This window comes from Sphingomonas cremea (assembly GCF_021502585.1).
Lineage (GTDB): Bacteria > Pseudomonadota > Alphaproteobacteria > Sphingomonadales > Sphingomonadaceae > Sphingomicrobium > Sphingomicrobium cremea.
Window position 1 is genome coordinate 1 of sequence record NZ_JAKFGM010000002.1, and the last position, 53,207, is coordinate 53,207.

The 53,207-nt window shown below is 62.4% G+C and carries 62 protein-coding genes and 2 tRNA genes (1 of these 64 running past the window's edge); 35 read left to right on the forward strand and 29 right to left on the reverse strand.

Annotation, left to right across the window (positions count from 1 at the left end; translation table 11 throughout):
• Positions 1-317: 317 nt before the first annotated feature.
• Positions 318-857, forward strand: coding sequence for a type VI secretion protein (locus LVY65_RS06325; RefSeq protein ID WP_235067186.1), 540 nt, complete (start codon positions 318-320; stop codon positions 855-857).
• 3 nt (positions 858-860) lie between these two features.
• On the opposite strand, the gene LVY65_RS06330 is transcribed toward LVY65_RS06325, so the two are convergent.
• Positions 861-1,067 (reverse strand): DUF2093 domain-containing protein, encoded by a 207-nt coding sequence (locus tag LVY65_RS06330; RefSeq protein WP_235067187.1) that lies wholly within the window; start codon positions 1,065-1,067, stop codon positions 861-863.
• A gap of 3 nt (positions 1,068-1,070) precedes the next feature.
• The gene (xseA, locus tag LVY65_RS06335) at positions 1,071-2,483 is read right to left on the reverse strand and encodes an exodeoxyribonuclease VII large subunit (protein WP_235067188.1); all 1,413 of its coding nucleotides are present in this window, start codon (positions 2,481-2,483) and stop codon (positions 1,071-1,073) included.
• Here xseA and purD point away from each other — a divergent pair.
• The 3 genes from purD (at position 2,476) to LVY65_RS06350 (ending at position 4,661) form a co-directional block, all read left to right on the forward strand.
• The gene (purD, locus tag LVY65_RS06340; RefSeq protein ID WP_235067189.1) at positions 2,476-3,726 is read left to right on the forward strand and encodes a phosphoribosylamine--glycine ligase; all 1,251 of its coding nucleotides are present in this window, start codon (positions 2,476-2,478) and stop codon (positions 3,724-3,726) included. The two genes, xseA and purD, sit on opposite strands and share 8 nt — an antisense overlap.
• Entirely contained in the window at positions 3,723-4,043 is a 321-nt protein-coding gene (locus LVY65_RS06345; RefSeq protein ID WP_235067190.1) for a hypothetical protein, read from the forward strand. Before purD ends, LVY65_RS06345 begins: the two co-directional genes overlap by 4 nt.
• 120 nt (positions 4,044-4,163) lie before the next feature.
• Entirely contained in the window at positions 4,164-4,661 is a 498-nt protein-coding gene (locus tag LVY65_RS06350) for a hypothetical protein (RefSeq protein WP_235067191.1), read from the forward strand.
• Between the two features lie 5 nt (positions 4,662-4,666).
• On the opposite strand, the gene LVY65_RS06355 is transcribed toward LVY65_RS06350, so the two are convergent.
• Complete coding sequence (locus tag LVY65_RS06355) at positions 4,667-6,025, reverse strand: hemolysin family protein (RefSeq protein ID WP_235067192.1); 1,359 nt, start codon at positions 6,023-6,025, stop codon at positions 4,667-4,669.
• A gap of 129 nt (positions 6,026-6,154) precedes the next feature.
• Between LVY65_RS06355 and LVY65_RS06360 the strand changes: the two genes are divergently transcribed.
• A complete protein-coding gene (locus tag LVY65_RS06360; protein WP_235067193.1) occupies positions 6,155-6,826 on the forward strand; it encodes an OmpA family protein in 672 nt (223 codons plus the stop codon).
• Here LVY65_RS06360 and LVY65_RS06365 read toward each other — a convergent pair.
• Positions 6,823-7,290 (reverse strand): nucleoside deaminase, encoded by a 468-nt coding sequence (locus LVY65_RS06365; RefSeq protein ID WP_235067954.1) that lies wholly within the window; start codon positions 7,288-7,290, stop codon positions 6,823-6,825. The genes LVY65_RS06360 and LVY65_RS06365 overlap by 4 nt on opposite strands.
• A gap of 64 nt (positions 7,291-7,354) precedes the next feature.
• On the reverse strand, positions 7,355-7,666 hold the full coding sequence (locus LVY65_RS06370) for a hypothetical protein (protein ID WP_235067194.1): 312 nt from the start codon (positions 7,664-7,666) through the stop codon (positions 7,355-7,357).
• A 157-nt stretch (positions 7,667-7,823) separates the two neighbouring features.
• Between LVY65_RS06370 and rpmB the strand changes: the two genes are divergently transcribed.
• A complete protein-coding gene (rpmB, locus tag LVY65_RS06375) occupies positions 7,824-8,114 on the forward strand; it encodes a 50S ribosomal protein L28 (RefSeq protein WP_235067195.1) in 291 nt (96 codons plus the stop codon).
• A gap of 37 nt (positions 8,115-8,151) precedes the next feature.
• On the opposite strand, the gene LVY65_RS06380 is transcribed toward rpmB, so the two are convergent.
• Complete coding sequence (locus LVY65_RS06380; RefSeq protein ID WP_235067196.1) at positions 8,152-9,153, reverse strand: esterase-like activity of phytase family protein; 1,002 nt, start codon at positions 9,151-9,153, stop codon at positions 8,152-8,154.
• A 130-nt stretch (positions 9,154-9,283) separates the two neighbouring features.
• Complete coding sequence (gene cobT / locus LVY65_RS06385; RefSeq protein ID WP_235067197.1) at positions 9,284-11,110, reverse strand: cobaltochelatase subunit CobT; 1,827 nt, start codon at positions 11,108-11,110, stop codon at positions 9,284-9,286.
• 14 nt (positions 11,111-11,124) lie between these two features.
• Between cobT and LVY65_RS06390 the strand changes: the two genes are divergently transcribed.
• Entirely contained in the window at positions 11,125-11,427 is a 303-nt protein-coding gene (locus LVY65_RS06390; RefSeq protein WP_235067198.1) for a hypothetical protein, read from the forward strand.
• 8 nt (positions 11,428-11,435) lie between these two features.
• Here LVY65_RS06390 and cobS read toward each other — a convergent pair whose 3' ends face one another.
• Both cobS and LVY65_RS06400 read right to left on the reverse strand, forming a co-directional pair.
• A complete protein-coding gene (gene cobS / locus LVY65_RS06395; protein ID WP_235067199.1) occupies positions 11,436-12,440 on the reverse strand; it encodes a cobaltochelatase subunit CobS in 1,005 nt (334 codons plus the stop codon).
• A gap of 32 nt (positions 12,441-12,472) precedes the next feature.
• Positions 12,473-13,078 (reverse strand): winged helix-turn-helix transcriptional regulator, encoded by a 606-nt coding sequence (locus tag LVY65_RS06400; protein WP_235067200.1) that lies wholly within the window; start codon positions 13,076-13,078, stop codon positions 12,473-12,475.
• Positions 13,079-13,227: 149 nt separating this feature from the next.
• On the opposite strand from LVY65_RS06400, the gene LVY65_RS06405 reads away from it, so the two are divergent.
• From LVY65_RS06405 to LVY65_RS06440, 7 genes are read left to right on the forward strand one after another with little or no spacing between them, the layout of a single operon-like run.
• A complete protein-coding gene (locus LVY65_RS06405; protein WP_235067201.1) occupies positions 13,228-13,662 on the forward strand; it encodes a VOC family protein in 435 nt (144 codons plus the stop codon).
• A 3-nt stretch (positions 13,663-13,665) separates the two neighbouring features.
• Positions 13,666-14,340, forward strand: coding sequence for a glutathione S-transferase family protein (locus LVY65_RS06410; protein ID WP_235067202.1), 675 nt, complete (start codon positions 13,666-13,668; stop codon positions 14,338-14,340).
• The gene (locus LVY65_RS13435; RefSeq protein WP_408021978.1) at positions 14,337-15,077 is read left to right on the forward strand and encodes a DUF1428 domain-containing protein; all 741 of its coding nucleotides are present in this window, start codon (positions 14,337-14,339) and stop codon (positions 15,075-15,077) included. Before LVY65_RS06410 ends, LVY65_RS13435 begins: the two co-directional genes overlap by 4 nt.
• A gap of 32 nt (positions 15,078-15,109) precedes the next feature.
• Positions 15,110-15,961: a VOC family protein gene (locus LVY65_RS06425; protein ID WP_235067203.1), complete on the forward strand. Its 852-nt coding sequence runs from the start codon at positions 15,110-15,112 to the stop codon at positions 15,959-15,961.
• 12 nt (positions 15,962-15,973) lie between these two features.
• Positions 15,974-16,465 (forward strand): VOC family protein, encoded by a 492-nt coding sequence (locus LVY65_RS06430; protein WP_235067204.1) that lies wholly within the window; start codon positions 15,974-15,976, stop codon positions 16,463-16,465.
• Positions 16,462-17,118 carry a glutathione S-transferase family protein gene (locus tag LVY65_RS06435; RefSeq protein WP_235067205.1) on the forward strand — a complete coding sequence of 219 codons (657 nt, stop codon included), beginning with the start codon at positions 16,462-16,464 and terminating at the stop codon, positions 17,116-17,118. The genes LVY65_RS06430 and LVY65_RS06435 overlap by 4 nt, the downstream gene beginning before the upstream one ends.
• A gap of 50 nt (positions 17,119-17,168) precedes the next feature.
• Complete coding sequence (locus tag LVY65_RS06440) at positions 17,169-18,383, forward strand: low temperature requirement protein A (protein ID WP_235067206.1); 1,215 nt, start codon at positions 17,169-17,171, stop codon at positions 18,381-18,383.
• Here the strand turns inward: LVY65_RS06440 and LVY65_RS06445 are convergent.
• Together LVY65_RS06445 and LVY65_RS06450 are read right to left on the reverse strand one after the other, a co-directional pair.
• Positions 18,380-18,679: an antibiotic biosynthesis monooxygenase family protein gene (locus LVY65_RS06445; protein WP_235067207.1), complete on the reverse strand. Its 300-nt coding sequence runs from the start codon at positions 18,677-18,679 to the stop codon at positions 18,380-18,382. The two genes, LVY65_RS06440 and LVY65_RS06445, sit on opposite strands and share 4 nt — an antisense overlap.
• Positions 18,676-19,266: a J domain-containing protein gene (locus tag LVY65_RS06450; RefSeq protein WP_268828673.1), complete on the reverse strand. Its 591-nt coding sequence runs from the start codon at positions 19,264-19,266 to the stop codon at positions 18,676-18,678. Before LVY65_RS06450 ends, LVY65_RS06445 begins: the two co-directional genes overlap by 4 nt.
• Positions 19,267-19,285: 19 nt before the next feature.
• On the opposite strand from LVY65_RS06450, the gene LVY65_RS06455 reads away from it, so the two are divergent.
• From LVY65_RS06455 to LVY65_RS06505, 11 genes are all read left to right on the forward strand, one after another.
• Positions 19,286-19,570 (forward strand): BolA family protein, encoded by a 285-nt coding sequence (locus LVY65_RS06455; protein WP_235067209.1) that lies wholly within the window; start codon positions 19,286-19,288, stop codon positions 19,568-19,570.
• A gap of 3 nt (positions 19,571-19,573) precedes the next feature.
• The gene (locus LVY65_RS06460; protein ID WP_235067210.1) at positions 19,574-20,455 is read left to right on the forward strand and encodes a pirin family protein; all 882 of its coding nucleotides are present in this window, start codon (positions 19,574-19,576) and stop codon (positions 20,453-20,455) included.
• Positions 20,452-21,351 (forward strand): alpha/beta fold hydrolase, encoded by a 900-nt coding sequence (locus tag LVY65_RS06465; protein WP_235067211.1) that lies wholly within the window; start codon positions 20,452-20,454, stop codon positions 21,349-21,351. The genes LVY65_RS06460 and LVY65_RS06465 overlap by 4 nt, the downstream gene beginning before the upstream one ends.
• A 22-nt stretch (positions 21,352-21,373) precedes the next feature.
• Positions 21,374-21,823 carry a transcription antitermination factor NusB gene (gene nusB, locus LVY65_RS06470; protein ID WP_268828674.1) on the forward strand — a complete coding sequence of 150 codons (450 nt, stop codon included), beginning with the start codon at positions 21,374-21,376 and terminating at the stop codon, positions 21,821-21,823.
• Between the two features lie 42 nt (positions 21,824-21,865).
• Positions 21,866-22,804 (forward strand): thiamine-phosphate kinase, encoded by a 939-nt coding sequence (gene thiL / locus LVY65_RS06475; RefSeq protein ID WP_235067212.1) that lies wholly within the window; start codon positions 21,866-21,868, stop codon positions 22,802-22,804.
• Between the two features lie 190 nt (positions 22,805-22,994).
• Positions 22,995-25,100 carry a sodium-translocating pyrophosphatase gene (locus LVY65_RS06480; protein ID WP_235067213.1) on the forward strand — a complete coding sequence of 702 codons (2,106 nt, stop codon included), beginning with the start codon at positions 22,995-22,997 and terminating at the stop codon, positions 25,098-25,100.
• A gap of 112 nt (positions 25,101-25,212) precedes the next feature.
• Positions 25,213-25,461: a translation initiation factor IF-1 gene (gene infA / locus LVY65_RS06485; protein WP_235067214.1), complete on the forward strand. Its 249-nt coding sequence runs from the start codon at positions 25,213-25,215 to the stop codon at positions 25,459-25,461.
• Positions 25,461-26,033, forward strand: a complete 573-nt coding sequence (locus LVY65_RS06490) for a Maf family protein (protein WP_235067215.1) — start codon at positions 25,461-25,463, stop codon at positions 26,031-26,033. The genes infA and LVY65_RS06490 overlap by 1 nt, the downstream gene beginning before the upstream one ends.
• Positions 26,026-26,958 (forward strand): ribonuclease, encoded by a 933-nt coding sequence (locus LVY65_RS06495; protein WP_235067216.1) that lies wholly within the window; start codon positions 26,026-26,028, stop codon positions 26,956-26,958. The genes LVY65_RS06490 and LVY65_RS06495 overlap by 8 nt, the downstream gene beginning before the upstream one ends.
• Positions 26,942-27,121 (forward strand): DNA gyrase inhibitor YacG, encoded by a 180-nt coding sequence (locus LVY65_RS06500; RefSeq protein WP_235067217.1) that lies wholly within the window; start codon positions 26,942-26,944, stop codon positions 27,119-27,121. The genes LVY65_RS06495 and LVY65_RS06500 overlap by 17 nt, the downstream gene beginning before the upstream one ends.
• 40 nt (positions 27,122-27,161) lie before the next feature.
• Positions 27,162-27,237: transfer RNA gene (locus tag LVY65_RS06505), tRNA-Phe, on the forward strand.
• 227 nt (positions 27,238-27,464) lie between these two features.
• Here the strand turns inward: LVY65_RS06505 and hemN are convergent.
• Genes hemN through ccoN form a run of 9 tightly spaced genes read right to left on the reverse strand, consistent with a single transcriptional unit; the run spans position 27,465 to position 36,480 of the window.
• A complete protein-coding gene (gene hemN / locus LVY65_RS06510) occupies positions 27,465-28,790 on the reverse strand; it encodes an oxygen-independent coproporphyrinogen III oxidase (RefSeq protein WP_235067218.1) in 1,326 nt (441 codons plus the stop codon).
• Positions 28,787-28,933 (reverse strand): cbb3-type cytochrome oxidase assembly protein CcoS, encoded by a 147-nt coding sequence (gene ccoS / locus LVY65_RS06515; protein WP_235067219.1) that lies wholly within the window; start codon positions 28,931-28,933, stop codon positions 28,787-28,789. Before ccoS ends, hemN begins: the two co-directional genes overlap by 4 nt.
• Positions 28,930-31,047, reverse strand: a complete 2,118-nt coding sequence (locus LVY65_RS06520; protein WP_328282494.1) for a heavy metal translocating P-type ATPase — start codon at positions 31,045-31,047, stop codon at positions 28,930-28,932. Before LVY65_RS06520 ends, ccoS begins: the two co-directional genes overlap by 4 nt.
• Positions 31,044-31,472, reverse strand: coding sequence for a FixH family protein (locus tag LVY65_RS06525; RefSeq protein WP_235067220.1), 429 nt, complete (start codon positions 31,470-31,472; stop codon positions 31,044-31,046). The genes LVY65_RS06520 and LVY65_RS06525 overlap by 4 nt, the downstream gene beginning before the upstream one ends.
• A gap of 14 nt (positions 31,473-31,486) precedes the next feature.
• Positions 31,487-32,929 carry a cytochrome c oxidase accessory protein CcoG gene (gene ccoG, locus LVY65_RS06530; protein ID WP_235067221.1) on the reverse strand — a complete coding sequence of 481 codons (1,443 nt, stop codon included), beginning with the start codon at positions 32,927-32,929 and terminating at the stop codon, positions 31,487-31,489.
• A gap of 36 nt (positions 32,930-32,965) precedes the next feature.
• Positions 32,966-33,874, reverse strand: coding sequence for a cytochrome-c oxidase, cbb3-type subunit III (gene ccoP / locus LVY65_RS06535; protein WP_235067222.1), 909 nt, complete (start codon positions 33,872-33,874; stop codon positions 32,966-32,968).
• Positions 33,867-34,025 carry a cbb3-type cytochrome oxidase subunit 3 gene (locus LVY65_RS06540; protein ID WP_235067223.1) on the reverse strand — a complete coding sequence of 53 codons (159 nt, stop codon included), beginning with the start codon at positions 34,023-34,025 and terminating at the stop codon, positions 33,867-33,869. The genes ccoP and LVY65_RS06540 overlap by 8 nt, the downstream gene beginning before the upstream one ends.
• The gene (ccoO, locus tag LVY65_RS06545) at positions 34,022-34,756 is read right to left on the reverse strand and encodes a cytochrome-c oxidase, cbb3-type subunit II (protein WP_235067224.1); all 735 of its coding nucleotides are present in this window, start codon (positions 34,754-34,756) and stop codon (positions 34,022-34,024) included. Before ccoO ends, LVY65_RS06540 begins: the two co-directional genes overlap by 4 nt.
• A gap of 8 nt (positions 34,757-34,764) precedes the next feature.
• On the reverse strand, positions 34,765-36,480 hold the full coding sequence (ccoN, locus tag LVY65_RS06550) for a cytochrome-c oxidase, cbb3-type subunit I (protein WP_235067225.1): 1,716 nt from the start codon (positions 36,478-36,480) through the stop codon (positions 34,765-34,767).
• Between the two features lie 243 nt (positions 36,481-36,723).
• Between ccoN and LVY65_RS06555 the strand changes: the two genes are divergently transcribed.
• On the forward strand, positions 36,724-37,377 hold the full coding sequence (locus tag LVY65_RS06555) for an OmpW/AlkL family protein (protein WP_235067226.1): 654 nt from the start codon (positions 36,724-36,726) through the stop codon (positions 37,375-37,377).
• 55 nt (positions 37,378-37,432) lie between these two features.
• Here LVY65_RS06555 and LVY65_RS06560 read toward each other — a convergent pair whose 3' ends face one another.
• Positions 37,433-37,894, reverse strand: a complete 462-nt coding sequence (locus LVY65_RS06560) for a hypothetical protein (protein ID WP_235067227.1) — start codon at positions 37,892-37,894, stop codon at positions 37,433-37,435.
• A gap of 81 nt (positions 37,895-37,975) precedes the next feature.
• On the opposite strand from LVY65_RS06560, the gene LVY65_RS06565 reads away from it, so the two are divergent.
• Together LVY65_RS06565 and nhaA are read left to right on the forward strand one after the other, a co-directional pair.
• Complete coding sequence (locus tag LVY65_RS06565) at positions 37,976-38,695, forward strand: Crp/Fnr family transcriptional regulator (RefSeq protein WP_235067228.1); 720 nt, start codon at positions 37,976-37,978, stop codon at positions 38,693-38,695.
• A 91-nt stretch (positions 38,696-38,786) separates the two neighbouring features.
• Positions 38,787-40,028, forward strand: coding sequence for a Na+/H+ antiporter NhaA (gene nhaA, locus LVY65_RS06570; RefSeq protein WP_235067229.1), 1,242 nt, complete (start codon positions 38,787-38,789; stop codon positions 40,026-40,028).
• Positions 40,029-40,046: 18 nt separating this feature from the next.
• Here nhaA and LVY65_RS06575 read toward each other — a convergent pair whose 3' ends face one another.
• Genes LVY65_RS06575 through sucC form a run of 3 tightly spaced genes read right to left on the reverse strand, consistent with a single transcriptional unit; the run spans position 40,047 to position 42,940 of the window.
• Positions 40,047-40,976, reverse strand: a complete 930-nt coding sequence (locus tag LVY65_RS06575) for an electron transfer flavoprotein subunit alpha/FixB family protein (RefSeq protein WP_235067230.1) — start codon at positions 40,974-40,976, stop codon at positions 40,047-40,049.
• Positions 40,973-41,722, reverse strand: a complete 750-nt coding sequence (locus tag LVY65_RS06580; RefSeq protein ID WP_235067231.1) for an electron transfer flavoprotein subunit beta/FixA family protein — start codon at positions 41,720-41,722, stop codon at positions 40,973-40,975. The genes LVY65_RS06575 and LVY65_RS06580 overlap by 4 nt, the downstream gene beginning before the upstream one ends.
• An 18-nt stretch (positions 41,723-41,740) precedes the next feature.
• A complete protein-coding gene (gene sucC / locus LVY65_RS06585) occupies positions 41,741-42,940 on the reverse strand; it encodes an ADP-forming succinate--CoA ligase subunit beta (protein WP_235067232.1) in 1,200 nt (399 codons plus the stop codon).
• Positions 42,941-43,150: 210 nt separating this feature from the next.
• On the opposite strand from sucC, the gene dinB reads away from it, so the two are divergent.
• Complete coding sequence (gene dinB, locus LVY65_RS06590; protein ID WP_328282495.1) at positions 43,151-44,227, forward strand: DNA polymerase IV; 1,077 nt, start codon at positions 43,151-43,153, stop codon at positions 44,225-44,227.
• 165 nt (positions 44,228-44,392) lie between these two features.
• Positions 44,393-44,926, forward strand: coding sequence for a CarD family transcriptional regulator (locus LVY65_RS06595; RefSeq protein WP_235067233.1), 534 nt, complete (start codon positions 44,393-44,395; stop codon positions 44,924-44,926).
• Between the two features lie 74 nt (positions 44,927-45,000).
• On the opposite strand, the gene LVY65_RS06600 is transcribed toward LVY65_RS06595, so the two are convergent.
• The gene (locus tag LVY65_RS06600) at positions 45,001-45,627 is read right to left on the reverse strand and encodes an NAD(P)H-dependent oxidoreductase (RefSeq protein ID WP_235067234.1); all 627 of its coding nucleotides are present in this window, start codon (positions 45,625-45,627) and stop codon (positions 45,001-45,003) included.
• Positions 45,628-45,758: 131 nt separating this feature from the next.
• Between LVY65_RS06600 and LVY65_RS06605 the strand changes: the two genes are divergently transcribed.
• Positions 45,759-45,835, forward strand: a tRNA-Arg gene (locus LVY65_RS06605).
• Positions 45,836-45,869: 34 nt separating this feature from the next.
• Here the strand turns inward: LVY65_RS06605 and LVY65_RS06610 are convergent.
• Positions 45,870-46,673, reverse strand: coding sequence for a COG4705 family protein (locus LVY65_RS06610; RefSeq protein ID WP_235067235.1), 804 nt, complete (start codon positions 46,671-46,673; stop codon positions 45,870-45,872).
• Between the two features lie 156 nt (positions 46,674-46,829).
• Here LVY65_RS06610 and LVY65_RS06615 point away from each other — a divergent pair, with 156 nt between their 5' ends.
• Both LVY65_RS06615 and LVY65_RS06620 read left to right on the forward strand, forming a co-directional pair.
• Positions 46,830-47,552 (forward strand): head GIN domain-containing protein, encoded by a 723-nt coding sequence (locus LVY65_RS06615; protein WP_235067236.1) that lies wholly within the window; start codon positions 46,830-46,832, stop codon positions 47,550-47,552.
• A 48-nt stretch (positions 47,553-47,600) separates the two neighbouring features.
• Positions 47,601-48,308 (forward strand): GIN domain-containing protein, encoded by a 708-nt coding sequence (locus tag LVY65_RS06620; RefSeq protein ID WP_235067237.1) that lies wholly within the window; start codon positions 47,601-47,603, stop codon positions 48,306-48,308.
• Positions 48,309-48,318: 10 nt separating this feature from the next.
• Here LVY65_RS06620 and LVY65_RS06625 read toward each other — a convergent pair whose 3' ends face one another.
• Positions 48,319-48,717 (reverse strand): DUF1489 family protein, encoded by a 399-nt coding sequence (locus LVY65_RS06625; RefSeq protein ID WP_328282496.1) that lies wholly within the window; start codon positions 48,715-48,717, stop codon positions 48,319-48,321.
• 39 nt (positions 48,718-48,756) lie between these two features.
• A complete protein-coding gene (gene mgtE / locus LVY65_RS06630; protein WP_235067238.1) occupies positions 48,757-50,178 on the reverse strand; it encodes a magnesium transporter in 1,422 nt (473 codons plus the stop codon).
• Between the two features lie 120 nt (positions 50,179-50,298).
• Between mgtE and LVY65_RS06635 the strand changes: the two genes are divergently transcribed.
• Complete coding sequence (locus LVY65_RS06635; protein WP_235067239.1) at positions 50,299-50,754, forward strand: peptidylprolyl isomerase; 456 nt, start codon at positions 50,299-50,301, stop codon at positions 50,752-50,754.
• Entirely contained in the window at positions 50,755-51,525 is a 771-nt protein-coding gene (locus LVY65_RS06640) for an SDR family NAD(P)-dependent oxidoreductase (RefSeq protein ID WP_235067240.1), read from the forward strand. It abuts the gene before it with no gap.
• On the opposite strand, the gene LVY65_RS06645 is transcribed toward LVY65_RS06640, so the two are convergent.
• Positions 51,515-53,207, reverse strand: partial view of an adenylate/guanylate cyclase domain-containing protein gene (locus LVY65_RS06645; protein WP_235067241.1) — the 3' portion only. It continues 212 nt past the right edge of the window; only the last 1,693 of its 1,905 coding nucleotides appear in the window; its start codon lies off the right edge, out of view; its stop codon occupies positions 51,515-51,517. The two genes, LVY65_RS06640 and LVY65_RS06645, sit on opposite strands and share 11 nt — an antisense overlap.

Genomic DNA, 53,207 nt, shown 5'->3' on the forward strand with positions numbered 1-53,207 from the left:
GTCCTGGGCAAAGGCGGGCGAGGCAAGCACGCTCGCGCCGACCATCAGGGTCGTGGCAAGCAGCCGCTGACGAAAATCGAGCTTCATAAAAGTCTTCCCCTTATGGGCCGCACCGTTGCGCGGCCGTACGTGTACAGCAGTGAGACGCTGCCGAACTGTCGGGTTGAATAGGGGAAAGCGACAAACCAACGCAACGCAGTGCGACCGCCGTCTGTCGAGTTGTCGACCCTCTGTAGTCTTTCTGCAACAGTCGGCTGCTTGTCCGGGCCGCCCCGCTAAGCCTAAGGTATCGCCATTCGACGGGGACGGAGATCGGCATGCGGGCGTGGGTGAAAGTCAGTTTGGGTACAATCGGTTCGGCGATGTTCCTGGCAGCGGCAGGAGTTGCCGCCAAGCAACCCGAGGCCGCGCCTCCCCCGCCGCAGGTCAACGCCTTGCTTGCATGCCAAAGCATCACGGAAAGCGCGGAGCGACTGGCGTGTTACGACAAGGCTGCCGCAGGCATCAGCGAAGCCGTCGCGAAGAAAGACATTGTTGTCTACGACCGGGAGTCAGTGCGCAAAACCAAGCGCGGACTATTCGGCTTCTCCATCCCCGATCTCGGCATCTTTGGCGGCGATGACGATTCGGTCGAGGTCAAACAGATTGAAGGCGAGATCGTTTCGACTGCATTCAACGCCGATGGCGGCTACATATTCCGACTGGCGGACGGCAGCCGTTGGTCACAGACGGACGGAAAGCCGATCGCCCTCCCCCCCGAGAGCGGCGACAAGGTCGTGGTCAAGAAGGGTGCATTGGGCAGCTTCATCCTGAGTGTCGGCAAGCAGCCTGGCGTAAAGGTCGAGCGGATCAACTAACCGCTACATATTGCCGGCCCGACGTTCCGCTTCCAGGCTTGCCGCGGCGTCGGCATAGGCTTCCTGACGCTCGACCGACCAATAGCGCAATTCGTCGAGCGGAATGACGATGCTGGTTATTGCACAGCGGACATGGTCCCCTGCCGCAAGCAAGCGGAAGGTGCCATCAAGATAGTGGAGCTTGGCTTCGCGAGAGCTACCCATCAACATTTGTCATTCCTCGGAATCGAACAGTCCCGGCTGTCCGGGCGGATAGGACGATGTGCCCTTTCGCTCAACCCGTCGTGCCGGACGGAACGGAACGGGACCCGCCCCGTCGCCAATATGGGCAGCGACGCGCCCGTCTGCAAAGTGAAGATCGACGGCGACGGCAGCGCGGGCGTCCGCAGCATGTACCAACGTCTTTCCGGCCCGGTCGGTTACCCTAACGAAACCGCGCTGAAGTGGCCGCTCGGGATGTGCCAGTTCAGCGAGCCGCCACAAGGCGGCCAATTTCTCCTGTCCCCGCGCGACTCGCTCGGCCAGCAACCGAGACTGAAGGCGTGGCGCAACGGCGGCGAGGTCGGCGCGGGCATGCGCAGTCCGCTGCAACAATGCGCGCGGCAAGCGATCCGAGGCATCGTCGACTCTTTGCGCGAATGGAGCAAACAGATTGGCCGCTTCGGGCCAGCGACCGACGATTTGCTCCAACCGTTCGGCGGCACGCGACGTATTGCGTGTTGCGCAAGCCGATTGGCGATGGCCGAGTTCAGATAGCCAGGCGGCGAGCTCGGACCTGACCGGCACTGCCATTTCCGCCGCCGCTGTCGGAGTCGGTGCGCGCCGGTCAGCAGCAAAATCGACCAAGGTGGTGTCGGTCTCATGCCCAACCGCGGAAATCAAAGGAATGGGCGAGGTGGCCACGGCGCGAACCACTTCTTCCTCATTAAATGCCCACAAATCCTCGATCGAGCCGCCGCCGCGGGCAACGATGATAAGGTCAGGGCGCGGCTCGAAAGAAGCAAAGCCGCGAATCGCCTGGGCGACTTTGGCAGCCGCTCCCTCACCCTGGACCGGGACCGGCCAGACGATGACATGGGTTGGGCAGCGGTCCTCGAGCCGGTGAAGGATATCGCGGATCACCGCACCTGTCGGCGAAGTTACGACACCAATTACCCGGGGAAGGTAAGGCAGCTTGCGCTTCTTCGACTCATCGAACAGCCCTTCCGCGGCAAGAGCGCGACGCCGCTTGTCGAGCAGCGCCATCAAGGCACCCTCGCCTGCCAGCTCCATCCGGCTGACCACGATCTGATACTTCGACCTTCCCGGGTAGGTGGTGAGCTTGCCGGTAGCGATTACCTCGGCCCCGTCCTCAGGCCGGAAGGCGAGTCCTGCCGCCTGTCCCTTCCAAATGACCGAATCGATACAGGCCGCCTCATCCTTCAGCGTGAAATAGCAATGACCGGAAGCGTGGCGCTTCCAGCCCGAAATTTCGCCTCGAACCCGGACAAGGCCGAAGGCAGCCTCCACCGTGCGCTTCAAGGCGCCCGACAGTTCGCTGACCGACAGGGGAGGCGAATTGTCGCCGCCTTTCTGCTCGGCTAGGAGGCCGGTTGGATCGAGGTCGTCGGGGAGAGGCATGAACATCCTGCTGCTGGGTTCTGGCGGGCGCGAAGATGCGCTGGCATGGCGGCTTAGGCAATCGCCTAGCTGCGACGCGCTGGTCGCCGCCCCAGGCAATCCCGGCATTGCTCGATGGGCCGACTGCGTTGCGATCGATCCTTGCGATCCCGAAGCGGTGCTGGCCCTGGCCGCGGAACGAGCCATCGACCTGATCGTCGTTGGGCCCGAGGCGCCGCTCGTGGCGGGCGTAGCAGATGTTGCCCGACAAGCTGGCATTGCAACCTTCGGTCCAAGCGCAGCCGCTGCCCAACTTGAGGGGTCAAAGGGCTTCACCAAGGATCTTTGCGCCCGGGCAGGCATTCCGACAGCCGCCTATGTTCGCGTCGATAAGGAAGTTGAAGCAAAGGCGGCGCTCGACCGTTTTTCGATACCGGTCGTGATTAAGGCCGATGGCCTGGCGGCGGGCAAAGGCGTGACGGTGGCGATGACGCGTGGCGAAGCAGAAGATGCGATCCGCGCGGCCGGCGACGGTCCAATGGTGATCGAGGAATATCTTGAGGGCGAGGAGGCGAGCCTTTTCGCGCTGGTTGACGGTCGGCGCGCAATTTCGCTGGCGTCGGCACAGGACCACAAGCGAGTCGGCGAGGGTGATACCGGTCCAAATACGGGGGGCATGGGGGCCTATTCTCCTGCCCAAGTTCTCAGCGCGGATCTTGAGGCACGCGCAATGCGCGAGATTGTCGAGCCCACCGCCCGCGCCATGGCCGAGGCAGGAAGTCCCTTCCGCGGGGTGCTGTTTGCCGGGCTGATGCTGACGGACGAAGGACCCAAGCTGATCGAATACAATGTCCGCTTTGGCGACCCGGAGTGCGAGGCGATCATGCCGCGTATCGAAGGCGACTTTGCAGCGCTGCTCTACTCGGTGGCCACCGGCGCCGAATTTGAGGCACCGCGACTTTCAAATGAAACGACCATGACCGTGATCGTTGCCGCGAAAGGCTATCCGGGAACGCTTGCAAAAGGCGGAGTAATCCGCGGACTTGATGCGGCGGAATCGATAAGCGGCGTCACGGTCTTTCAGGCAGGAACGGCCAAGATGGACGGAGAGCTGGTCGCGAACGGGGGGCGCGTGCTCGCGGTGACGGCGCGCGGCTCCTCATTGGGGGAGGCGCGGGAGCGGGCCTATGAGGGAGTCGACGCGATCGATTTCGCCGACGGTTTCCATCGCCGCGATATTGGTTGGCGCGAGCTGGAGCGCGCGTCGTGACGCGGCGGCGGATCCTGCTTCTCGGCATTGCCTCGGTGCTTGCCATCGACTCCCTGTGGCATGGGCCGCTGGGCGCAGGCGAGCGGCTTGCGCGCCAGGCCGAAGTCAGCGCCCGACGAACGCTTGATCATTACGAACTGCCGATGATCCAAGCGAAAATGCAACGAGATCCGCTCGAGCGCCGCCTGATCCTTAGCGGCCCGGCCGATGATTTCCAGCGAGCCGAGCTGGTGCGTATCCTTGATGAGACGCCAGGCGTTCTCGATGTGCGCTGGGATCCGGCTTCATTGCCTCAGGAAGTAAGGACGGCTCGATGATTCCCCTTGCGATCGAAGCACAAATGTTTGGCCTGACAGGCTTCGCCTTGGGCATGCTCCTGGCTTATATTGCCGAGCTTCGGCGCCGCGCAAACCAGTGGAAGAAGAGGATCTGAGGACATGGCATTCATTCAAGCCTACTGGCCGATCTTCCTGGTCGCGCTGATCATTGGGATTTTGGTCGGCTACCTAGTATTCCGACCCCGCCAGCGAGTCCGGCTAAGTGACAAAACGCCCGTCCGCCCGCACATGACCATGGCGGCCATGGCCAGCCGGGAGGGACGGCAGTTCACCGACAGTGGCGCGGCCGCTGCGTCCGACGTCGTTGGGGACATCCTTGGTGTAAGGGTCCATGAGGAACTACCAGGCGCGTCCGGCCCTCCAGACGACCTAAGGCAGCTGAAAGGCGTTGGTCCCAAGTTCGCGGAATTGCTCAATCAGCGAGGAATTATTCGTTTCGATCAGATCGCCAAGCTATCGCCCAGCCAGGTCGAGGTACTCGACGAATCAATGGGTCCATTTCGCGGCCGGTTCGCCCGCGACAGGATCGTGGAACAGGCCCAGTTTCTCGCGGGCGGCGACATCGACGGATATGAAGCGAAATTCGGCAGCCTTTAAGCTGATCAGGGCGCTGGCGGCGCCTCGTCCTTCACTTCCTCGTCTTCGGATTTGCGGCGCCTAGGCCGACTGACGAGCAGCTTGTCGATCTTGCGCCCATCCATGTCGACGATTTCGAATCGATAGCCATCGAATTTGAACAGTTCGCCGGTTTCCGGAATTTTCTTCAGCACCGAAAGGGCGAATCCGGCGACCGTCGAATAGTCGCGGTCGCTGGGCATGGAAACGCCAATACGATCCGACAAAATGTCGGCGTTGGCGGCGCCTGAGACCAGCCAGCTACCATCCTCTCGTTCTACGCAGGGCGGATCCTCTCCCTCGTCAAGGTCGTGAGCGAATGCTCCGGCGAGCGCGCTCAGAATTGAGCCCGGCGTAACGATCCCGTCGAGGTGACCATATTCGTCATGAACGAGTGCCAGCGGCACTTCGGCCGAGCGCAGTACCGCCAACGCATCCATCGCATCCATGAGATCGGGAATGACCGGCGCCGGGCGGGTCAAATCGCGAATGTTGATTTCACGCCCGTCGAGCAGGGCAGTCAGCATGTCACGGGTGGAAACTACGCCAACAATATTGTCCACCGAACCGTCAGCCACAGGAAGGCGGCTGTGAGGGGTCTCGGCAAGAGCGCCGCGGATTTCGTCGGGGCCGCAGTTGATATCGACCCAATCGATGTCTGTGCGCGGCGTCATGACCTCGCGCACTGGCCGGTCGGCGAGCCGGACGATTCCGGAAATAATTGCACGTTCGCTCTCTTCGAGAACGCCCGCATTCTGCGCTTCGGCCACCACCAAATGGAGCTCTTCGGCCGTGACCATGTTCTTGTTTTCACGGTTGAGGCCCAACAGGCGGAAAATCAGCGCGCTAGTCTGGTCCAGCAACCAGACGAAGGGAGCGGTTACCTTGCTCAGCCAGAACATCGGCCGAGCCATTATGGCAGCAATACCCTCAGGATTGCGGAGCGCAAACTGCTTCGGGACCAGCTCGCCGATCACCAGGCTGGCGAATGTAGTGACAACAATCACCAGCCCGAACCCGACACTCTTCGCCGTGACGGGATCGAGTCCCAGCAGTGCCAGCCTTTCGCCGACCGGCGCGCCGAGGCTGGCTCCCGAATAGGCTCCGGCGAGGATACCAATCAACGTGATGCCGATTTGCACCGTCGAGAGGAAGCGACCTGGCTCGGAGGCTAGGTCCAGCGCATATCGTGCGCCGGACGAGCCGGACTTGACCATCGCCTTTAGCCGGGCCTCGCGCGCCGAAACGATCGCCAGCTCGCTCATCGACAGGACCCCGTTCAACGCGACCAGGGCGAGGATCAGGACCAGGTCGAACCAGGGAAAGGGAAGGAGCGCGTCGCTCATAATTTCAGGATGGATTCCATGCCGTCAAAATGCGCTTCCGGCAAGCGTACTACATAGATATGCCTGCGGAACTATCATCACGACCCACCGTTCCAAGGCCAAATCAATCTTCCCCATTGGAGAGTTTAAATGCGTCGCTCACCCCTGTTGACCACGCTCGCACTGTCGGGCGCGATGGTCGCCACTGCCTGCACAACGGACCCATATACCGGGCAGCAGACCATCAATCGTACAGCCGTCGGAATCCTTGGCGGTGCGGTCGGCGGCTACCTGCTCGGCGACCTCGTTGGCGGCAGCCACGACCGCAATGCCAAGATGATCGGCGCCGGCATTGGCGCGATCGCAGGCGGCGCTGTGGGCAATTACATGGATCGGCAAGAAGCGGAGTTGCGGCGCCAAACCGCGGGTACCGGGGTCGATGTGATCCGCACTGGCGACGAACTGGTCTTGCGCATGCCCGCCGGAATCACCTTTCCCGTGGACAGCTATGCCCTGCAGCCGGGAGTGCAAGGAACGTTGAACGAGGTCGCGCGCACACTGGCAAGCTATAACCAGACTTATATTGACGTGCTGGGTCATACCGATTCGACCGGCAGCGATGCCTACAATCAAGCCTTGTCGGAGCGCCGCGCCCAATCGGTCGCCGACTATCTCGCGTCGGGTGGCGTTGCCCGGGCCCGGATGGGTATCCGCGGCTATGGCGAATCCCAGCCGATTGCATCCAACGACACCGAAGAGGGCCGCGCCCAGAACCGGCGTGTCGAGATCAAGGTCGTTCCGGTCACCCAGCCGGGCTATTAAGCCCCGCTTCTGTCGCGACGATCCGAAAAGAAAGTCCTGAGCTGGGCGGCTGCCTCTTCCTCGCCCAGCCCGCCCAGCACGTCGGGGCGGTGGTGGCAGGTCGGTTGGGCAAAAACCCTGGCGCCATGAACAACCCCGCCGCCCTTGGGGTCCTCTGCGGCGAATCTGAGCGCATCGAGCCTCGCCAGCGCGACCGCGCCGGCACACATGGCGCAGGGTTCCAGCGTCACCCACAATGTACAGCCATCGAGCCGCGAACGGCCAAGCCGGGTTGCGGCGTTGCGGATGGCGACCATTTCAGCATGGGCGGTGGGGTCCAAGTTGCCCCGCATTGAGTTGCGCGCCTCGGCGATAATTTCATCGCCAAGCGTAACCACCGCTCCCACGGGGACTTCACCGGCGTCCGCTGCAACTGCGGCCAGGTCCAGGGCGCGGCGCATCGGCGGAGGAAGCGGAAAAGCCATGATGGATCGAGCGCTACCGTGCGGCGGCGCGTCTGTCATGCCCTCCAGGCGCCTTATCAATATATCAGCGGGCAGCGTTCTGCTGTGGCTCTGCCGGAGGACGAACTTCGACGACGGGCACTTTGACGGTGGCATCGCCGCGCCTCACCTCTACCTTGGGCATGGCGACATTGGCATCGCGCGTACCGACACCGACCGAACCCGTCTGCACCTCGAAGGCTGGCGGCTGCCCTGGTTGGGCCCGAATCGCGCCGTCGCTCGCCTCGACCCGTGGCGCCCGCGCGGCCCGGGTTTGGCTGATGTCGAGGAAGCCGGTCTGAATTGCCACGATCAACGCAACTACGGCGACGATCAGGATCAGCAGGATGGTACGCATAAAATCTCTTTCTCGTTGCCGATGATGTTTCCTAACGCTTCATAGGCGGCGGCGGTTGCCGATTCGCTCTTGCCAAGGTTGACGGACGGGCATTGCGCTAGTATCGGGCGGCGCTTTCCGGGCGCATACGCGCTCACCTCAAACTTGGAAGTGACCGATGTCGCGCATTTGCGAGCTGACCGGCAAGGGCCGGCAGGTGGGCAACAATGTTTCCCACGCCAACAACAAGACCAAGCGGACTTTCCTGCCTAACCTGCAGAATGTCACGTTGATCTCGGAAGCGCTCGAGAAGAGCATCAAGCTGCGCGTTTCGACGCACGGTCTTCGCTCGGTCGAGCATGTCGGCGGGCTCGACAATTGGCTGACCAAGACCAGCGAGGAAAAGCTCTCGCCCCGCGCCGCAAAGCTCAAGCGCGAGCTGGCCAAGAAGGCAAAGGCCGCGGCCTAAGGCACTTCGACTGACGGTTTTCGCGAAAGCCCGGCGTTTATCGCCGGGCTTTTGTCGTGTCTGGGGCCGGCGAATTTGGGAGGTCGAGTGCGACCAGCAACGTCCGCGCCATGAAACGGTGGCCGTCGTCGGTTACCAGCCAGAAACGCCAGCCCCCCTTCGCCAAAGGCACGATCACCATTCCCTCATAATTATCGAACGCGGCCTTGGGCAGCGGCCAGCCAGGGCCGGCGCGAAGAGCTGAGCCCTTGCGGATCAGTGGCGCAATCGATTGGCTGATGCCCTTCCGGCCCTTGTACCGAAGCAACAGCCAAACGCCGCCATTGGGAGCAAGGGCGGCGTCGGCAACTTCGGCGCCTGCTATAAGTGGAAGGCGGGAAACTCCCCAGGTTCCAACACCCATCGCCTCTCGGCCATTTTCGGCCAGCACCATCAGGCCGTCGCCATTTGAGACCAGGCCTTCCGCACCGCGATTATTGCTCCAGTCGGGCCGCTTGAGATCGATCGCGGCCAGCCCGCGAGCGAATTGGTCGTCATAGAGCCACAGGGAATGGCGCTGCTCATAGCCAACCCACCAGCCGCGCCCCCTGGGGTCGCGTACCAATGATTCCGCGTCCCTCGCCCACTTCTTGCCCTGCGGGCCCGGCCCGACACTTAGGTCGGTCAAGGAAGCCCGGGGCACACGCGCAGACGGCGGATCAAAGCGGATCACGGTGCCAAGATCGCTGACAGCAAGGAATTGGCCGCCATCAATGGCCAGCGCCGAAAGGCCGGTCAGTCGCGAATCGCCAGCCCTCACATTCCACGCGCCCGCAAGCCGCAAGGGTCCCGAAAAGCTCGGCAGCGCAACGGGACGATAGGAAAGCGTTACAGTCTGGGAGGGCTGCGGCTTGCGATTTGGCAAGGCGTGGATCGAAACAAAGGCTCCAATCACTGCTGCAGCCATAAACAAGATGTTGAAAAAATGGACTTTCCTGAACAATCGCTGCAAAAATCGTTCAGCCTCGTTCAACCGCGAATCGCTCATAAGCCCGTTCATGGACGGGGTTTCCCCCTTTTTCCCCGTGCCCAGAACGTCGGTGACGACGGAATAAATCCCTCGCGTCGCGTATCGAGGGGGGCCCGGGGCGGCGTAATTGCTCCGGGCCCAACTGCCCTTCCAATAGCGATCAATGTTTTTCGAACAGGGTTGCGAGCTGCTCGATCAGCGCGCCGCCCAATTGTTCGGCGTCCATGATCGTCACAGCGCGGGAATAATATCGCGTCACGTCATGCCCGATCCCGATTGCCGCCAGCTCAATGCTCGACCGGCCTTCGATCCAGCCAATCACTTGCCTCAGATGCTTTTCAAGATAGGTGCCGCCGTTGGCTGAGGCGGTCGAATCGTCGACCGGCGCGCCATCGCTGATGACCAGCAGGATGCGCCGCTCCTCGGCCCGCGCGAGCAGGCGGCTGTGCGCCCAAAGCAGCGCCTCGCCGTCGATATTCTCCTTGAGCAATCCCTCGCGCATCATCAGGCCGAGGCTTCTGCGCGAATGCCGGTATGGCTCATCAGCACGCTTGTAGACGATGTGCCTGAGATCGTTCAGGCGCCCCGGATTGGGCGGGCGCCCTTCGGAAAGCCACAGCTCGCGGCTCTGGCCGCCTTTCCAGCCTCGCGTGGTAAAGCCGAGGATTTCGGTGGCCACCCCACAGCGCTCGAGCGTTCGGGTGAGGACATCCGCGCAGGTCGCGGCAATCGAGATCGGCCGGCCCCGCATTGACCCTGAATTGTCGATCAGCAGGCTGACAACCGTATCCTTGAACTCGGTTTCGCGCTCGATCTTGTAGCTCAGCGAATGGCCGGGAGAGGTGATGACGCGCGCCAATCGCGCCGCGTCGAGCATCCCCTCCTCCTGGTCAAAGTCCCAGCTCCTCGCCTGCTGTGCCATCAGCCGGCGCTGCAACCGGTTGGCGAGCCGGGTGACGACCCCACCAAGACTTGTCATCTGCTGGTCCAGATAAGCGCGGAGGCGGGTGAGTTCCTCCTCGTCGCACAGCTCGGCCGCGGTGACCATTTCGTCGAACCGCGTGGTGAATGGCCTGTAGTCGGTGACCGGCTCGTCGATCCAATTGCGCCGCTGGGCATTGGCCCGGGCCTGGTCGGACGCTTCCTGGCCGCTGGTCGCCTCGCCCTCGTCGACATCCGCTTCGCTGTCGGCGGATTCGTCCTCGCCTTCGTCGCGCTCCGTCTCCTCCGAACGCATCTCCATCTCGCCGCCGGAGTCGCCGCCCTCGGTCTCGGCTTCGTCAGCTTCGTCGGGCCCTTCGTCCTCTCCCTGATCTTCGTCACCACCCTCCTCGGGCTGTTGGTCGGCGGACTCCTCAATCGGGAGATCGAGATCCTCGAGCAGTCGGCGGGACAAGGTCGCGAATGCAGCCTGATCGTCGATCGTCAGCGCCAGCGCGTCGAGCTCGGCACCTGCCTTCTCTTCAATCCACGGAGCCAAGAGATCCAATCCCGCCTGTGCCGCTTTGGGCGGAGCCTCCCCCGTCAACCGCTGGCGCGCGAGAAGTCCGACCGCGGTCGCCAGCGGCACTTCTTCGGCCGTACGGGCGCGGGTAATCGAGTCGAGCCGGACGCGCGCCTCGGCCAAGTCGTTCAAATTCGCGCGAACCCCGTCCATTGCCTTGGCACCAAGCGCTTCGACCCGTGCCGTTTCCAGTGCGTCGAACACTGCACGAGCGTCGCTGTCGGAAACGGGAGCGCGCGCCGCGTGCAACTTAGCATCATGATATCGGAGCCGAAGCGCCAGCGCATCGGCAGCTCCACGCGCTTCGGCCACCAGCCGCGGCTCCATTCCCGGGCCCGGCGACACGACGCGAGCAACCTTGCCCGGAGACTGGCCGCTCGCATCCGAGGCGAACACCACCTCGGCTTCGGCATCGCGCGCAATCGCCCGAACCGCCCCGGCAAGGACGGTGCGGAAACGGTCGAGAGGCGTTGGAACGGTCATTTGCCGATCATGCTGTGACGCCGGCCTCCACCGAGGTCAACGCCATCCATCTTAGCAATTTGGTTAGGCGCAGCGGTGCAAAATGGCGACTCATCGACGCGAAGGTCATCGTGATGGATTCGACTACGATCTTGCTGGTCATCGTCCCGTTGGTTCTGGGACTGGTTTTCAACGCAGTGAAATTCATGCGTTTCATCGGCTTCGTGGCGGGCGGCGGACGCCGTTCGGCCGCGCGTAACGGCCAATCGGACAGCCACCTGAGTTTCGACGAGCGCGTGGCCGAGCGCCTCCGCGAGCTCCAACGCGACGAGGGCTGATTTTTCGCCTAGACGCGGTGGGCGAGGCTTTCGGGCAGGTCCGTGCCAAACACCCGCTGATAATATTCCGCAATAAGCGGGCGCTCGGCCTCATCGCACTTGTTGAGGAAGCTGATCCGGAAGGCGAAACCCACATCGCCGAAGATCAGCGCGTTCTGAGCCCAGCTGATAACCGTTCGAGGGCTCATGACCGTCGAGATGTCCCCGTTGATGAAGCCCTGGCGCGACAAGTTGGCAACCTGGACCATCTTGCCGACCGCTTCCTTGCCCCCCTCGCTGTCATACTCGCCCGACTTTGCGAGGACGATTTGCGCTTCCGTCTCCGCAGGAAGGTAATTGAGCGTCGCGACGATGTTCCAGCGATCGAGCTGGCCCTGATTGAGCGCCTGGGTTCCATGATAGAGGCCGGTCGTGTCGCCAAGGCCAATCGTATTGGTAGTTGCGAACAGGCGAAACCACGGATTTGGCCGGATCACGCGATTCTGGTCGAGCAAGGTGAGCTTGCCGTCGGTCTCGAGCACCCGCTGGATGACGAACATCACATCGGGACGGCCGGCGTCATATTCGTCGAACACGAGCGCAACCGGATGCTGCAAGGCCCATGGAAGCAAGCCTTCGCGAAACTCGGTAACCTGCTGGCCGTCCTGAACGACGATGGCGTCGCGGCCGATCAAGTCGATGCGGCTAATGTGGGCGTCTAGGTTGATCCGGATCGTGGGCCAGTTGAGGCGCGCGGCGACTTGTTCGATGTGGGTCGACTTGCCGGTACCGTGATAACCCTGGACCATGACCCGCCGGTTGCGGGCAAAGCCGGCGCAGATCGCCATCGTCGTGTCGGGATCGAAGACATAGGCCGGATCGAGGTCGGGAACCCGCTCGTCCGCCTCGCTGAAGGCCGGGATTTCAAGGTCACTGTCGACCCCGAACAGGTCGCGCATTTTCACCATCTTGTCGGGTGATGCCAATATGGTGTCCGAACGGCTTTCGGGCGCAATGTTGGGAATGTCGGTCATGGAATCGGCCTTAAGCGCTTCGGCTGAACGCCTCAAGCGGCCGTTGGCTGTGCTTTTTCCGGCAATGGAAAGAGACTGGGCAGGCGGGCGGCCAAATTCGCATCGCCTGCGAACTCGATGGATGACAGGGGTGCTCCGGCGTAAACATACCCGGCAATCTGCGAGGGCGATCCGCGAAGGATGAGGTCGGGATCGTCAATTTCGCCGCGGCCGATCATCACCTCGCCCTTCTTGCGGATCCAGAAGTAGGGCTCGCCGCCCATTTCCAACTGGATGCGAGCCTTCAAGTCGCCGGTCGCGCCCGCAGTCAACATCGTACGCAACGACAACATCAGCGAAACCGGGCTGAACGGCCGCATCGGATCGTGACGCGGGCTTCTCACAGCCCAGCGCCCAAGCGCCTGGAAGATGGGCGCTGCCTCATAGCCCCAAGGCGTAAGCTCATAGACTTGAACCGACGCCGGGGGTGGGAGGCGGCGGCGAACCAGTACGCCTGCGGCCTCCAAACCTTCGAGCCGCTGGGTCAGCACGTTGGCACTAATCCCGTTCAAACTCGTTTTTAGATCGCCGAAGCGGCGCGGTCCCAAAAGCAATTCGCGGATCAATGGCATCGACCAACGCTCTCCGATCAGGTCCATCCCATGGGCTGCGGCGCAAGCATCGTCATATCGCCTTTTGTCGTCATCTCGTCGCGTATTAGTTACCTTTTCTAACTGCATAGTTGTTATTTATAACTTAGCGGATCATGATGCAAGGCGAATCGAGTCGCAAAGAGGGAAAATTCGCCATGCCAAAGATGATTTTCGTAAACCTGCCGATCACAGACCTCGACCGGTCCATATCCTTCTACGAGGCGGTCGGCGGGAGGAGGGAGCCGAAATTTTCCAACGATCGGGCGGCGATGATCGTCCTCAGCGACACAATTTCGGTCATGCTGCTGACTCACGACTTTTATTCGACGTTTACCCGCAAGCCGATTGCTGACGCGCATCGCACCAGCCAGGTGCTGCTCGCCTTGTCGGCTGACAGCGTCGCGGACGTCGATGCGACGATCGACAAGGCCTCTTCGGCCGGCGGCAAGGTCGATCCGGGTCCGAAGCAGGAAATGGGAGACTTGATGTACGGGCGAAGCTTCGAAGACCCGGACGGTCATCACTGGGAAATCATGTGGATGGACCCGCAGGCCGCCGAACAGGGCGCGTCGGCGTTCGAGCAGGCCTGAGCGATGCCGGTCAATCCCGAAGCCGCCATTGAGATCACGGCCTTTCGCTGGGTCCCGCCTTTCGCAGAAGGACTGGTTCGCGACCTACGCGCCCGTTGGGTGCTGGAGGAAGGCGGGCTCGAATATCGAGTCCGCTTGCTCGACCAGCAGCGACCCCCCGAATATCTGCGCGAACAGCCGTTCGACCAGGTCCCCTGCTTTAGCGACGGCCATGTCCACATCTTCGAAAGCGGCGCCATCGTCCAATATGTCGGCGAGAAGTGCGAGGCACTGCTCCCGCATGACCCGCAGGGCCGGTTTCGGGCCATTCAGTGGGCATATGCCGCGCTCAACAGCGTCGAGCCCGCAATCCAGAATCTGGCGGCAATCGACCTATTCTTTCCAAAGGAGGAATGGGCAAAATTGCGTCGTCCCGGAGCTGCCGACTTTGCCCGGCTGAAGCTGAAGCGCGTTTCCGACTGGCTCGGCGACAAATATTGGCTTGAGGACCGGTTCACCATCGGTGACCTGTTGATGATCAGTGTGTTGCGGATCCTCCGGCATACCAACATCGTAGCCGAATTCCCCAACCTCGCCGCCTATGTGAAACGCGGCGAGGCCCGGCCGGCCTTCAAGCAGGCCCTTTCCGATCAGCTGGCCGTTTTCGCCGCCAATCAAATGGAAGGAGAAACCGCATGACCTATTTCGAAGGGTTCATCGTACCTGTCCCCGAGGCCAACAAGGAAGCATATTGCAAGAGTGCCAAAGACGCGGCGCCGATCTTCCAGGAGTTCGGGGTGAAACGCCACGTCGAGGCGTGGGACAGTGACGTGCCGGAAGGCAAGGTTACCGACTTTCGCATGGCAGTGGACGCCCAGCCTGGCGAGAAGGTGGTTTTCTCCTGGTTCGAATATCCGGACAAGGCGACCCGCGATGCCGCCAACGTGAAGATGCAGAGCGACGAGCGCATGAAGGCATTTGGCGCCAGCATGCCATTCGACGCCAAACGCATGATCTATGGCGGATTCGACCCGATCGTTGAGGAAGGGACCGAGCGCGGAGCCTATGTCGACGGCTTCGTCGTGCCGGTGCCTAATGGCAAGCTCGATGCCTACAAGGCCCTTGCCCTGAAGGCAGCGAAGATCTTCCGCGAACATGGCGCGCTCCGCGACGTCGAGGCGGTCGCCAGCGATGTGCCGAAAGGCGAGGTCACCGACTTCTATCGCGCGGTGAAGGCCGAGGATGGCGAAACGGTCGTTTTCTCCTTCCTCGAATGGCCCGACAAGGCCACCCGCGACGAGGGCTGGAAGAAGATCATGGAGGACGAGCGGATGAAGCCGGAAGGCGACATGCCGTTTGCCGGCCAGCGCATGTTCTGGGGCGGGTTCGATCCAATTTTCGACACGGCGAAATCCAAGGAACCGGCGCACGCCTGAAACGCGCCTACGCAGTAATGAAAGGAACTATCATGTCCGACGTCACTGACGCGCCGGCGCGCGTTGCCGCGAATGAGGATTCGCGAACCTCGCTGCAAGGCAGCCATATCTGGTACGAGTTGATGAGCCCCGACCCGGACGGCTCGAAAGCCTTTTATGAAGCTGTCGTTCCAGGATGGATCATCGGAGAGCCCATCGGCGGCGGCCAGGACTATCGCATGATCGGGCGCAGCGACGGCGGCAATGCAGGCGGGGTGCTGAGACTGACCGAAGAAATGCGCGAGCATGGGGCGCACCCGATCTGGATGGGTTATGTCGGGGTCGACGATGTCGACGCGACGGCGGCTGAGATCGAGGCCAAGGGCGGCAAGACGCTGATGCCCGCGTTCGACATTCCGCAAGGCCGGATCGCAATGATCGCCGACCCCCAGGGCAATCCACTCTATGTGATGAAGCCGATCCCGCCAGAGGGGGAAGAGGACAGGGCCAGCGACGTCTTTTCTCCGACCGAATTGCAGCGCGTCGGATGGAACGAGCTAATGACGCCTGACCCGATGGCTGCCCGTGCATTTTATGGGGAGCTATTCGGCTGGGCCAGCGACCACTTCATGCCGATGGGTGAGCTTGGTGAATATCGCTTCTTCTCACTTGGCGCGACAACCATTGGCGCAGTGTTTCGTCCGCAGGATGAGGGCTTTGAAGGGAAGAAGTATCAGGGCTGGCGCTACTATATTCGCGTGCCGTCGATTTCCGATGCGACCGAGGCGGTCAAGGCAAATGGCGGGGCAGTCACCATGGGCCCGCACGAAGTGCCGACCGGCGATCACATCATTGTCGGCCGCGACCCGCAAGGTGCGGAATTCTCGCTGGTCGGCAAGGCTTGAGGAGGAATGACGATGGCCAATAAACTAGTCACCTGCCTGTGGTTCGATAAGGGCGAGGCACGCAAGGCGGCGGAATTCTATGCGTCGACATTCCCCGATACCCATGTCGGCACGCCATATAAGGCGGCCTCCGATTATCCCGGCGGCAGCCAAGGCGATGAGCTGACAGTGGAGTTCACCTTGCTTGGCCAGCCCTTTCTCGGCCTGAACGGCGGACCCAATTTCAAACCAAACGAGGCTGTCAGCTTCCAGGTCTTCACCGAGGACCAGGAGGAGACCGACCGCTATTGGAACGCGATCGTCGGCAACGACGGCCAGGAAAGCGACTGCAGCTGGTGCAAGGATAAATGGGGCTTCTCCTGGCAGATCGTGCCGCGGGCCCTGATGCGCGGGATGGGAGACCCCGACCCGGCAGCCCGCAAGCGGGTATTCGAGGCAATGATGACCATGCGCAAAATCGACGTCGCCAAAATCGAGGCTGCCATCGAAGGGGTACCTGCATGAGCCTGGAGCTGTTTGCCCACCCATTCAGCTCCTATTGCCAGAAAGTCTTGATCGCGCTGTGGGCGGACGGAACGCCGTTCGACTACCGCATGCTGGACGAGGAGCATGCGGAGAATTTCGCCGAGTTGAAAAGGCGCTGGCCGTTCGGGAAGTTTCCGCTGCTGGTCGACGATGGTGAGACGGTCGTGGAATCGACCCCGATCATCGAGCATCTGCAGGCACGTCATCCTGGTCCCAACCGGTGGATTCCCGACGGAGAGCAGGGTCGGCGAGCGCGCTTTCTCGACCGCTTCTTCGATACCTATGTCATGGGAAATATGCAGAAAGCGGGACTCGATATTCTTCGCCCCGAAGGGTGCAAGGACCCTTATGGCGCTAGCCAGGCGCGTGCCGACCTGAATTTGGCATACGACTGGCTGGAGGCGAACCTCAGCGAAGGATCCTGGGCGGCTGGCGATGAGTTCACGCTGGCTGACTGCGCCGCAGCTCCGTCGCTATTCTACGCCGATTGGGTCGAGGAAATCGGACCGTCGAGGCCAAGGCTCGCCGCCTATCGCGCCCGGGTCCTCGCCCACCCCGTGGTCGCCCGGGCGGTCGACGAGGGTCGTCCCTACCGCCAATATTTCCCGCTTGGCGCCCCCGACCGCGACTGATCGGGGGCTGCGGGCTTGCGCATGGGCCGCAAATTGCGCCTGATGCGGCCATGGCACGGCCCAATCATCTCCGCGACGACCAGGCACAGGTTGATCATAGCGTCAGTCCGCTAGAGCTGTTCTTCGACCTGGTTTTCGTCTTCGCCGTTACCCAGTTGTCGCACTATTTGCTGGCCCACCATACTCCCGCCGGCGCGTTGCAGACCCTGGTCATGTTCCTCGCCGTCTGGTGGGCCTGGATATATACAGCCTGGGCGACCAACTGGCTCGATCCCGGCTGCGCCCCCGTTCGGCTGGTGCTGATCGGGATCATGTTTCTCAGCCTGGTAATGTCCAGCGCGATACCCGACGCCTTCGGCGATTATGGTTGGCTGTTCGCTTTGTCATATGTCGCCATCCAGGTCGGACGAACGGCTTACACGGCATGGGCCAGAGAGGGATTTCCCGGCGGCACATCAACGAACATGGCCAGGGCCACGCTCTACTTCATTGCGGCCGGAGTGTTGTGGATTGCAGGCGGTCTGGATCCCGATCCCATGCGGAGGCTGCTGTGGTGGGTAGCGGCCCTCGCCCTCGAATATGCCGGGCCATTCACGCTCTTTTACGTTCCGGCCATTGGTCGATCGAGTTTTGCAGATTGGAACATCAGCGGCGCGCACATGGCCGAACGCTGCGGCCTGTTCATTATCATTGCGCTTGGCGAAGGCATCATTGTCACCGGAGCGACGTTTGCCGAAATCCAGCCGTCCAAAGCGACGATCCTTGCGTTCCTTAGCGCATTCGTGGCCTCGGTTGCGATGTGGTGGATGTATTTCGATGTCGGCGCGCGCCGGGGCACCGAGCTCATCGAACATGACGGGCGGCCCGGGCTGATTGCGCGCCAAGCCTATACTTACGGCCATATCCCGATCATCGCCGGCATCATCGTGCTCGCCGTCGCGGACGAACGGGTCCTGACCCATCCGACCGGACATCTGGAGCCATTTTTCATTGCCGCACTTGTCGGCGGCGGCATGCTTTTCGTTTCCGGCGCCGGGCTATTCAAGCGCATGACCAACAGCCGAGGTTATTGGCCGCTTTCCCATCTCGTTGGCCTCGGGCTGTTCGCCCTGCTCGGACTTTGGGCGGTTCTAGTTAATCCACAACCACTTACGCTTCATCTTGCTGCAAGCAGCCTGTTTGTCATCGTATCCGTATGGGAATGGGGTTCGTTCCACGGTGGATGGCGCGAGCGGTGGGCGCATTTCGAGTCGAAGCGCGATTAACGGACCAGGTCGAATGCGCCGAGGAAGGTTTCGGCAATAGCAAGGCCTTCAAGCTCCGCGTCGAGCCTGCGATACTCATCTCCCTGGGATGCCTGGAACCGTTCGAACGCCTCGTAAGACTCCCAATGGTCGGCGGTCAGGTAGACGCCGTCCCCATTGCGCCACAAGTCGGTCCGAATGAAGCCCGGGGCAGTTGCGAAGAGCTTTGCCCAATCGCCATCGGATTTATAGGCCGAGACGAACCGGTCCTCCTGTTCCTCGGGCACCTCGAATTGCCAAAGCCGGAGATGGGTCATGCAAATGCTCGCGCGATTTTCAGGGTCTGATAGGCTTCGATCACTTGTCCAAGCTTGCGCTCATGGCTGCGGTCACCACCATTTCGGTCGGGATGGTAGCGGCGGACAAGCTCCGAGTAGCGGCGGCGGAGCGCGGTTCGGTCGGCATCGTCGTCAAGGCCCATTACGCCCAACGCATGGCGCTCCGCAGCGGTGAAGCGATCGACGGCGCGCCGACGCACTTCCGGGCGGAAGCGTGCGGCGATGGCGTCGAGCGGATCGGCGAAGTCTCGCCATGCGGGACCACGGTCGGTGCCGACGTGGGCGAACGCCCGCGTGGCCCGATCCCAGCCGGCAATCGGCGATTGCGCCGCCTCAATCTCCTCCGATGTCATGCCGTTGAAGAAATTGTAGCGCGCGTTGTGCTCTCGGACATGTTCAAGGCACAGCCAGCGCCATGATCCGGGGCCGTCGAAGTCGCCCGGCTTCAACGGTGCCCGGAACTCTCCTGGCTCGCGACAGCCGGGCGCCGAGCAGCGCGCATTGGCTCCCTCCACACGTCCGTGCCACTTAGTTTGCCGTTCCGCCACTTGCTCCTCGCGCTTCAAACGCCTCTATATAGTAACGATGCCCGACGCTGCTACCGGACCTGTCGCCAGGGAAATGATCGCACGGCTGACTGCCGCGCTCTCGCCCACCCGCCTCGATCTGGAGGACCAGAGTTACCAGCATGTCGGCCATGCCGGACACGATCCGCGCGGAGAGAGTCATTTCGCCCTCATCATCGAAAGCTCAGCTTTCGCCGGGCTGAACCGGGTTGAGCGACAGCGCAGGGTCCACGCCGCGCTCGACGAACTGCTCCGCGATCGCGTCCATGCGCTGACAATCCGCGCCCTGGCCCCAGGAGAATAGCCGATGGAAACCATCACCCCGGTCACCCATGACCTAGGCGACTTCAAGGTCCGCCGTACGCTTCCGGCGAAAAGCCGGACAATGGTCGGGCCATTCATCTTCGTTGATCAGTTCGGTCCCGCCCGGCTTCAGCCGGGGCACGGCATGGACGTCCGCCCGCACCCCCACATCAACCTTGCGACAGTCAGTTATCTGTTCGAAGGCGCGATCGAGCACCGCGACAGCATCGGCAGCCACCAGGTGATCGAGCCGGGCGCGATCAACCTGATGACCGCTGGCAGCGGCATCGTCCATTCGGAGCGTTCCCCGAAATTGGAACGATCTGGCGGACCTTCCCTTTACGGCATGCAGACATGGCTTGCGCTGCCCGACGGACAGGAGGAAATCGCTCCCGCGTTCGAGCATGTCGACGGAGGTGCCCTGCCGCTGGTCGAGGACCAGGGAGTCTCGGCCCGGGTGCTGATGGGAACGCTATGGGGCAGGACTGCCGGCGTCACCGAGCATAGCAAAACGATCTATGCGGATATCATCCTTGCAAGCGGGGCCAGCGTCCCGATCGACGCAATGGCCGATGAGCGGGCGGTGATGGTCGTCGAAGGGGATGCGCGCCTCGACAGCGACCGGCTCGAACCGTTCACGCTCTACATTCTCGCCCCCGGACAGGCGATGACGCTCAAGGCTGAGAGTCCATCCCGGATCATGCTGCTGGGCGGCGAGGCGTTCGTCACCAAGCGGCACGTATTCTGGAACTTCGTTTCATCCTCCCGCGACCGAATCAACCAGGCCAAGGAGGATTGGAAGGCCCGCCGCTTCCCCCTGGTCCCGGGCGACGAGGAGGAGTTCATCCCTCTCCCGGAGATCCCGCTTACGGTCACCTATCCGTGAGCGGCGAATTGCCGCAGAGGCGGGTGCCGCTTTCAACCGGCATCACGATGAACGTGGCGTTCGCGGGACCGGACGATGCCCCGCCTGTCGTCCTCGTCCACGGCTTTCCAGAGTCCCATCGCACCTGGCGGGAAGTAGCAGCACGGTTTGATGACCGCTTCCGCCTGATCATGCCCGATCTGCGCGGTTTCGGTCAGAGCGACCGTCCGCAGGACGTCGCGGCCTATGCGGCCGAAGCATTGATCGCCGACATTTTCGCGCTGGCCGATGCGCTCAACATCGACCGCTTCGCGCTGGTCGGCCATGATTGGGGTGGGGCGATCGCCTGGGCGGCGGCGCTGCGCGGCGATCTACGGATCGAGCGGCTGGCCATCATCAATTCCCCTCACCCGCTGATCTTCCAGAGAAGCCTGATCGAGGATGAGGCGCAGCGGGCCGGCTCCCAATATATTCGCGCCTTCCGCGACCCGAAGCTGGAGTCGGGGATCGAAGCAATGGGATTCCCGACTTTCTTCGAGAAGAGCTTCTCCAAGCATGTCGATCTGGCCAAGATCCCTGCCGAGGAGCGCCAGCGCTATATCGACGACTGGAGCCGGCCGGGCGCACTCACCGCCATGCTCAACTGGTATCGGGCTAGCCATATCGTCGTGCCGACGCCCGGCGAACATGCTTCGATGCCCGCGTGGGTCGGGCGCGGCGTGCCCAAGCTCAAGATCCCGGTGCGGGTGATCTGGGGGATGGAAGACAAAGCGCTTCTGCCCGTCCAGCTTGAGGGAATCGGCGAGGTTGGCGACGATGTCGATGTATTTCCGCTGAAAGGCGTCGGCCATTTCGCACCGTGGGAGGCGCCGGACCAGGTATCCGAAGCCCTGGCCCCCTTCCTAGCGGCGGCGTGACCCGCTACAGGCCCCGGCCATCATGACTCGCTCGATCTCGCGCTCCGCCGCCCGGCTTTCCGCCGTGCAGGCGCTCTACCAGCAGGAAATGGAAGGCACGGAACCCGCGCGCCTGATCCATGAATTTCACCATCATCGGCTCGGCGCGACGATCGAGGGCGACACCTACGCAGAGGCCGAAATCAGCTTCTTCGACGATCTTGTGTCTGGCGCACTCGCTCGCCGCGAAGAGATTGACGCGCTGATTTCCGAACGGCTTGCCGAAGGTTGGAACCTCGAACGCCTCGACAAGCCGATGAAGGCGATCCTCCGCGTCGGCGCCTACGAGTTGATTGCCCGGCCCGACGTGCCGGTCGCAAGCGTGATCAGCGAATATGTCGACGTCGCCGACGCCTTTTACGACAAGCGCGAGAAAGGCTTCGTCAACGGCCTGCTTGACGCCATAGCGAAGGTCGCCCGGCCCGCCGCCTAGGGGCTTCCATCGTTCCCGCGTCACGGGTCTATAAGCAGTGTAATGAGCATCGGCGAATTGGCCTTCATCGAGCGGTTGCGCGCGCTGGCGACGCATCCTGCCGCGCGCGGGCTTGACGACGATGTGGCGGTGGTCGGCGACCTGGTGCTGACCCATGACACGATCGCGGAAGGAGTGCATTACCTTCCCGACGACCCTCCGGCCTCAGTTGGTTGGAAGCTGGTCACGGTCAACCTCAGCGATCTTGCGGCCAAGGGCGCTGAGCCGGTTGCGGCACTGATGAGCGTGACGATCAGCGGCGACGGAGACTGGGAAGATCGATTCCTTTCGGGTGTTGCCGCCGCCTGTGAAGCCTATTCACTTCCGCTCGTTGGCGGGGACACCATTGCCCTTCCTTTGCATGCTCCGCGCGTCCTGGGCCTGACCGCCATCGGTCGCGGCGGCGCGCACATTCCATCGCGTGGCGGCGGGAGCCCGGGAGACGGGCTGTGGCTGGTGGGAACGCTGGGCGATGCGGCGGTAGGCCTGGCTGCCCTGCTTGCAGATATCAACGCGGAAGGGCCAATGGTCGAAGCCTATCGCCGTCCAGTGCCGCAACTTGCCGCCGGACGCCAACTAGCGGTTCATGCGAGTGCGATGATGGACGTTTCGGACGGACTGTTGCTCGATGCTTCCCGACTTTGCGCCGCAAGTCACTGTGGAGCGCGGATCGACCTGGACAGCCTGCCTCTTTCTCGAGGTTTCATTGCCGAGCGGGGATCGGACCGAAAGGCCCGGCTCTCCGCGGCAACCGCCGGCGACGATTACGCCCTTCTGGCAGCGCTTCCGGCCGATTTCGACCCTGCGGTAAGTCTTTCTTTACCTTCCGGGACCAACCTTGTCCGGATCGGGACGCTCACCGAGGGCAAGGAACTGACCTTGCTCGACGCTATGGGCGAAGTTCCGACGCCGGAGCAGCTGGGTTATGAACATCACACTTAACCTCCGCCAATGGGTCATCGCCTTTATTGGCCTGGCCTCTGGAATGGCGACTGCGCTGCTGCTTCACTAACCGCCTGACATCAGGCGGGTTGCCTCCGCCTGAAACCCCGCTACACATTCCCCGGCTTATAACGGGCGCGACCGCCAACCGGTGGCGCAGCCTATTGGTCGAATAGGGGAATTCACCGACATGAACCTGGTACTATTTGCGATTGCCTGCGGCGTCGTTGCGCTGCTTTACGGCATCCTTACCAGCCAGCAGGTGCTTCGCGCGTCCGCCGGCAATGCACGAATGATGGAGGTCGCCGCGGCGATCCAGGAGGGCGCATCCGCGTACCTCCGCCGCCAATATACGACGATTACGGTCGTCGGCGTCGTCGTGGCGATCATCGTTTTCATCTTCCTCGGACCGCTTTCTGCAGGCGGATTTGTCCTTGGCGCCATCCTGTCAGGCTCCACCGGCTTCGTTGGCATGAACATTTCGGTCCGCGCCAACGTCCGCACCGCCGAGGCCGCTAGCCAGGGCCTGCAACAAGGCCTGACCATGGCCTTTCGCGCAGGTGCCATCACCGGCATGCTAGTCGCCGGCCTCGCCCTGCTCGCGATCGCGAGCTTCTTCTATTATCTGGTCGGCATTGCGGGCCATGGTCCCAGCGACCGGATCGTCGTCGACAGCCTCGTCGCGCTTGCCTTCGGTGCGTCACTGATCTCGATCTTCGCCCGCCTTGGCGGCGGCATCTTCACCAAGGCCGCAGACGTCGGCGCCGACCTGGTCGGCAAGGTCGAGGCCGGAATTCCCGAAGACGATCCCCGTAACCCAGCGGTCATCGCTGATAACGTCGGCGACAATGTCGGCGATTGCGCCGGCATGGCCGCCGACCTGTTCGAAACCTATGTCGTCACCGTCGGCGCTACGATGGTGCTCACTGCGCTGCTGATGAAGGGCGCGGGTGACGCACTGCTCCCGTTGATGAGCTTGCCGCTGCTGATTGGCGGCGTTTGCGTCCTGACTTCGATCCTCGGCACCTACTTCGTCCGGCTCGGCAAGGGCACGAGCATCATGGGTGCGATGTACAAGGGCTTCGGCGTGACCGCTGTGACTTCGGCGGTCGCGATCTATTTCGCCACGCAATATGCGCTCGGCGACCTGAATGCGCCGATGACTGCGGGCACGACCCGCTTTACCGGCATGGACCTTTACTGGTGCATGCTGCTGGGCCTCATCATCACCGGCCTCATCATCTGGATCACGGAATATTATACCGGCACCAACTATCGGCCGGTTCGATCGATCGCCAAGGCTTCCGAAACCGGCCATGGCACCAACGTCATCCAGGGCTTGGCCATCAGCCTGGAATCGACTGCCATGCCGACGCTGGTGATCTGCGCCGGTATCATCATTGCCTACGCACTCGCCGGACTGATGGGGATCGCTTTTGCCGCGACCGCGATGCTGGCGCTGGCCGGGATGGTGGTTGCACTCGACGCTTATGGCCCGGTTACCGACAATGCCGGCGGAATTGCCGAAATGTCGGGCCTGGACGACAGCGTCCGCGACAAGACCGATGCGCTGGATGCAGTCGGCAACACTACGAAGGCCGTGACAAAGGGCTATGCTATTGGTTCGGCTGGCCTTGCCGCGCTTGTGCTGTTCGCCGCCTACACCACCGACCTGCGCGAATTCTTCCCCGGGCTGAATGTCGACTTCAGCCTGGAGAATCCGTTCGTCATCGTCGGACTGCTGCTTGGTGCGCTGCTGCCTTATCTGTTCGGCGCCCTCGGCATGACAGCCGTCGGCCGTGCTGCTGGCGACGTGGTCAAGGACGTGCGTGAGCAGTTCCGGACAAACACCGGCATCATGGATGGTTCGTCGCGGCCCGATTATGCGCGGACCGTCGACCTGGTCACCAAGGCGGCGATCAAGGAGATGATCGTACCCTCGATGCTTCCGGTGTTCGCCCCGATCGTCGTCTATTTCGTGATCACTGCCGTTGCCGGCCAGGCCCAGGGCTTCGCGGCGCTCGGAGCACTGCTTCTGGGCGTAATTGTCGGCGGCCTGTTCGTCGCCATCTCGATGACCTCGGGCGGCGGCGCATGGGACAATGCCAAGAAGTTCATCGAAGACGGCAACCACGGCGGCAAGGGCAGCGAAGCGCATAAGGCCGCGGTCACCGGCGATACGGTGGGCGATCCTTACAAGGATACGGCTGGCCCGGCGGTTAACCCGATGATCAAGATCACCAACATCGTCGCGCTGCTCCTGCTGGCGGCGCTGGCGGGACAGGTCGCGGGCTAATTCGGCCCAAGGCAATCCAGGCGGGCGGAAGCTTCGGTTTCCGCCCGCCTTTTCATTGGCACGCTCTGCGGTTATGAGCCGCCAACTCATTTAGAACATGAAAAGGATTTGAATGGCCAAGGAAGAACTTCTCGAGATGCGCGGACGGGTGGTCGAGCTGCTGCCCAATGCGATGTTCCGCGTCGAGCTGGAGAATGGACACGAGATCCTTGGCCATACCGCGGGCAAGATGCGCAAGAACCGCATCCGCGTTCTGACCGGCGACGAGGTGCTGGTCGAACTGACGCCCTATGACCTTACCAAGGGCCGCATTACCTATCGCTTCATGCCTGGGCGCGGAGGCCCCGGCCCAGCCGCCTGATGAAGCTCATCCTCGCCTCGGCGAGCCCGCGCCGCCTCGACCTCTTGGCACGGATCGGAGTCACACCCGACGCGGTCGATCCGGCCCATATCGACGAAAGCGTGCCTCAGGGCGAGCTTCCGCGCGACCACGCATTGCGCCTGGCGATCGAGAAGGCGGAGGCGGTAGAGGAACGCCATCCCGACGCCTTGGTCCTTGCCGCTGACACGGTTGTCGCCGTTGGCCGGAGGATTCTGCCCAAAGTCGAGGATGAGGCAACTCTGCGGACCTGCATGAAGTTGCTATCCGGCCGCCGCCATCGGGTGCTAACCGGCGTCGCACTGGCCATTCCCGGCGAAACGACCCGATCCCGCTTGGTTGAGACGATGATCGCGATGAAGCGGCTGTCCGACGAGGAAATCGATTTTTACGCGTCGCATGGCGAGTGGCAAGGCAAGGCCGGTGGCTATGCACTGCAGGGCTATGGCGAAGTCTATGTCCGCCATATCGCCGGCAGCTACTCCAACGTCGTCGGCCTGCCGCTAGCCGAGGCTCGGCACCTCCTCAAATCGGCTGGATATCCGATTGCCTGATTGGCTGATCGAGCGCGGGATTGGCGAGACCCGCGCGGTGTTGGTGGAGGGCGGCCGAATCGTCGAGGCGCGGATCATGCGGGAGGGGGTGACCCCAGCCGGAACCATCCTCGAGGCAAGGCTGAAGAGCGTTGGGCGCAATGCGGTCGCAGTCGCGGATGGGCAGGAATATCTGCTTCCCAAGGGTGCACCTGGGACTACGCAGGGCGCGGCGTTGCGGATCGAGGTCACCCGCGAAGATCTGGGCGGTCTGGAGAATTGGAAGCGACCGCTTGCCCGCGCAAGCAGCGATCCGTCGCGCGCAGCGCCTGCATTGGTTGGCACCGCGGTCGATTCCGGCAAGCATTTGGATGACTCCGGTTGGCTGGATATACTGGATGAGGCGCGTAGTGGGATCATCGCCTTCCCCGGCGGTGAATTGCGCGTTTCACTGACCCCGGCGATGACCTTGATCGACGTCGATGGCCAACTTCCGCCAGCTGAGCTTGCGATTGCGGGGGCGCGCGCTGCAGCCGAAGCAATTCGGCGTCATGGCGTCGGCGGATCGATTGGGGTCGACCTGCCGACGGTCGACGGCAAGGCCTTTCGTCAGGCAGCGGCCGAGGCCGTCGATGCGGTACTTCCCAAGCCGTTCGAGCGAACGTCAGTCAACGGGTTCGGATTTCTGCAGGTCGTCCGGCCGCGTGCCCATGCTTCTCTATTCGAGCTTGCCGCCGACCGCCCATCGTTCGAGGCCCGGGCACTGCTCCGCGCTGCTAGCCGTGAAGTCGGCGCCATTCGCGTGGCGGCGCACCCCGCGGTGATTGCCGAACTCAACCGAAAGCCTGATTGGCTGGACCAACTCTCCCGCCGCACCGGCGGCCTCGTGACCTTGCGCAGCGACCCTACACTCGCCATGTCGGGTGGGCATGCCGAACGCGCCTAAACCCTGCCCGGTCTGCGGCAAGCCGCCGTCCACCGAACACACCCCCTTTTGCAGCCGCGGCTGCAAGGATCGCGACCTGCTCAAGTGGCTCGGCGAAGGCTATCGGATTCCTGGCCCACCAGCGGATCAGGACGGGCTGGACAGCGACGAGGGCGACCGCTAGGGACGCCTTCGCTCGCGGCGCCGACCGGCGCTTGCCGTGGGCCCAGGTAGCTCAGTTGGTAGAGCATGCGACTGAAAATCGCAGTGTCGGTGGTTCGATCCCGCCCCTGGGCACCATCCCGTAGTCTTTAAAATCCTCAAATCGCGGCAATTCAATCAGCGATGCTTGCGATGTTCCGCGCACGCGAAAACGGCATGGCATCCGGCGGGTTGCTCGGGCTGCCGTTTCGGCGCCTCGCGCCCGCCGTAGCAAATGTCTTCATGTGCACCGGGAATCACCGAGCCATACGCCATTCCTGCAATCGACAGGCAAGCCAATATCCCGAGTGGAGCAGCGATGGCCGTCATATGGCGCTGCTGAACCTCCGGGAGGCAGGCTGCCGATAGCTGTCGAACAATGATGCGATAGCCCGGGCATAAGGCCGGCCAAAATCGGGAAGGCGCAGCCGCCTGCCTTCAAGCGTTGCCAGGCCGCGATCCAGGAATGGGCGCAGCCGCTCCAGCATATGCTGATCGCAAAGGCCGCCCAACTCGGCCTTGCCACTGCACAGCAATTGTTCGATGATCCGCCCTCGCCGCCGATCCTCTTCGGTACGGACCACGCCGCAATCCGTTGGCAAAAGGCCCGACGAAACCCGAACCTTATAGCGGCCGGCATTTTTCTCGTTCTGGACGATCAGATGCGGAAACTGACTGATGGCGCTCGCACCAAGGCCGATCAGCACTTCGGCCTGATCGTCGGTGAAGCCCTGGAAGTTGCGTTTCAGCCTTCCTTCCTCCGCGGCAATTGCGATCGGATCATCCGGCAGCGCGAAATGGTCGAAACCGATCGGCTCGTACCCTGCCGCAACGAGCAAACGATGGCCGAGCTCGGCCTGGCCAAAGCGCTGTTCGGCATCGGGCAGGGCACTCCCATCGATTTGCCGCTGCCGCGCAATGAGGTGCGGGACATGGGCATAGCCGAATAATGCTATTCGTTCCGGCCGAAGCGCGATCGTGGCGTGCAGCGTCCGCTCCAGTTCGTCCAGTCCCTGATGCGGCAGGCCGTACATCAGGTCGAAATTGAGCGAGCGCACTCCTGCGCGCCGCAGCTTTTCGACGCAGGTCTCTATCAGGCGGAAGGGCTGTAACCGGCCGATGGCTCGCTGGACCGCCGGCTCCAACGTCTGCACGCCAAGGCTCGCGCGCTCGATACTGGCCGCGGCTATCGCATCGAACCAGGGATCGCTCAGCGAGCGGGGGTCGAGTTCGATGGAAAGCAAGGCGTCATGCGCGTCGAACGCCCAACGGAGGCTGGTTAGTAGTTTGGCAAACTGATCGGGAGCGATCGCATTGGGGCTACCGCCGCCGAAAGAAATTCGCCGCACTTTGCCGCGCCCCGCCAACCGTTTGGAGACCAGGCCAATTTCGGCCTCCAGCGTCTCGAGATAGGTCGCCAACCTCTGCGTGCGATTGGCAGCGCCGGTATTGCAGCCGCAGTACCAGCAAATCTCGTGGCAATATGGGATGTGGACGTAAAGGGAGAGTTGCTGGTCGAGCGCAATTCCATCAAGCGCCGCTTCCATGTCGCTGCGCCCAACCGCCGGGGAGAACTCGGCCGCAGTTGGATAGCTTGTGTAGCGCGGCACCGGCGTCGCCAACAGTTCGGGATGGTAGGTCCAGCCGGTCATAAATCCTCGTCCTCGATCAAAATTCTGGCGGCGGCACCGTCCATGTCCTCGAACTGGCCGGAACGCATCGCCCAGAAGAAAGCGGCCAGCCCGGCCAGGCCGAGCAACAGGGCGATGGGGATGAGGTAGGTGAGGCCGCTCATCGTGCCGCATTCCTCAAGCGGAGGGCGTTACCGACGACAATCAACGACGATCCGGACATGGCGAGCGCCGCGATCAGCGGCGTAACCATTCCCGCGAAAGCAAGCGGCACGGCTATGACGTTGTATCCGATGGCGATGGCGAAGTTCTGGCGAACCACGTGCATGGTCCGGCGCGCGGCAGCCACTGCCTTCGCCACCGGAAGCAGGCTGTCGCCGAGAAACACGGCATCGGCGGCGTTCTGGCCAACGTCGCTCGCCGATCCAGGCGCCAACGACACATGGCCCGCAGCAAGTGCCGGTCCATCGTTGAGCCCATCTCCGACCATCAGCACGTTATGGCCGGAGGCGTGGAGGCGGGCGATGAGGTTGAGCTTGTCTTGCGGCCGCATGCCGGTTTGGGCGGTCAGGCCCAATCCCCGAATTGCGGTGGCGACCGAAGGGCCACTGTCGCCGCTGGCCACCGAGCATTCGATGCCAAGATCGTGCAGGCGATGAATGGCTTCCCTTACTTCGGGACGCAGTCGATCTTCGAAGCGAAGTCGTACCCGTTTATTGGTTCCACGAGTGAAATAGGTGGACAAGCCGTCATTGCTTTCCCCGCGTGCAAGCGACACTCGTTCGCCGCGACAGGAGGCAGAAATACCGAAGCCCGGCTCCTCCTGAACTTCGAAAAGCGCAACCGGAGCCACGCCTTTCGCTTCAAATGCCCGGCGGACCGCCTCGGCAAGCGGATGGCGGCTGTGCTGGGCAAGTGCGAGTGCAATGGCTTGAACGCCGGGCGCCAAGGCCGCGGCATCGACGAGTTCGGGCCGGCCGAGCGTCAGCGTACCGGTCTTGTCGAACAATGCCCGGTCGACCTCGGCCAGACGTTCCAGGGCGGAGCCGTCCTTGACCAGCACCCCGGCCCGCATCAGCGATCCGGCGGCGACGATCTGCGCGGTGGGAACTGCGAGGCCAAGCGCGCAAGGGCAGGTGATGATCAGCACCGCTGCCGCGATCAGCAGAGCCTGGTGCCAACCGGCGCCGAGCAGGATCCAGACCACAAAAGACGACGCAGCCAGCGTATGGACCGCTGGAGCATAGAGGCGCGCCGCACGGTCGGCGATCCGGACGTAGCGCGACCGGCCCTGCCCGGCTTCACCCATTAATCGTGCAATTTCGGCAATGCTGCTGTCCTGACCCACCGCCGTCACTCTAACCGTGAGCGGCGAAGCGAGATTTAGCGTTCCGGCGTGGACCGACCCGCCGGGCCCGACTGGCCGGGGCGCGCTTTCTCCGGTCAGCAGCGACAGGTCGAGGCTACTCGACCCGGTTTCGACAATACCGTCCGCGGCAAGCCGTTCGCCGGCGGCGATGATCATCCGCATTCCACTGCGCAGCTCTTCGGCGCGGAGCCATGAACTGGCACCATCCTCACTGATAACGAGCGCACCTGCCGCCGTCTGTTTGAGGAGCGCTGCCACACCGTCACGCGCGCGATCGCGCATGACGCTGTCGAGCACTCGCCCGACCAGCAGGAAGAACAGCAACATCACGGCGCCGTCGAAATAGGCGTGCGGGCCGCCGGTCAGCGCTTCGAACAGGCTAAGTGCCGTGACCAGCAACACGCCGATCGAAATCGGCACGTCCATGTTGGTCCGGCCATGCCTGAGGGCGCTCCACGCCGAGCGAAAGAATGGTTGGCCCGAATAGGCCACCGTCGGAATGGCAATCATTCCGGACAGGAGGTGAAACAGGTCCCGAGTGCCACCCTCGGCGCCGGACCAGACCGACACCGAGAGCAGCATGATGTTCATGGCCGCGAAGCCTGCGACGGCGGTTGCACGAAGCAGCGCGCGGCTTTCGCCATCCTGCCTGCCCGCCGTCGCGCCGGACAGCGGCTGGGCTGCGAATCCAAGTCGCTCAAGCGCGGCGATAAGTTCTGGGATTTCAACCGACTGTGCATGGGATACAGACAGCTGCCTGGAAGTAAGGTTCAGCCGCGCCGACACCACGCCTGGCAGGGTATCCAGTCCGCGCTCGATCTTGGCCATGCAGCCGGCGCAATGGGCTCCGGGAACCGCAAAGATGGTGCGCTCCAGCGGTTCGCCGGCGACCGAGGTCAGCGCCGTCACGGCACAACCTCGATCAGTCGAGCCTCATCCTTGCCATGTCGGACCAATAAGTGGATGGCCCAGCGCCCGGGCGGAAGCGCCTGGGCCGAACGCAGATCGTCTCCGAAGGTGAGTGGCAGGTCCTCCGCCCGGCCGAGCGGATGGCGGGCAAAGCCGCTGACTTTGGCGCCCTCGACGTTGACGGACACCAGGACTCGGCGCTGCGCGTCAAGGCCCGGCTTGATTTCCCAACCCAGCCGACTCTGCTTGCGCGCCGCTTCCAGCCAGCCATTATATTCCTGGCTGGCAACATAGCTGTTTTCGACCACCACTCCGCCGAAGGTCCGTGTGGCGAACATCGCCATGGTGACGTTGACGGCAATGATCACGCCGAAGAAGCCGACGATAATCGCGGTGAAATGCCAGCCGGTGAAGCGCTTCGTCACGTAGTGCCCCAATCTCAGTTTGGCCGTTCGAACACGGCCTTGGTGCTGTCGCTCTCAAGGCCATCGATCGACCGGACCGAGAAGGCGAAACTCTGACGTTCTTCTCCACTACCGGGGGCGGCGACGAAAATAGGTAGTTTTGCGAGGGCATCGGCGGGAACGGTAGTTCGAACGCTCCTTTTCGCCGTCTCGCGGCTGCCGCCCTCGCCCCACATCACTGCACCCGGAAGTCCGTTCAAGCTGACGGACATCTCGCGCGGCCGCGCCTCCATATTGCGCAGTTTGACTGTGAAATTGTTCCGCACATGGCCGTCGGACAGCTGCACCCAGGCGGGGTTACGTTGGTGCTGGGCGCTGATATCGAGCCGGGCGCGGTCCGCGAGCACCGCAAGCATCGCAAGCCCGATCGACGACCACAACGCGAAATAGACCAATGTCCGCGGGCGAAGTATGGTTTTCATGATCGGCTTCGGCGTGCCGCCCTTGGCCTCGATCTTGCAGTCGTCCAGCGTCGCATAGTCGATCAGCCCGCGCGGCTTGCCGATCTTGCCCATCACCGAATCGCACGCATCAATGCAAAGCGCACATGTAATGCAGCCGATCTGCGGCCCATTGCGGATGTCGATTCCGGTTGGGCAAACCGCGACGCAAGCGTCGCAATCGATGCAGTCACCCAAGGCTTTGGGTGCGGCCACATTGGTTCGCCGTCCCTTGCCACGCGGCTCGCCGCGCCAGTCCTTATAGGTGACGATCAACGATTTCTCGTCGAGCATCGCCGTCTGGATGCGCGGCCACGGGCACATGTAGATGCACACTTGTTCGCGCATGAAGCCGCCGAAAATGAAGGTCGTCGCGGTGAGCAGCGCAACCGTCGCGTAGGCGATACTGGACGCTTCGCCAGCGATGAACCTTCCCGCCAAAGTCGGCGCATCCGCGAAATAGAAAATCCATGCGCCTCCGGTGAGGAGCGAAAGCAGCAGGAATACGGCATATTTGCCGGTGCGCCGCGCCAGCTTCCCGACGGACCAGGGGGCCTGGGCCAGGCGCATCTGCGCATTGCGGTCGCCATCAATGAAGCGCTCAATATGCTGGAACAGGTCGGTCCATACGGTCTGCGGGCATGCATATCCGCACCAGGCACGGCCGACGACCGACGTCAGCAGGAACAGGCCGACCCCGGCCATGATCAGCAAGCCAGCGACATAATAGAATTCGTGCGGCCAGATCTCGATCGGTCCAAAATAGAATCGGCGATGGGCGAGATCGATCAGCACCGCCTGGTCGGGTGCATATTGGCCGCGGTCCCAGCGCAACCAGGGTGTGACGTAATAGATGATGAGCGTCACAGCCATGACCAGCCACTTCAGGCGGCGGAATCGTCCATCCACCGCCTTGGGATAGACTGGCTGCCGCTTGGCATAGAGGCTGGTCGCCTCGCTGGTCGAAAGGTCGTTCATCGATGCGCCGGTTTTTTGGACTGGGTCCACGCCAGCCTATTTTCCTGTCTGGGCGATCTGCAATGTTTCACGCTCGCCGCCACCTAGGGAATGCACGTAGACGGCAAGCATCTTGACGGTCGCGGGATCAAGCTTCTCGCCCCACCGCGGCATGACCCCGAACCGGGCGTCATGGATCGACTTGCGAACGCTGTCGTCATCGCCGCCGTAGAGCCAGATGGCGTCGGTCAGGTTGGGCGCGCCGAACTGGCGGTTACCTTTCGCATCTGCTCCGTGACAAGCGGCGCAGTTCGCCTGGAATAATGCCGCGCCTCGCTTGGCGGAATTGTCTAGCGGCCGTTGCCTGCTGATCGTCCGCACATAGGCCGTCAGGTCGTCGATCTCCGCTGGCTGAAGCAAGGCATCGCGGCCGAATGCCGGCATCTGGGACATGCGCGTCTGACCATGACCCGGATTCCGCACTCCATGTTCGATAGTGTAATGAATGGCATTGATGTCGCCGCCCCAAAGCCAGTCATCGTCGTTGAGATTGGGATAGCCTTTCGAGCCCGCGGCGCCCGATCCATGGCACTGGACGCAGTTGACCCGGAATGCAGCCCGGCCACCTTCGACCGCCGCCTGCATCAGTTCCGGCTTCGCCGCCAGTTGATCGATGGGCGTAGCCGCGATCGCCCGCAAGATCGGAGCTCGATTTGCACGTTCGGCGGCAAGTTGCTGCTCAAGCTGGCCTCGGCTCGACCAGTTTAGCGCTCCTGCAGTCGCCTTGCTGACCATCGGCCAGGCCGGGTAGAAGATGGTGTAAGCGATCGCCCAGATAATCGTCGCGTAAAGCGTCCACAGCCACCAGCGCGGCAGCGGCGTATTGAGCTCCTCGATACCGTCCCATTCGTGCCCGACAGTCTCGGTCCCGGTCGGCTGGTCGATCCGCTTCTTTTCATCAGCCATGGTCGGGGTCCTTGAAGATCATGGTTGCGGCATCGCGATTGCGCTGGCGATTGCGCGGCAGGAAGGCCCAACCGACCAGCACGAGGTAGATTGCGGCCATGACGACCAGCCCCCAGCTATCGGCGAGGTGGCGAAGCTCGTTGTAGCTCACCGCACCTGCTCCTGCGGAGCGGCCGATTTGAAATCGACCTGGGTGCCGAGCATTTGCAGATAAGCGACCAGCGCATCCATTTCCGTGATGCGCGACGGGTCGCCGTCGTAGTCGCGCGCCTGGGCGTTCGGGTAGCGCTTCACCAGGTCGGCGGCGTCGGCATTGGGATCGGCCTGGGCAGTGAGATCCTCATTTGCCTTGGCGATCGACTGCATGCTGTATGGCACGCCGGTCCGGGACAGTGCCCGCAGATGCGCGCTCATGTCGCCAGTCGTCAGTTCGCGATCGGCCAGGAAGCTGTAACCGGGCATGATGGATTCCGGCACGACCGAACGCGGGTCCTTGAGGTGCTGCACGTGCCACTCGTCGGAATAGCGACCGCCCACGCGCGCCAGGTCCGGGCCGGTTCGCTTGGATCCCCATTGGAACGGGTGATCGTACATGCTTTCGGCAGCCAGGCTGTAATGCCCGTATCGCTCGGTCTCATCGCGGAACGGGCGGATCATCTGGCTGTGGCAGGTGTAGCAGCCCTCACGAACGTAGATGTTGCGGCCGGCGAGTTCGAGCGGTGTATATGGCCGAACGCCCTCGACCTTCTCGATCGTCGAATCGATCCAGAAGAGAGGCGCGATCTCGACGATTCCACCGACCGTAACCACCAGCAGCGACAGCACTGCAAGAATGGTGACGTTCCGTTCAATCCGCCCGTGATTGAATATCTTGCTTGCCATGACTTGTCCTACTCTGCGGCCGCTACCGCAGCATCGGGGCTGCCGCCGGAACGGATGCTCCGAACCCCCGCGCGCGCAATCTGCGGCAGCGGGCGGTCAGCCTCGGGGTTATACGTTGCGTCGTTGAGCGGCTTTTCATCCCGCAAATTGCCGCGAATTGTTTGGGCCACATTCCAAATCATGATCGCGAAGCCGCTGAGGTACAGAAGCCCGCCTGCAGCACGAATCAGATAATAGGGCTGCATTGCCGCGACGACTTCGCTGAACGAATAGACGAGGTATCCGTCCGCCCCATATTCGCGCCACATCAGGCCCTGCATAATGCCGGCGACCCACATCGACGACGCGTAAAGGACGATCCCCAGCGTCGCGAGCCAGAAGTGCCAGTTGATCATGCGCAGCGAATAGAGCCGGGATCGGCTCCACAGGCGCGGCACCAGATAATAGACGCACGCAAAGGTAATCATCCCGTTCCAGCCGAGCGCGCCGGAATGGACATGCCCGATAGTCCAATCGGTGTAGTGCGACAGCGAGTTGACGGCCTTGATCGACAGCATCGGCCCTTCGAACGTCGACATGCCGTAGAACGCCAGAGCCAGGACCATCATTCGGATGATGGGATCGGTGCGGACCTTGTCCCACGCGCCGTTGAGGGTCATCAGGCCGTTGATCATCCCGCCCCAGCTGGGCATCCACAGCATGATCGAGAACACCATGCCCAGCGTCTGCGCCCAGTCGGGCAGCGCGGTGTAATGGAGGTGGTGCGGACCAGCCCAGATGTAGAGGAAGATCAGCGACCAGAAGTGAATGATCGACAGCCGATAGCTGTAGATCGGCCGCTCGGCCTGCTTCGGCACGAAGTAATACATCATCGCCAGGAAACCGGCGGTGAGGAAGAAACCGACCGCATTATGGCCGTACCACCACTGGGTCAGCGCGTCCTGGACGCCCGCAAATAGCGAATAGCTCTTGGAACCGGCGAGACTGACAGGGATGCTGAGGTTGTTCACCACATGCAGCATTGCCACGGTGATGATGAAGCTCAGGTAGAACCAGTTGGCGACGTAGATGTGGGGCTCGCGGCGCTTGACGATGGTACCGATAAAAACCGCCGCATAGGACAGCCAGACGACCGTCAGCCACAGGTCGACGTACCATTCGGGCTCCGCATATTCGCGGCTCTCGGTGATGCCGAGCAAATAGCCGGTAGCAGCCAACACGATGAACAGCTGGTAGCCCCAGAAGACGAAGCGGGCGAGGCTTGGGAATGCCAGCCGCGCACGGCACGTGCGCTGGACGACGTAAAAGCTGGTGGCGATCAGTGCATTGCCGCCGAACGCGAAGATGACCGCCGATGTGTGCAGCGGCCGCAGCCGACCGAAGCTGGTGTACTCGAGCCCGAGGTTGAGCGCCGGAAATGCCAGCTGCAATGCGATGTAGAGGCCCGCCACAAAGCCCGCGACGCCCCAGAAAAGGGTGGCAAGCACCCCCCAACGAACCGGATCGTCATCATAGCGGCCGTGGTCGACAACTACGCTGGGAACGCCTGTCGCAATGGCGCCATAGTCCGCATTGCGGAGCGTGACGACCAGCATCACGAATGCTGCAGCGGCGATAATCGCCAGATGGACCGAAAAGCCGAAGTCGGCCGAGGCGGCAATTGTCAGGACGGCGATCAAGCCGATGAGCAGCCAGCCCCCGCTTTTCAGTAGCACGTCATCCATGGTCGGCCCCAAGTCCCGCTGCACAATGTTCGGGCCGGGGCTTAATCTCGCGGCGACGCAGCACGCTTTACGCAATCCTACGTATGCGACTGAGCTTTGGAGATTTGGGCAGGCCGACACGTGGAAGGCGGGCGCCGGCCCTTACCGAAGCCGAACTAGCCGCCGCGCATATTTGAGGTGGATCAAGGACCGGATGCCGCCCGCCGTTCAGTTGCCTGTGCTCCATCTTAAGGGGGCACACCAATGAAACTGCTTTTTCCGATTGCCGCGGGCATGGCCGCGACCGTTGCCGCTTCACCGGCTTATGCTGAAGCGGGCGACGTGCTGGTCCGCACCCGGGCAATCCTGGTCGCGCCGACGGAGAATTCCAGCGGCATCAAACCGGCTTTTCCAAACGACGAGGTGTCGGTTTCCAACTCCTTCGCACCGGAACTCGACTTCACCTATTTCGTAGCCGACCATATTGGGCTTGAGTTGATTCTGGCGACGACCAAGCACAACATCAACGGGAAGGGCGGTCTCGATCCGATCGGCGAGCTTGCGGACACTTGGGTCCTGCCGCCGACCCTTACCCTGCAATATCACTTTGCGCCCAAGGCCAAAGTCCGCCCCTATGTCGGCGTTGGAATCAACTATACCCATTTCTACAATGAGGACGCCAGCAACGGGCTCGAGAACGCAATCGGCCACACCAACGTGAATCTGGACGATAGCCTTGGCTATGCGGTCCAGGCAGGTCTCGACGTCGACATCACGCCGCGCGTGTTCCTCAACTTCGACATCAAATATATCGACATCGACACCAAGGCGAAGCTGACTACCGGAAACCTCGTCAACCGGGTCAACGTCAGCCTCGATCCGATCGTTGCGGGCGTTGGCGTCGGCATGCGGTTCTAAGGTGTGAAGTGCTCCCGGGCTCGCACTCGGGAGCCTTCCCCGCCCCTAGGATGCGTCAGAGCGATTTGACGAAGATTACCGAGTCCAGCGTCAAGCCAAGAGTCAACCAACCGCCGGCCTTCCGACTACCGGTGCCGGCGAGGCCCCGGGCGCCAGTACGGACCTCGATCCCCGCGCAGCCCAATAGGCGTGCTCGATCCTCGGCCGCAGCCATCAGCGCGGCACGAGCGGGAGCGGCCCGGCTCAATTCGAACGTCACGAAATCGTCGAGCGTGAGCACCCGTCCGTGGCGAAGCCGCTCACAAATCCGATAGCTGGCAAGACCAACCACCGTTCCGCCTTCATCAAATAGTCCGATAAACCCGCCCTCGCGGCCTCGACGCCTGACATAGTCGAGCCAGTCATCGAGACTTATTTCGGGAGCGATCGCCCGGATAATCGGATAGGCCGCGCCGGCCTCTGCCAGACCCAGCCCGACTACGTAGAATTGCGGCTTATATGACGCCGTGGTTGCCATTTATGCGCATATCCGACGGGATGCGGGGCAATTCGTTGATCTGCCTCATGTCTGCAAATTTTGATCGAGGACAGGCATTGCATGGCAACCAGGGCGGCACCGGTACCGGAGCTTGAGCGGGACCATCCATGTTTCGATTGCGCCGTGCGAGAGCTTGCCGTGTGCGGTGTGCTGGAGCCCGCCGTTCTACGCGATTTCAAGAAGAGCGGACCGATCGCCCACTACGCGGCTGGCGAGACTGTCGTATTCGAGGCCGACGCGGCGGCAAATGTCTATAGCCTCACCGGCGGGCTGTTGCGTCTGTCAAAGCTACTTCCCGACGGCCGCCGGCAAATCGCCGGCTTCCTGTTTCCTGGCGACTTCCTTGGGATTACGTTGGAGGAGGAGCATGCGTTCACCGCCGAAGCGGTCGCGCCCTCGACGCTCTGCAGATTCCCGCGTCGCCAGTTCGATGCCTTCGTTGCGGCCAATCCCGCGCTTGAGCGGCGACTCTACGCCGTGGCCGCGCACGAGCTGGCTGCCGCGCGGCAGCAACTGGTATTGCTCGGTCGCAAGACCGCGACGGAGCGCGTCGCCTCGTTCATGCTGATACTCGCCGGCCGCTGCCATCCAATCGTTGAGGATCAGGATATTAGCTTCCCAATGTCGCGCGCCGACATCGCCGACTATCTCGGTCTCAGGATTGAGACAGTGAGCCGCGAGATTAGCGCGCTCAAGGCTGCCCGAGTGATCCAGCTCACCGGCCGCCAGTCGTTTCGCGTCGCCGACCTCGGGCGGCTCGAGCAGCTCGCGGAAGGTTGACTTGCTGTATTCTAGGCCAATGCGCACCTTCGTCGGATTAATTCTTCTTCGGCGCGCTTCTTGGATGGCGATCATCCGATAATCCTCGACCATGGCGCGCCCCGCTTGCTATCGGCTTGGCGTGACCGCGCCCGCCGAAAAGCAGCAGAAGCTCGACAGATTGGCGGGACTGCTCCTGGTTGCGGCCGCCGCGACCGCACTAATCGCCGCAAACGGGCCCTTCGCCGCCGCCTATAATGACTTGCTCCACCTGAAGTTGGGTCCAGCGATGCCGCGCCTCGGCCAGATGTCGCTTCACGAATGGATCGCCGACGGGCTGATGGCGATCTTCTTCCTGCTGGTAGGCCTTGAGGTGAAACGCGAATGGTACGACGGCCGACTGTCGAGCCCAGCCGAACGGCGACTGCCAATCATCGCAGCGGTAGCGGGAATGGCCCTACCGGCACTGATCTACCTGGCGATGATCGGCGGTGATTCCGCGCTGACCCCAGGGTGGGCGATCCCCGCGGCGACCGACATCGCCTTCGCGATCGGAGTGCTCGCGATCCTCGGCCGTAACGCTCCCGCCTCGATCAAGCTGCTGCTGGTCACGATCGCCATTGTCGATGACATCGGCGCGGTGCTGATCATCGCCTTGTTCTACACGAAGAGCCTGAATGTCCTGGCGCTTGGCGGAGCGCTGGCACTTGCAGGTGGAATGGCCGCTCTCGGCCAGTTCGGCGTACGCCGGCTGTGGCCGTACATCGTCGGCTTCGTGCTGCTGTGGCTGCTGGTTCTGGCGAGCGGGGTTCACGCTACCATTTCCGGGGTGCTTGCGGCGCTGACCATTCCACTTGGCAAGGGCGAATCGGCCTCTCCACTGAAACGCCTGGAACATGCGATCCATCCCTGGGTCATGTTCGGCGTCGTTCCCATCTTCGGCTTTGCTTCTGCCGGAGTGGCGCTGGTCGGCGGATTGGGGATGCTGGCCGAACCGCTGCCGCTGGCAATTTTGGCCGGTCTTTTCCTGGGGAAGCAGTTTGGCATCTTTGGAGCGGTGTGGGTCGCAGTGCGCACGGGACTGGCCCCTCCCCCGGATGGGACCAGCTGGCGCCAGCTTTACGGCGCGGCGACGCTATGCGGGATTGGCTTTACGATGAGCCTGTTCATCGGCGCCTTGGCCTTCACCGACGATGCGGCGCTCATCGATGCAGCCAAGCTAGGAACCCTTGCGGGCTCGCTCCTGTCGGCCGTCGTAGGATATGGAATTCTTCGTCTGTCCACTCCGGCGCCCAGCCGCGAGGACGACGAGGAGGATGCGACGGAGCTATTTTCCGCCGACCAGCCCGATTAAGCGTCCGCCCTGAACGCCCTAAAGCTTCTCGGTAAGCTCCGGTACGATCTGGAACAGGTCGCCGACCAGGCCGATGTCCGCGACCTGGAAGATCGGGGCTTCTTCATCCTTGTTGATGGCGATGATGGTCTTGGAGTCCTTCATCCCGGCAAGGTGCTGGATGGCGCCGGAAATGCCGATCGCGACATAGACTTCGGGAGCGACGATCTTGCCGGTCTGGCCGACCTGGTAATCGTTGGGCGCATAGCCCGCGTCGACGGCGGCGCGGCTGGCGCCCACGGCGGCGCCAAGCTTGTCCGCCAGCGGGTCGAGCAGCGCGTGGAAGTCGCCGGACGAGCCGAACGCGCGACCGCCCGAGACGATCACCTTGGCACTGGTCAACTCGGGCCGCTCCGACTTCGAAAGCTCGGCACCGACAAAGCTCGACTTGCCCGAGCCGCCGCCGGCGTCGACCGCCTCGATAGCGCCCGAACCGCCGCTGGTTGCGGACTTTTCGAAGGCCGTGCCGCGAACGGTAATGACTTTCTTGGCATCCTTGCTCTTGACCGTGGCGATGGCGTTGCCGGCGTAGATCGGGCGGGTGAAAGTGTCCTCGCCCTCGACCGAAAGGATGTCGGAGATCTGCATCACGTCGAGCAGCGCGGCGACGCGCGGCGCGACGTTCTTGCCGGTGGTGGTAGCCGGCGCGAGAAAAGCGTCGTGGCTACCCATCAGCGCGGCGGCGACCGGCGCGACATCCTCGGCCAGCTGATGTTCCAGATGTGCGCCGTCGGCGACATGAACCTTGCCGACACCGGCGATCTTGGATGCGGCATCGGCGATCCCGCCGACGCCCTTGCCAGCGACCAGCAAATGGACTTCGCCAAGTTTCGAGGCGGCAGTGACAGCGGCGAGTGTCGCGTCCTTGACCTGCTTGCCGTCATGTTCGACCAGAACCAGAGTCTTCATTTGGCCACTCCCAATGCCTTCAGCTTCGCCACCAGCTCATCAACCGAGCCGACCTTGATGCCCGCGGTCCGCTTGGCCGGTTCGACGACCTTCAGCGTCTCCAGCCGCGGCGCGACATCGACCCCATAATCGCCGGGCGATTTGGTCGCGAGAGGCTTCGACTTGGCTTTCATGATGTTCGGTAGCGAGGCGTAGCGAGGCTCGTTGAGGCGAAGATCGGTGGTGACCACTGCGGGTGTCGAGAGCTTCACCGTTTCAAGCCCGCCGTCGACTTCCCGCGTAACATTGACGTCGCCGCCGGAGATTTCGACCTTCGACGCGAACGTACCCTGCGGCCAGCCAAGCAGCGCGGCCAGCATCTGGCCGGTCTGGTTGCTGTCATCGTCGATCGCCTGCTTGCCGAGGATGATCAGCCCCGGCTGCTCTTCGTCGGCGATGCCCTTCAAAATCTTGGCGACAGCGAGCGGCTCGACCTCTTCGTCAGTCTGGACCAGCACAGCTCGGTCTGCACCCATGGCGAGCGCCGTGCGCAACGTTTCCTGCGCCTTTGCCGGACCGATCGAGACCGCGACGATCTCGGTCGCGGCGCCCTTTTCCTTGAGGCGGATCGCTTCTTCGACCGCAATCTCATCGAACGGGTTCATCGACATTTTAACGTTGGCGAGATCGACGCCCGAGCCATCCATCTTGACCCGCGGCTTGACGTTGTAATCGATCACTCGCTTGACGGCTACGAGCAGCTTCATCGGTTTGAACCCCTTGAATTAGGCGACTTCGCGGACCTGTTCGACGATTTTCTTGGCGGCGTCGCCGAGGTCGTTGGCGGCGACGATCGGCAGGCCGCTCATCGCCAATATGTCCTTGCCCTGCTGGACGTTGGTACCTTCGAGGCGGACTACCAGCGGCACCGACAGCTGCACTTCCTTGGCCGCGGCGACAATGCCTTCGGCGATGATGTCGCAGCGCATGATGCCGCCGAAGATGTTGACCAATATGCCCTTCACCGCCGGATCGGAGAGGATGATCTTGAACGCCGCGGTGACCTTTTCCTTGTTGGCGCCGCCGCCGACGTCGAGGAAGTTGGCCGGGAACATGCCGTTCAGCTTGATGATGTCCATCGTCGCCATGGCGAGGCCGGCGCCATTCACCATGCAGCCGATGTCGCCATCGAGCTTGATATAGGCGAGGTCATGCTTGGAGGCCTCAACCTCCATCGGATCCTCTTCCGTGATATCGCGCAGCTGCTCCAGGTCGGGGTGGCGGAATTCGGCGTTGCTGTCGAAGCCCACCTTGGCGTCGAGTACCATCAGCTTGCCGTCATCGGTGATCGCGAGCGGGTTGATCTCAATCTGCGAAGCGTCGGTGCCAAGGAAGGCGTCATAAAGCTTGGCAAGCACATTGGCAGCCTGCTTGGCGAGGTCGCCCGACAATTCCAGCGCTGACGCAACCGCGCGGCCGTGATGCGGCATCAGTCCGGTCGCCGGGTCGATGGTGATCGTTTCGATCTTTTCGGGCGTGTCGTGAGCGACCGCTTCGATGTCCATGCCGCCTTCGGTCGAGGCAACGACCGCAATTCGGCCGGTCGCACGATCGACCAGCAATGCTAGGTAGAATTCCTTGGCGATGTCGACGCCGTCGGTGACGTAGAGGCGCTGCACCTGCTTGCCCTGCGCGCCAGTCTGGATCGTAACCAGCGTTCGCCCAAGCATTTCCTCGGCATGTTGGCGGACTTCGTCGATCGACCGGGCGAGGCGAACGCCGCCTTTGGCGTCCGGGCCCAGTTCCTTGAACTTGCCCTTGCCGCGGCCGCCGGCATGGATCTGCGCCTTGACCACCCACAGCGGTCCAGGGAGCTGCTTGGCAGCCTCGACCGCCTCCTCGACGCTCATCGCGGCATGGCCGGCGGGAACCGGGACACCGAAGTTGGCGAGCAGTTCCTTGGCTTGATATTCATGAATGTTCATGGGCGCGCCCTTAAGCAGATTGGAGCGCGCAAGGGAAGCAGGGTCTCGGATGTCCTTAGCTTCACTAATTTCATGGAGACAGACGCCAAAGTTGTGAAGTTAGCGGGATCGGAAGGCGTTTTGGCCGGGCACTGGTTCCGGATAAAACGGCACACCATCGTGGATGGACGCTAGACTCGGACGGGGCGTGTAGGACAGGAAAATCGGGCCGTGACCGACCCGCCTACCCGCAAGATCATCCATGTCGATATGGACGCCTTCTATGCGTCGGTCGAGCAGCGCGACAATCCGGAGCTGAAGGGCAAGCCGGTGGCGGTCGGCGGCGGGCATCGCGGGGTTGTCGCCGCGGCCAGCTACGAAGCACGCAAGTTCGGCGTGCGATCGGCGATGCCGTCGGTCACCGCCAAGCGCCGCTGCCCCGAGTTGGTCTTCGTCAAGCCGCGGTTCGACGTTTATCGCGCGGTGTCGCAGCAGATCCGCACCATCTTCGCTGATTATACCGACCTGATCGAACCGCTGTCGCTCGACGAAGCCTATCTGGACGTAACCGAGGACCGACGCGGCCTTGGCACGGCCAGGGCGATCGCCGAGGAAATTCGCGCCCGAATCAAGGCCGAAACCGGCCTTACCGCGTCGGCCGGGGTCAGTTACTGCAAGTTCATCGCCAAGCTGGCCTCGGACCAGAATAAGCCCGACGGCTTGTGCGTCATCCCACCACACAAAGGCGCAGCATTCGTCGCGATGCTGCCCGTAAAGCGCTTCCACGGCGTTGGGCCCGTTACCGCGGCGAAGATGGAACGGCTGGGCATCCATACTGGCTCCGATCTCGTCCAATGGCCGATCGAGCAACTGGAGGCATATTTCGGTTCGTCGGGGCGGTGGTACTGGCGAATCGCACGCGGGATCGACGAGCGGGAAGTGAAGCCGGACCGGCCCTATAAGTCGGTCAGCGCGGAGCGGACATTCGATGTCGACTATAGCGATCCGGAAGATTTGCGGCGCGAGCTGGCCCGCGTTGCCGGCTATGCCTGGCAGCGGATCGAGCGCTCCGAGGTCAGGGGCCGAACCGTGACGCTAAAGGTCAAATTCGCCGATTTCACCACGGTGACGAGGTCGAAGAGTTTTGTTTCGCCGGTGCCCGATCAAGCCGCGTTCGAGGCCGCCGGACAGACCCTTTTGGAAACGCTTCTGCCCGTAGCCAAGGGCATAAGATTGCTGGGTTTAGGGCTTCATTCGATCATCGAGGAAGAGGAGTCCGGGCCCCGGCAACTGGGACTCGAAATTTGATTCGTTTTCTGTTATATAATTGTCATCAGCCGTCGCGACCTGCGGCGGTTGCTTCATACAGGACCAAGTTCACACGCAAGTCATGATCGGACCGGGGGGTCGCTGTTGGGGGGCGATACGGTGCGCAAAGACGTGATGCAAGTGGACATTGAGAGAGGTGACGGAATGGCTGTGAAAGCCCTTAGCTTCGATGTTGGCGATTATGTGGTGTACCCCAAGCATGGCGTTGGCCGGGTGGTCGAGCTCCAAAGCACCGAGATCGCGGGAACTCGTCTCGATCTTTACGTCCTCCGGTTCGAAAAGGAGCGGATGACGCTTCGCGTGCCGGTGGGCAAGGCGGACTCGGTCGGCATGCGCAAGCTGTCGAGCGACAAGACAATGAAGGACGCGCTCGAGACTCTGACGGGCAAGCCCAAGGTCAAGCGGACCATGTGGTCGCGTCGTGCCCAGGAATATGAAGCGAAGATCAATTCGGGCGACCTTACGTCGATCGCCGAAGTGACCCGCGACCTGTTCCGCGCCGACGACCAGCCTGAGCAGAGCTATTCGGAGCGGCAGATCTTCGAAGCCGCCTCATCGCGCCTGGCGCGCGAGCTTGGGGCGATGGAGCAGACCGACGAGAAGTCGGCATTGGTCAAGATCCTCGAGATTCTGAACAAGGCTGCGGCCATCCACAACAAGGCGAAGGAAGCCGCGTAAGCGCAGCTTCATTGCCGAACGATCAGGGCGCCCCTCACCGGGCGCCCTTTTCTTTGGCGATTGCTTCCCGCCGATCAGGCCTGTTGCAGTGCCGCCGCGGAGGCACAGACTGTTCGGGCAAATTCCCCAACCTCGTAGAGAATGCGCTCCGCGTCGCCGGAGCTCAGATTATCCGCGATCGAATCCGCATGATAATGGTCGCAGTGAGCGAAGCCGAAGACGGTCTTGAGATATTCATCGAACGACTGCCGGAGCGAAACCCACATGCCATGTTCCTCCAGCCAGGGAAGCCCGGATCCGGAGGTGGTGATGACCGCCAGCCGCTTGCCGCGAAGCAGCCCATAATCGGACCGGGTGAGGTCATCGATCCTGAAGCCGGCGCCCAGCACTCGATCGATGTACCCCTTTATGATCGCTGGAGGCATTCCGAACCACAGCGGATAGACAAAGGTCAGTACGTCGCACTGCCTGAGCATATCGAGCTCAGCCTTGACATCGCTTGACGCCCCCTCGGCGCCGTTGGCCGCCCGCTCGGCCTCCTTCAGCAACGGATCGAACCCGATCGCGTACAGATCCCGCAGCACTGCATCATGATGGGCGGTGCGGACGGTATCGACATAACGGTCCGCAATGGCGGCGTTGAAGCTGTTCGGCCCCGGATGGCCCAGCACAACCAGATGCGACGGCAACTTCCTGCCCATATGACGGGCCTTCCCTTGGTGTTTGCTCATAAGCAACTCCGGGGCGTATCCCGAGTTCCGGCCAGGGCGAATTGATGTCCGCAATGGGTGGAAAGTGGCCGCCGGCTGCCTTAAAGCGGCCCAATCGGCATCCGCTCCTAGCTCAACTGGATAGAGCGCCGGGCTTCGAACCCGGAGGTTGGGGGTTCAAGTCCCTCGGAGCGGGCCAACCTCATGCATCGGCAATGGATCGCAAACGAACGTCAGGAAGCCGTGGCCCTTTGCCCGTCAGGCTGGCTTCCGGCCCGTTGCGGCACGAGCAAGATCAGGGCGACAATCGCAGCGGCAAGGACAGCTGACGCCAGTGGTCTACTAAAGTCCAACCCGCCATTCGCGACAGGTTTGTCGAGGAAATCCCCGACCGTCGCGCCCAGGGGTCGAGTGAGGATGAAAGCGGCCCAGAAAAGAAAGACATGGCTTATCTTCGTGCCAAAATAGGCGATGCTCAGCATTGCCAGGGCCGCCCCAAAAAGCAGCGCGCCGCCGGAGTAACCCAAGCCAGCATCGGCAACCCAGTCGCCAAGCGCGGTGCCCAGCGTCTGGGAAAATGTAATGGTTATCCAGTAGAAAGCTTCCGCCTTTGGGCTGACCACGGTCCTGACATCGACGCTTCCAAGCGCTCGGTGCCAGGCAAAAAGCGATGCGGCGACGCAGGCAAACAGCAAGAGGGAGCCGCCGACATAGCCGATGCCGAGCGAGCGGTCGGCAAAGTCCGCCAAGGTGGTCCCCGCGGTGGTGGATGCGGCGATGGTCGCCCAGTACAGCCAGGGGTTGAACGCGCGTGCCCTGATCTGCGCCCAGACCAGGATGACCAGCAGCGCACCGAAAATAGCAGTGCCGATCAAATAGCCGTTTTGCACCGGGTGCGACGTGGTTTCACCAAGCCAGCTCATGGTGACCGCGTCGCCAGCCGTTTCGCCAAGGGTCGTCGCCAGGATTTTGATAACCCAGAAACCGAGCGTTATCGCGGGAACCTTGCTCAACGCTTCGACACGGTCATCGTCCATTGCGAGGGAGCCTTATGAAATACGCCGCAACCTTACATCACAGTGGTCGGCGCAGCGAATTTCCGCAATGGGTCGAAGAAGGCGCCCTTCTTTGGCGTTGCGCTTCCCGCCTGCATTGGTGTATTATATATGCAATACGCTAAAAGGAGAGTGTTCATGACCGTTCGTTTCGCCACCGCTGCCATTGTCACGCTTCTTGCCGGCGCATGCCATGTTACGGCCGATGCCGAGGAGCGAGATCCGGGCCCGCAGGTCACCCGCAGCTACCAGGTCGGGGCGTTCGACAAGCTGGCGGTGGCGGGCCCCTACGAGGTCAATGTCGTGACCGGCGGCAAAGGCGGAATCACCGCCAAGGGCGGTGAGAACCTGCTGGCCGAGACCGATGTGGTGGTCGAGGGCGACACGCTTAAGATCATGCCCAAGAAGCATAAGGGCATCCGCTGGAGCTGGAAGAGCGGCAAGGCCGTGTTCACGGTCAATGCCGCTGCGCTCCACGGGGCGTCGATCGCGGGATCGGGCGGCGTCAATGTCGACAAGGTCGACGGCGATTTCGACGGCGACGTCGCAGGATCGGGCGACCTCAAGGTGAATGGAATTTCCGGCGGCAAGGTCAAGCTGTCGATTGCCGGATCGGGCAATGTCGATGCAGCGGGCAAGGCCGACAGCGTCGACCTGTCGATCGCCGGTTCGGGTGACCTGCGCGCCGGCGGGCTTGCCAGCCGAAGCGCCGACATATCGATCGCGGGATCGGGCAATGTCGCCGCCAACGCCAGCGACAGCGCCGATGTGTCGATCATGGGATCGGGCGATGTCGAGGTGACGGGCGGCGCGAAATGCAAGGTGTCCAAGGCGGGATCGGGCAATGTCCGCTGCGGCTAGGGCGGTGAACTTGACGCTTCGTTAACCATCTGGCGCGAGGATGGGCGGATGATCGATCGCATGCCCATTCTTGCGCTACTAGCGCTCGCCAGCCTGCCTGCCGCCGCTACGCCGCCCAACAGCCAGCGCAATTATTCCATCACCGACTTCGACCGAATTCGCCTGGACGGGCCATATCAGGTCGAGCTTCGGACCAACGTCTCACCCTATGGGCGAGCGATCGGCCCGGCCGCTTCCCTCGACGGCGTTTCCATCGGTGTCGAGGGACGCACCCTTGTCGTCAGGGCCGGAAGCGGCAGCTGGGGCGGCTATCCGGGGCAAGCCCAGGGGCCCGTGACGATCGAGGTTGGCACGCATGACCTGAGCACCGCCTGGATCAATGGATCCGGCGGTCTCCACATCGATCGGGTGAAAGGGCTGAGCTTCGACCTTGCCATCCAGGGTGCGGGTTCGGCCAAGATCGACAACGCCGACGCGGACAACGTCAAGGTCGGCATTTCGGGCGCGGGAAGTGCCCGGCTGGGCGGCAATTCGAAGAAGCTGACCGCGATCGTCCGCGGCACCTCCGCCCTGGAGGCGGACGGGTTGACGGTGAAGGATGCGGTAATCGGCGCCGAAGGCCCCGCCACGATTCGCGTAACCGCGACCGAGACCGCCAAGATCGATGCGCTCGGCCCTTCGTCGGTGACGATAAGCGGAAAGCCCGCCTGCACCGTCAACGCGAAGGGATCCGCCGTAATTACCGGATGCGAGTGAGCGCGGCCGGCTAAACCAGCGCTAGCGCAGCCAGTTTTGCATACATTGCCGGCGGCAGTTCGCTGAGGCCGCTGCCGTCGTCCTCGCCGCTGGGCGCATCGGATATTTCGAGATAACGCCAGCCCTGGTGCGCTCGCTTGGGCGTGGGAGTGACGATGCTGAGCTCGGCCGAGCAGACGATGTTGATCCGCCCGTCACCGCGATCTTCGAAGCGCAATATCTCCTGCCGGGCCACGATGCGGTGCTTGACGATCCAGTGGAGCGAGCCGCCCACCAGCTCCTCCATCCGCTTGGGCCGCATGCGGGTCGGCACCCGGACTTCGCCCTTGCTGGCACGCCGGGCGATGCGGTTCTGAAGCGCCTCGACGCTGGCGCAACCGACGGCGACCTTGGTGAGGTGGAGAGGCACCAGAATCAAGTGACCGGATTGCGCCGGAAATTCAAGCAGCTAGCCGGTCAGACCGGTTAATGCGGCAAGGCCGAGGAAGCTGAAAAAGCCCATGCAGTCGGTGGCAGTTGTGACGAACACGGCGGATGAGACCGCCGGGTCGATTTGAGCGCGATCAAGCATGACCGGGACAAGGATGCCGGCAAGGCCCGCTATCAGATTGTTGATGACCATCGCCGAGCCCATCACAACGCCCAGCAGCGGATTGCTGAAGATCAACCCGACGCCCGTTCCGATGAGAATTCCAAGCGACAAGCCATTGGAGAGGGCGATGGTCAGTTCCCGACCGAACATCCGCATCGTGTTGGACGAGGTAAGTTGGTTGGTTGCCAGCGCGCGCACCGCGACCGCGAGCGTCTGGGTGCCGGCGTTGCCGCCCATCCCCGAGACGATCGGCATCAATACGGCCAGCAGTGCAAATCGGCTGATCTCGCCTTGGAAAAAGCCAACCACACTGGAGGCCAGAATCGCCGTGCCGAGATTGATTATCAGCCAGGTCAGCCGCGTCCGGACGGTCATCGCGATCGGCTCGTTGATGTCGCCATCACCGGCACCGGACAGCAGCAGCACGTCCTCACCGGCCTCTTCCTGGATGATGTGCACGATGTCGTCGACGGTGATCATGCCGACCAGCCGGCCGCTGGGATCGACCACCGCGGCCGAGATCAGCGCATATTTCTGGAAGCGAAGTGCCACTTCCTCCTGATCCATGTCGACCGGGATCAAGGTCTGCTTGCGCGACATGATTTCGCTCACCCGGATCGCGCGCGAAGAGCGGAGAATGGTTGAAAGCTTGCAGGTCCCGACCGGATGGTGGTCGGGCGAGACCACGAACACTTCCCAGAAATCGGTGGCCAGTTCGTCCGACGAGCGGAGATAATCGATGACCTGGCCGACCTTCCAATGTTCCGGCACCGCGATCAGGTCGCGCTGCATCAGGCGACCGGCGGTCTCCTCCGGATAGGTCAGCGCCTCTTCGACGGCGGCGCGATCGTCGGGCTCCATCGCGCGGAGCACCGCGCGCTGCTCGTCCTCCTCAAGGTCCTCGATCAGGGCGACGGCGTCGTCGGTGTCGAGCTGGGCCGCGAGATCGGCCACTTGCTGCGGCTCCATCTCGTCGATCATGTCTTCGCGGACGTGCTCGTTAAGCTCGGCATAGACGTCGGCATCGACGATGCCCGCAAGCGCCTCGATCAGGTCGGCACGCTCGTCGCCCGGCGCCAGTTCGATCAGGTCGGCAATGTCGGCCGGGTGAAGCTCGGACACCAGCGCGCGCGCGGTCTCGTCATCGCCATCGGCGACCGCGTCGAGGACTTCACGCACGAATTCGGGACGAAGCCGATCCTCTTCGTCGTGGACCCGGTCTTCCTGGGGGTGACCCGGCTCATGCGGCGGGGTGGCGATGATGTCGCTGTCGCTCATGCGCCTGTTCCCCTCGCCGGACTGCTGTTCGTGGCGCATCCCTATGCCCGTGGGCCCACTGGCGCAACCCGGCCCGCGCGCCTACATGGCGGCCTCATTTCCATACCCGAGGACGATAAGATGGCCAACGCCGATACCCTGACCTTCACCCTGTCTACCGGCGGCGATGTCGTCATCAAGCTCCGCCCCGACGTTGCGCCCGGCCATGTCGAGCGGATCACCGGGCTGGCCAAGGACGGCTTTTATGACGGAGTGCTGTTCCATCGGGTCATCCCGGGCTTCATGGCCCAGGGCGGCGACCCGACCGGCACCGGAATGAGCGGAAGCAAGCTCCCCGACCTCAAGGCCGAATTCAACGATGTGCCGCACGTACGCGGCACCTGCTCGATGGCGCGCACGTCCAACCCGAACAGCGCCAACAGCCAGTTCTTCATCTGCTTCGACGATGCCGGCTTCCTCGACAACCAATATACGGTCTGGGGCCAGGTCGAGAGCGGCATGGAATATGTCGATGCCCTGCCGGTCGGCGAGCCCCCGCGCGAGCCCGGCAAGATCGTCAAGGCGACTGTCGCCTAAATGGCCGCAGGCGTCGCGCTGATCACCGGCGCCTCGGCCGGGCTGGGCGTCGATTTCGCCCGGCAATTGTCGGCGAAGGGCAAGCGGCTGGTCCTCGTCGCCCGGCGCAAGGACCGGTTGGACGCGCTGGCGGCCGAGCTTGGCAATGCGCGCTCGATTGGCGAGGATTTGAGCCTGCCCGGCGCAATCGACCGGCTGATGGCCGAACTCGCCGCGCATGGCGAGCATGTCGAGCTGCTCATCAACAACGCCGGCTTCGGACTCACGGGCCGCTTCGCGGAGCTCGACGGCAAGCGCCAGCGACAGATGATCGACTTGAACTGCGGCACGTTGACCGAACTTGCCTATGTAGTGCTGCCCGGCATGGTCGAGCGGAGGTCGGGTGCGATCCTTAACGTCGCCTCGACCGCCGCATTCCAGCCGGGACCCGGCATGGCGGTCTATTTCGCGACCAAGGCGTTTGTCCTGTCTTTCAGCGAAGCGCTGCATGAAGAAGTCAAACGGCACGGCGTGATCGTCAGCGCGCTCTGCCCCGGACCAACCGCGACGGAGTTCGGGGAAGTCGCCGGGTTCAAGCCCTCGGGTCCCTCAGCGAAGCTGTTCGTCGACATGGCGGCCGTTTCCGCGTCCGTTGTCCGGGCGGGGCTGGCGGGGCTGGAGAAACGCCAGGCCATCGTCGTGCCCGGCATGATCAACAAGGCCACTGCACAAGCCCACCGCTTCTTCCCGCGAAGTTGGGTCCGTCGAATTGCTGGAACAATCAAGCTGTAACCGGCTTCCCACCTATCCGCCCGACCTCCTCGGCCAATGCCGGGTAACGCGAGTGGTCGCGGATCACATCAAGATCCGCGTCATGCAAGAACCAGTTTTTCTGTTCCGATCCAGCCTCCTTCACCCATTCATATAGAAGGTCGATGGCCTGATCGAATTCGCCCAGCACGGCATATGTGCAGGCGGCATTGTAGCGGGCACCGTTGTCGTTCGGGTCAATGATCATGACCCGTTCGAGCCACTTCAGCGCTTTCTCCTTCTCACCAAGCTGGGCGAGCGCGCAGGCGCCAAGTTGTGCGGGGCGGCTGCTTTCGGGGTGAACTTGAAGCTCCTCCTCCGCGCGCTTCACCCCCATCCGTAAATAATGCATTCCCTCGTCGCCGCGGCCGAGGCTGCGCAGCACCTGCTCAAGCAGGAGCGGGGACTGGCAATCATCGGGCCGAATTTCGAGAGCGCGCATATAATGTTCGGCAGCCTGCTCCAAATTGCCCTGGGTTACACAAAAGCGCGCATAAAACAGATGCGCCTCGAAGTTGTTGGGGTCCAGCTCGAGGGCACGCTCAAAGGCGACCGCGGCCTCTTCCTTGCGCATGCTGGCATTCAGTGCCTCGCCTTGGGCCGCATAAGCTTCGCCGAGGTTAGGATCGAGTTCAAGCGCCTTGGCCGCGATCGACAATATCTCATCGAGGTCGATCGGAACCTTATGCCAGGTTTTGAGCCGCGAATCGCAGCTCGCCATCCCGGCATAGGCACGAGCATAATTGGGATCAACTTCGACTGCCTTGGCGAACATCTCGCGCGCCAAGAAGAGAGATGCCTTTGTAAAATTGTGAGAGAACTGGCGGCCCTTTAGGTAGTAATTATAGGCCTCGACATCCGCTGTAGGGGCCTGGGTGATCGCCTTTTTTTCCTTGGGTAAGAGCCGAATCTTGAGCTGTTCGACAATCGACTGGGTGATTTCGTCCTGGATGGCGAAAATGTCGGTCAGGTCGCGATCGTAGCGGTCTGCCCAGAGGTGCCCGCCGTTGGTGCCGTCGATCAACTGGGCGTTGACCCGCACCCTCTGCCCCGCCTTGCGAACGCTGCCTTCCAAGAGGAATTTTACGCCGAGATCGGATGCGACCTTCTGCAATTGCGGGGACATGCCCTTGTAGCCGAAACTGGTATTTCGTCCGACGACGAACAAGCCGGAAACCTTGCTGAGGTCAGTGATGATGTCCTCGGAGATCCCGTCCGAGAAATATTCCTGCTCCGGATCGCCGCTCATATTGTTGAACGGAAGCACCGCGATCGACGGTTTGTCGGCGTCGGCGACAACCGTCTGCGCGGCGCTCTGCGAGCGGGACGGTGCGTCGCCCAGAAGCACGTTGTACACGCGCACCGGAAATTCGATATTCTTGAGCTGCTGCTCACCGATATCCTCGAAAGTCAGTTCAAGCCGATTGCCGACGTTGTCCCGGACCGATTGCGACACGGCGACGCCACCTGGCTTGGCGACGCTTTCCAGCCGTGCAGCAACATTGACCCCGTCGCCAAATATATCATCGTCATCGACGATTACGTCGCCGAGGTTGATACCGATGCGAAACTCGATCCGGCGGTCTTCGGCGATCGCAGAATTGCGGACCGGCATTTCCCGCTGGATTTCCGTGGCGCATTCGACCGCATTCACAACGCTTGGA

What these genes read in the sequence shown, in the direction of transcription:
- LVY65_RS06325 (WP_235067186.1), top strand. Translation starts at nt 318, where the DNA reads ATGCGGGCGTGGGTGAAAGTCAGTTTGGGTACAATCGGTTCGGCGATG.
- LVY65_RS06330 (WP_235067187.1), bottom strand. Translation starts at nt 1,067, where the DNA reads ATGTTGATGGGTAGCTCTCGCGAAGCCAAGCTCCACTATCTTGATGGC.
- purD (WP_235067189.1), top strand. Translation starts at nt 2,476, where the DNA reads ATGAACATCCTGCTGCTGGGTTCTGGCGGGCGCGAAGATGCGCTGGCA.
- xseA (WP_235067188.1), bottom strand. Translation starts at nt 2,483, where the DNA reads ATGTTCATGCCTCTCCCCGACGACCTCGATCCAACCGGCCTCCTAGCC.
- LVY65_RS06350 (WP_235067191.1), top strand. Translation starts at nt 4,164, where the DNA reads ATGGCATTCATTCAAGCCTACTGGCCGATCTTCCTGGTCGCGCTGATC.
- LVY65_RS06355 (WP_235067192.1), bottom strand. Translation starts at nt 6,025, where the DNA reads ATGAGCGACGCGCTCCTTCCCTTTCCCTGGTTCGACCTGGTCCTGATC.
- LVY65_RS06360 (WP_235067193.1), top strand. Translation starts at nt 6,155, where the DNA reads ATGCGTCGCTCACCCCTGTTGACCACGCTCGCACTGTCGGGCGCGATG.
- LVY65_RS06365 (WP_235067954.1), bottom strand. Translation starts at nt 7,290, where the DNA reads ATGGCTTTTCCGCTTCCTCCGCCGATGCGCCGCGCCCTGGACCTGGCC.
- LVY65_RS06370 (WP_235067194.1), bottom strand. Translation starts at nt 7,666, where the DNA reads ATGCGTACCATCCTGCTGATCCTGATCGTCGCCGTAGTTGCGTTGATC.
- rpmB (WP_235067195.1), top strand. Translation starts at nt 7,824, where the DNA reads ATGTCGCGCATTTGCGAGCTGACCGGCAAGGGCCGGCAGGTGGGCAAC.
- LVY65_RS06380 (WP_235067196.1), bottom strand. Translation starts at nt 9,153, where the DNA reads ATGAACGGGCTTATGAGCGATTCGCGGTTGAACGAGGCTGAACGATTT.
- cobT (WP_235067197.1), bottom strand. Translation starts at nt 11,110, where the DNA reads ATGACCGTTCCAACGCCTCTCGACCGTTTCCGCACCGTCCTTGCCGGG.
- cobS (WP_235067199.1), bottom strand. Translation starts at nt 12,440, where the DNA reads ATGACCGACATTCCCAACATTGCGCCCGAAAGCCGTTCGGACACCATA.
- LVY65_RS06400 (WP_235067200.1), bottom strand. Translation starts at nt 13,078, where the DNA reads ATGGACCTGATCGGAGAGCGTTGGTCGATGCCATTGATCCGCGAATTG.
- LVY65_RS06405 (WP_235067201.1), top strand. Translation starts at nt 13,228, where the DNA reads ATGCCAAAGATGATTTTCGTAAACCTGCCGATCACAGACCTCGACCGG.
- LVY65_RS06410 (WP_235067202.1), top strand. Translation starts at nt 13,666, where the DNA reads ATGCCGGTCAATCCCGAAGCCGCCATTGAGATCACGGCCTTTCGCTGG.
- LVY65_RS13435 (WP_408021978.1), top strand. Translation starts at nt 14,337, where the DNA reads ATGACCTATTTCGAAGGGTTCATCGTACCTGTCCCCGAGGCCAACAAG.
- LVY65_RS06425 (WP_235067203.1), top strand. Translation starts at nt 15,110, where the DNA reads ATGTCCGACGTCACTGACGCGCCGGCGCGCGTTGCCGCGAATGAGGAT.
- LVY65_RS06430 (WP_235067204.1), top strand. Translation starts at nt 15,974, where the DNA reads ATGGCCAATAAACTAGTCACCTGCCTGTGGTTCGATAAGGGCGAGGCA.
- LVY65_RS06435 (WP_235067205.1), top strand. Translation starts at nt 16,462, where the DNA reads ATGAGCCTGGAGCTGTTTGCCCACCCATTCAGCTCCTATTGCCAGAAA.
- LVY65_RS06440 (WP_235067206.1), top strand. Translation starts at nt 17,169, where the DNA reads ATGGCACGGCCCAATCATCTCCGCGACGACCAGGCACAGGTTGATCAT.
- LVY65_RS06445 (WP_235067207.1), bottom strand. Translation starts at nt 18,679, where the DNA reads ATGACCCATCTCCGGCTTTGGCAATTCGAGGTGCCCGAGGAACAGGAG.
- LVY65_RS06455 (WP_235067209.1), top strand. Translation starts at nt 19,286, where the DNA reads ATGCCCGACGCTGCTACCGGACCTGTCGCCAGGGAAATGATCGCACGG.
- LVY65_RS06460 (WP_235067210.1), top strand. Translation starts at nt 19,574, where the DNA reads ATGGAAACCATCACCCCGGTCACCCATGACCTAGGCGACTTCAAGGTC.
- nusB (WP_268828674.1), top strand. Translation starts at nt 21,374, where the DNA reads ATGACTCGCTCGATCTCGCGCTCCGCCGCCCGGCTTTCCGCCGTGCAG.
- thiL (WP_235067212.1), top strand. Translation starts at nt 21,866, where the DNA reads ATGAGCATCGGCGAATTGGCCTTCATCGAGCGGTTGCGCGCGCTGGCG.
- LVY65_RS06480 (WP_235067213.1), top strand. Translation starts at nt 22,995, where the DNA reads ATGAACCTGGTACTATTTGCGATTGCCTGCGGCGTCGTTGCGCTGCTT.
- infA (WP_235067214.1), top strand. Translation starts at nt 25,213, where the DNA reads ATGGCCAAGGAAGAACTTCTCGAGATGCGCGGACGGGTGGTCGAGCTG.
- LVY65_RS06490 (WP_235067215.1), top strand. Translation starts at nt 25,461, where the DNA reads ATGAAGCTCATCCTCGCCTCGGCGAGCCCGCGCCGCCTCGACCTCTTG.
- LVY65_RS06500 (WP_235067217.1), top strand. Translation starts at nt 26,942, where the DNA reads ATGCCGAACGCGCCTAAACCCTGCCCGGTCTGCGGCAAGCCGCCGTCC.
- hemN (WP_235067218.1), bottom strand. Translation starts at nt 28,790, where the DNA reads ATGACCGGCTGGACCTACCATCCCGAACTGTTGGCGACGCCGGTGCCG.
- ccoS (WP_235067219.1), bottom strand. Translation starts at nt 28,933, where the DNA reads ATGAGCGGCCTCACCTACCTCATCCCCATCGCCCTGTTGCTCGGCCTG.
- ccoG (WP_235067221.1), bottom strand. Translation starts at nt 32,929, where the DNA reads ATGAACGACCTTTCGACCAGCGAGGCGACCAGCCTCTATGCCAAGCGG.
- ccoP (WP_235067222.1), bottom strand. Translation starts at nt 33,874, where the DNA reads ATGGCTGATGAAAAGAAGCGGATCGACCAGCCGACCGGGACCGAGACT.
- ccoO (WP_235067224.1), bottom strand. Translation starts at nt 34,756, where the DNA reads ATGGCAAGCAAGATATTCAATCACGGGCGGATTGAACGGAACGTCACC.
- ccoN (WP_235067225.1), bottom strand. Translation starts at nt 36,480, where the DNA reads ATGGATGACGTGCTACTGAAAAGCGGGGGCTGGCTGCTCATCGGCTTG.
- LVY65_RS06555 (WP_235067226.1), top strand. Translation starts at nt 36,724, where the DNA reads ATGAAACTGCTTTTTCCGATTGCCGCGGGCATGGCCGCGACCGTTGCC.
- LVY65_RS06560 (WP_235067227.1), bottom strand. Translation starts at nt 37,894, where the DNA reads ATGGCAACCACGGCGTCATATAAGCCGCAATTCTACGTAGTCGGGCTG.
- LVY65_RS06565 (WP_235067228.1), top strand. Translation starts at nt 37,976, where the DNA reads ATGGCAACCAGGGCGGCACCGGTACCGGAGCTTGAGCGGGACCATCCA.
- nhaA (WP_235067229.1), top strand. Translation starts at nt 38,787, where the DNA reads ATGGCGCGCCCCGCTTGCTATCGGCTTGGCGTGACCGCGCCCGCCGAA.
- LVY65_RS06575 (WP_235067230.1), bottom strand. Translation starts at nt 40,976, where the DNA reads ATGAAGACTCTGGTTCTGGTCGAACATGACGGCAAGCAGGTCAAGGAC.
- LVY65_RS06580 (WP_235067231.1), bottom strand. Translation starts at nt 41,722, where the DNA reads ATGAAGCTGCTCGTAGCCGTCAAGCGAGTGATCGATTACAACGTCAAG.
- sucC (WP_235067232.1), bottom strand. Translation starts at nt 42,940, where the DNA reads ATGAACATTCATGAATATCAAGCCAAGGAACTGCTCGCCAACTTCGGT.
- LVY65_RS06595 (WP_235067233.1), top strand. Translation starts at nt 44,393, where the DNA reads ATGGCTGTGAAAGCCCTTAGCTTCGATGTTGGCGATTATGTGGTGTAC.
- LVY65_RS06600 (WP_235067234.1), bottom strand. Translation starts at nt 45,627, where the DNA reads ATGGGCAGGAAGTTGCCGTCGCATCTGGTTGTGCTGGGCCATCCGGGG.
- LVY65_RS06610 (WP_235067235.1), bottom strand. Translation starts at nt 46,673, where the DNA reads ATGGACGATGACCGTGTCGAAGCGTTGAGCAAGGTTCCCGCGATAACG.
- LVY65_RS06615 (WP_235067236.1), top strand. Translation starts at nt 46,830, where the DNA reads ATGACCGTTCGTTTCGCCACCGCTGCCATTGTCACGCTTCTTGCCGGC.
- LVY65_RS06620 (WP_235067237.1), top strand. Translation starts at nt 47,601, where the DNA reads ATGATCGATCGCATGCCCATTCTTGCGCTACTAGCGCTCGCCAGCCTG.
- mgtE (WP_235067238.1), bottom strand. Translation starts at nt 50,178, where the DNA reads ATGAGCGACAGCGACATCATCGCCACCCCGCCGCATGAGCCGGGTCAC.
- LVY65_RS06635 (WP_235067239.1), top strand. Translation starts at nt 50,299, where the DNA reads ATGGCCAACGCCGATACCCTGACCTTCACCCTGTCTACCGGCGGCGAT.
- LVY65_RS06640 (WP_235067240.1), top strand. Translation starts at nt 50,755, where the DNA reads ATGGCCGCAGGCGTCGCGCTGATCACCGGCGCCTCGGCCGGGCTGGGC.